The organism is Streptococcus sp. FSL K6-1323 (assembly GCF_038630745.1).
Taxonomy (GTDB): domain Bacteria; phylum Bacillota; class Bacilli; order Lactobacillales; family Streptococcaceae; genus Streptococcus; species Streptococcus salivarius_D.
On sequence record NZ_CP152039.1, the window covers coordinates 1,511,785 to 1,569,455 of the forward strand.

Genomic DNA, 57,671 nt, shown 5'->3' on the forward strand with positions numbered 1-57,671 from the left:
CGACAATTGAAAAAAGAAGAAAAAGTAGACTAATACCCAAAATGGTCAGTAGTAATCGCCTCTTCTGCTGACTTTCAACTTTCTTCAACCCAATCCAGTCAAAGAAACCGACCTTTTTCCTGCTCCAAATTAACCAAGTGATAAAAGGAATGACAGAGACTATAAGCAGTTCCACAATACCGCTCATCAGTTTAGACATAAATAGGGTCATGAGTTTGTCCTCCTCTTCTAGTCAAAAGACAGTTTTTATCTTTTGAAAGCGTATACCTCTACATTTTCATTATACTACTTTTAGAGGAAGTGAAAGCTCATTCTCACCAATCTTGCCAGGTTTCTATGGCACGAATCACACGGTCCTGCTTATAGTCAATATGGTAAACACGCCAGCCACCAATCCAATCGTCAGCCACCAATCCAATCGTCAGCCAGCTGGTACTCAACACTTCCTTGAAGGTCGTCACCCTTGCCCAAGAGCTTCTCCACTTTTTCTCTCGTCATGCCCTCAAGCTGATACTGACGGTGAAAACTCCAAATGAGTTTGTGTCGCATGGGAGCTGGTGTTTGGGCCCATTTTTCAGGCGTAAAGACTCGGTCACGAGGGACAATGATTGCAAAATGAACCAGACAAATGATTTCAATGATTAAGCAAAAGACTTTTCGCCTTTTTCGTCTGGTTTCTGGGGTGAGGTAGGCCATAGGACTACCTGACTTTCTCTTGCTTCCAATGGTCATCCAAAATCACTGTGTGCTCTTTTGAAAAGCGAATAAGGATGTCTCTGGCAACTTGTTGGGATACACGCGCGACATTGGTCAAGTCTAGTCCTAGCTCAGGTGTGTCGTGTTCCAAGCGATACTTGTCATCCTCGTACTCAACAAAGATAAAGCTCGTTGACCTTTTATCGCCATAGGAGAGATAGAGACTATCGTAGGATACTGGGAGTTGCACCAAGGCATCCCAGATATCACTGTCACTTGGGTCTGTGATCGTCGCATAGTCTACCTGATCAGCTGTCGAAATACGCATGACAAGGCCTTCTGCTACTTTCTTTTTAGGTGCTAGCCACTTAAATAAATGCATCGTTTTCCTCCTTTAGATGATGATTCCTTTTTGCTTGAGATTGTCCAGACATTCCTGTAAATAGGCGGCATCATGCTCTGGGTAGATGATGGCTGGTAATTCCTCCGCTTCAAGCCTATCGTAGGCTGGCATCTGCTTGCCCCGATACTCCTTGTCTAGCCACTCAGGGCTGACACGATAACCTCGTTTCGTCATTTCTTGCATAATAAGCTCATGGTATTTAAACAGGCGGTACGGTGAATATTCAAAAACATAGTTAACCGTAGCGTGCTTGCGTTGCCATCCCTTGCCACGAAGGGCACAACATTCTCGGTGTTGTCCTAATAATTGCTGACGGGGTAGTTTTGCAATCAAGTCTTGATGCCACAGTCTCATTTTGAACCCCCATTAATTAAGGTTGACTCCTCCAGATAACGATTAGGATACTTGCTGAGGAGCTCTTTGACGGATTCCACCAAACTATGCTGAGGAATTTGACCTGCTGCATAGCTATCCAGTTGGGCCATAAACTTTTCCTTTTCGCTAGCAGTCGCCTTTTTCTTAAAATATCCCCAGATATGTTGGAAGGCATTGACGACCTGACCAGGATTTTCAGGAAGGGCAAGTGCTTGATCAATGTAGGCTTGAACCTGATCCAAACTCACCTCTTCATTCTTGAGATAGTTACGGATTTCCAAGTAAATCTTGTTCGAATGGCTGAGCACCAGGTATTTATTGGCTGCCCAAAGTCGCTCGCACTGGCGACGTGGATTAGTAGTTGTCATTAGGAACCTTCCTTCTTGCTTTTTATCAGTATAGCATAGTTTAAATGGGGATAATAGATTATGCTTTTAAGAATCCGAAAGAGTGATTTTCAAGCATTTTCAGAAAAGTTTTTTTGCTTGGTTTGTTTGTAAGCGTTTGCTATACTTAAGATATCAAAGAAAGGAGACAAGCCTATGACATTGTCCAAAAAACTCACACTTTCTCTTGCCTCTATGGCAGTTCTTGGTCTTTTAGCAGCCTGCTCAAACCAAAAAGCTCAAACACCTGAAAGCTCTGCTAGCACCCAACAAAGTTCAAGTAAGGTTTCATCTTCACAAAGTTCTGAAGCCTCTAAACAAACTGAAGGGCTAGATGGCACCTATAAAGGGACTGACGAAAATGATCGCATTACTCTTACCATCTCTGGAAATACTGGAACTTGGGAAGAGGACGAGGCAGATGGCGAGAAGGAAAGCAAGCCTGTAACAGTTAACTCTGACAATCAAAGTCTAACAATTGGTGACGACACCAAATACTATAAACTCGACGGTAACCAACTGACTATTGAAGATGATGACCATGATCCAAATGATACGGTTGTCTTGACGAAATAAAATGAAAAAACTTAGCCGAACCGCTCTCTGGAATTTAGCTAAGGTTTTTTATGTTATACTATAGGCAGAAAGAAAACGGATACAAAGAGGAGGTTGACGATGACTCAAAGAAGATTATGGGTGACGCTATTTGTTGTGTCGATTATTGTAACTCTTATTGGACTGGGATTTTCTGTCTATAACTATTATGTCTTTGATAAACCCTTTATGACTACCACTACAAAAGGTTTACTAGCAGCCTTTTTCCTGTGTGCGACAATGGTTGCCATTAGTCTATCCAAATCAAATAAGAAGTAAAGATCTGAAAGAGGTATAAGTTTGTAGACTTATACCTCTTTCAGATCTTTACTTAATCTTGTGTTTGTTCATTTTTTCTTCAAAGATGCCTGTCATGATTTTACGTAGCTCTTGGCCTTCTTTTTCAGCCTTTAGATGAGGAAGCCAAACGAATCACCTCCTAAAAATGACACTATGTCATTATCTCAACAAATAGGAAAGAAAAGCTCCCACCTAAATCGGGTGAGAGGTTGAAGCCTATTTCTATGATTTTCTCATAGCCACTAGCCAAGAGGCTAGCATGATTTCAAAAATAACCAGAAGGATAATCTGAGTGAGTGAACTCTGAACCAGCATAAGGACAGCCAGACTATCAATTAGCATATGGGCAAGGATACAAGGAACAGCTCCTTTCGAGTACTCTTTAAGAGCCCCCAAAAGAAAAGTATTCCCTAAAATCATCAGGTAAAAGATGAGATAGTTGGATGAGCCTGCTGTAATCCAAGGGAGTTGATAGATAGGGATATGCCAGAGGAACCAGACAATGGAAAGAACCATCATTTTAGATATAAAGTGCTTACTAAAGTAAAGATGATCTTGTAAAAACCAACGCCAACCGACTTCTTCCAGGCCTCCATATAAAAAGGTCCAGGGCAGATATAGGACGAAGGCTAAGAGGGAGTTCCCAGTAAAGCGAACATTCATGAGCAAGATTGAGATCCCATAATAGATGACGGGGATGATGAAAGCTAGGATCCAGGATAGGTGACTTTCTTTTTGAAGAAAAACCTTTTTGAAAAATTCACCCAAGGATTTGATTTCACTCAACACAAGAGAAAAGATAGCCGCCATAATCAGGGGAATTAAGTTCATCAGGATAAACAGTAGTGAGTCACCTGTGCTCTTTCCATCTGGGAAAAAGCAAAGGATAACTTGCCCTACTATAAATGTAGCAAGAAGGGCAGACAGTGCATACCAGATAGCGACTGATTGTTTTGAAATAAATTTGCTCATTTTTCCTCCGTAACGGTATGATAAATCAGATAGATCGCACCCTAATCTGCATCAACCCAAAGATGGCATTGTTCACAATCTTTATAAATCTTACTTAATCTTGTGTTTGTTCATTTTTTCTTCAAAGATAGCTGTCATGATTTTACGTAGCTCTTGGCCTTCTTTTTCAGGAAGGTCCCCTTGGCGTTTAGCTACTGCGTAGAGTTCAGGGTATTGCTTGGCTACACGCTCTACCGTCTTGGTCGTCGCATGCCCTCTGACAAAGAAAGGAATTCGTTTAATCCATTCTTGCCGTACGAGAGCGAGCAACTTCTTAGCCGCTTCCTTGTCGGAAATCTCAGCTGTACTCAACCCTTTTTCGATTTGTTCTTGTTCTTTTTCAGTAAAATCTTTTAATTCCATACCTTGCTCCTCTTTATCTTTATATAGAAGATTTTACACCCTTGTATGAGAATATACAACTGATTGGGATTGGGGGACAAGTTATAAAATACTATAAAAGATAGGCTCAATTTTTTCCAAAAATACCATACAAAAAAATCTGATGGATTTGCTCAACCTCTTTCTCTAAAATGTCACTATGGGCTAATTGATTTCCCATACCATTAAGAGCATCCATAACATTTAAAATAAGGTCTGTCGATAAGTCTTCAGCAATAGCCCCCTCTTCTTTTCCGAGCTTAATATAAGCACGATAGATGTCACGTTTTTTTGCAGTGATTGCTTTCGTTAGAAGAGTTGAGAAAACAGAATCTTCCACCATTTTATCTTGAAAATAGTCCGAAATTTGCTGACTCATTTTCTCCTGACATAGGGCAAAAGCATGGTCTAATTTTGTTTTAAAATCTAGATCGCTGTTTAAAATATCCTCAGCTTGTTGGGCTATTTCTTCAAACAAGTCATTAACACAGAGAGCTACCAAATTATCTTTGCCCCCGAAATAATTGTAGATAGAAACTGGTGATACTTCTGCTACCTCTGCAATAGATTTTATACTCGTTTCCTTAAAACCTTTGTCTTTAAACAAACGCAAAGCTGCTTGAACAATCGCTTGCTTCTTTTTCTCAGTCGTCTTTTGATATTGATTCATGTGGACACCTCTGTTATAAACAATTGTAGCATAAGTTTGAAATATATGAATATATATTTCATTTTCCCTTGCTATTCTTACTAGCTTTCTCTATAATAAAGTTTGAATTTTAGTTATTAATATTTCAAACTTTGTTTACAAAAAAGGAGGGAACATGCTCATTCAATATCTTATAAAGCAATCTAGAAAACCAAGTGGTCTTGTCGGGCGATTGATTACCAACATCTGGTCGTCCTATTTCAAGGAACCCAGCCTTTGGGCAATCAAACAAACCACTATCCCCAACAATAGTCGGATTTTAGAAATCGGCTATGGCGGTGGCAGCACTATTAAGAACCTTCTTGAGTTAGATAAAAATCTTGACATTCATGGTATTGATATTTCCGAAGAGTCTTATCATACTGCTAGACGAATTCATTCATATGCTATAGAAAACGGAAGTGTTAAGCTGAGGATTGGCAATGTAGCAAACCTTTCCTACCAAAATAATGATTTTGATTTGGTATTTGCCATCCAGACACATATTTTCTGGGAGGATTTAAAACAAAGTTTTCAGGAAATCTATAGAGTCATGTCCAATCCTTCCACTTTGATTATTGCTTCCGAGAAAGAAAAAATAAAATATCATATGACAGATTATGGAACAAGCCATGAATTGAAACAGTTGTTAACAAGCATTGGCTTTTCAAAGATTGAAGAAAAGCAAAATTACAAATGGGTTGTGTATGTTGTCACTAAGAGTGATTAGGAAATTAAGCATAACAAAAAGTAGTGAAGTGATTCCATCGTCGGAACTTTCTTCACTACTTTTCTTATCTCTTTCCTACTCGCCAATATCAACATTTCAGAGCTTCCACTGCTCAATCAACCAATCCGAAAAAGCATCATATCTTTCTTGGAGATGGTCATGATGACCGTAGGGGTCAAATGCTGCATAAGTAGACACGCACTGTTTTTTGATTAGTTCATGCACTTCTTTGGCATAACTAGGAGCTTTGGCCAGTCTATTCTTATGCTTAGCCCCCTCGGTCAAACCGTTACGTAAATAGACCGAGCAAGACTTATTAATAAGCTGGTGGGCTTTGCAGTAAGCTACAAAATTTGGATACCAGAAGGAGCCACAAATGGAAAAGATAAAAGGCATCTCATCACTGCTATAAAGACTGGAAATAGCAGCCAAACCACCCAGCGAGTAGCCTCCGTAAGCCATGCGAGTTTCATCCAGTCGAAACTCCTGTATGATACTTTTGAAAATATTGCCAAATAGATGGTCATGATAGCTGGCCAACTTGCCACCAAAATCAGGGCTCCCAGGTCTCAAAGCCTGAGCCTGCCAAGGCGTAAAATCATCCAAGCGATTCTGAGGTTCAAGTCCAACCAGGATAACAGAATCTGCGATTTTTCCCAGGTACTCAAGCTGCCCATCGTTCAGAAAAACAACTGGATAAGCCTTCTTGGAATCATAGGACTCAGGAAGGGCAATCGTCACCTGAATACCCTGGCAGACAAAGTCTTTATTTATTAACAAAGTCATTAACCTTTTCAAGAGAATCAATCACAGATGGACCGTAATCCATAAGCTCATCATAAGAAATAGTCATGATTTTCTTGTTTTTAATGGCTGGAACATTTTCAAGAACAGCGTTCTTTTCCATCTTGTCTGTTGCTTCCTTGTCCATAGCCTTATTACGGTCACTGGTTACATAAATAATCAATTCTGGTTCCATTGACACAAGATTTTCCAGAGTCAAATCTGATGTTCCTGTCGCAACATTGGTATAACCAAGCTGATTGAGCATACTTTCTTGGAGGGCAGATTTGTAAGTTCCAAAGGTCTCATCGTTGTAGGCACACATGATAAGAGCCTTCTTCAAGTCTTTGTCAGAAGACTTGTTTTTCTTTTTAACAGCGTCGATACGCTTTTGGAGTTGTCCCGCATACTTGTCTGCCTTGTCTTGAACGTTGAAAATGTCACCAATATTTTTAACATCTTCGATGATATTATTCAAATCTTGTTTAGTTGTTGAGACAGAAGCTTTTTGGGTATAAACAGGAATGTCGTTGCTGTTCCACGTGCTGATGGTTCCCATTGACTTGTCTGAGAACATCATGTTACGACCAATAAGAGCATCTGGTCCGTAAGCCAAGATGGCTTCTTGAGAGATAGTCTTCTTATCACCGATATGTGGGATTGAAGCAATGTCATCCTTATATTTATCAGTTACTTCATTGTCAGGGTTAAGCATACCGACAATTTTGTCTTTCAAACCAAGCTCAATCAAGATTTCAGTTGATGAAAGGTTATTGGTAATAACCTTTTCTGGTGCCTTTTTGAAGACTTGATCTAGCTCAGTTCCTTTATCGTCATAAGTTTTGACAGTCAAAGGATACTGGGTTTCTGACTTGGTCTTTTTCACCGTTTCTTTGGCTGCTGATGACGATGATGTGCTGTTTTTATATGTAGAACTGCATGCTGTCAATGTGAGGACTGCTGCAGCGATTAATGCGATACGAAATGTTTTCTTGTTCATAAGGCCTTCCTTTCCTAGGCTTATAAATACTGAATCATTGCCTGCTGATCATCCGTCCAGGTAATACGACTCTGAACATCATAAACCGCCTGCAAGGATTGTGGGGTTACGGCATCCCTTGGGACACCTTGGGCAACAATCTCACCCCCTTTCATTAAGTAGATATAATCTGAAAAACGACAGGCCAATTGAATATCGTGGAGAACTGCGAGAACATTAATGCCGAGTTCCTTGACCAAGGCCAACATCTCCAACTGATACTTTATGTCCAAATGATTGGTAGGCTCATCCAATAAAAGGAGTTTGGGTTCCTGAGCCAAGGCACGCGCCAGGATGACTCTTTGTTTTTCTCCACCTGATAGGGACGAATAATAGCGTGCCTTCTTTTCAGACATGCCAACCTTGTCTAGGGCATCCTGAACGAGCAAGTGGTCCCGCTCCGATTCTTTTTGCAGAAAGGAAAGATGGGGCGTTCGGCCAAGCATGACAATTTCTTCCACCGTACAATCAAACTGAAGGGTGTTAAACTGTGTCACAACGGCCATTTCTTTTGCAGTTTCCTTGAGGCTTACCTGATCTAGGGATTTTCCATCAAGAAAAATCTGACCGCTATCTGGTTTCAACTGGCGGTAAATGGTTTTAAGCAAGGTTGATTTACCACTCCCATTTGGTCCCAGTATGGTCTGGAATTGCCCACCTTCAACCTCTAGAGAGACACCGTTTAGGATTTTTTTCTCTCCAATCGAATAATGAATATCCTTACACTTTACATCCATAAGTCTAAACCACCTTTCTACGATTTCTAGTCACAATATAAATAAAGAAAGGTGCGCCAACTAAGGCTGTAAAGATACCGATAGGTAGCTCTGCATTTTTGACGAGGATTCTCGCCAAGACATCTGCCCAAACCACAAACAAGGAACCTAAGAGAGTTGCCACTGGAAAAAGCTTACGATAGTTAGTTCCGACTAAACTTCTAGCAATATGAGGGGTAATCAAGCCTACAAAGCCGATAATCCCACAGCTAGCAACCAAGACGGCCGTTATGACCGCAACAATGGCAATGTAAAGATACCAGTAGAGTCTAAGTGGAATCCCTAAAGTCAAAGCTGCCTCATCTCCCATCATCATGGCATTGAAGACACGATACTGAGTTGAGAAAAAGAGAAAGGCCAAACCAACCACTACTGCTGGAAGCATCAAATCTGACCAAGATGTTCCTGTCAATGAACCCATGGTCCAAAACTTAATGGTCATAACACTGTCTGCTGTCGCTCCAATAGAGATTATAAAATTGGCAAAGGCAATGAAGAGGGCGTTGACAACTGTTCCAGATAAAATCAAGCCAGATGTGGTCACTCTCCCCTGCATAGAGGCAATGATTAGGACAAGAACCGTCGCTAGGATAGCCCCCATAAAGGCACCCAAGCCTACCACAGCTTTAAGGCCTAAAATGATGGCCAAGGTTGCTCCAAACGTTGCTCCTGCCGAGATTCCCAGGATATAGGGTTCGGCAATCGGATTATTAACCGTTGACTGCATGACACTCCCAGACATGGAAAGACCTGCACCAACTATTAACCCTAGGAGAACCCTAGGAACTCGCATATTCCAGATAATAGCTTCAAGTGGCTTGGCTATACTATGACTGGCAACCGGAAGCCCCAATTTACTGAAGATGACACCATAGGTATCACCTATATCTATAGTGACCGCCCCTAAAGACACTGCTATAAAAACTGACGCTACTAGTAAAACTAGAAGCAAACAGAGCAGGCTTAGGTAGCGGGAAAAAACAAGGTGTTTTGTTTTTTTAAAAGGCATTAGCACCTCCTTTCCACCTGTAATGTCAGAAAATTTTGACAATACTCTTCTAGTATAACATGCCTCAAAAAGATGGGCAAGGTCATTTGAGTATTACATAGAAAAAAGAGTAGTCATTGAACTACTCTTGGGAATCATAACTAACTGAAGCAATGAAAATCAAGCCAGCTTAGGATTTCACTTTCTCCATACTGCTACCAGCAATTTTCATGGCAAGAAGAATTATCAACACCTTAATCACAAGGGATAACCAAAGGCTCTCCGCTGATGACAGTTGCGATAAAGCATTGATTAGTGCATGGGTCATGACACAAAGCCAAAGACTTCTGGTCTTTGTATAAATGGCGGATAAGATGAAACAATTGCTTAATAAGCCTAGCAAGAAAGGCAATAAATGAATCGTGATCAGAGAGCCATCAACGTAAAAATAGAGGATATGCCATAGTGACCAGGCTACAAAGGTACAAAGCGTGGACACTAGATAGGTCAACTTTTCTTGCAAAGTAGGCTGGAAAAAATAGCGCCAACCGATTTCTTCGATTCCACCAAAGACAAGGGCTTTGCAAAATAACATAATGGGGAGATACCAAGCCTTGAAAATCATACCTCCACTCAAGACTAGTGGTAAAAAATCCAATCCTAGAAAAATGAGGACTAAGAGATAGTTACTAAGAGGCTGTTTGACTTGGAAAAAATCTCTGACAAGTTGTTTAAAACTAGAGTGATGATAGCGGATGCTAACATAGCCTCCCCAAATGGCTGATGACAAGCCACCTAAGATAAGGGTAAAGAGGCCAATTGGAGTTCCATAATCAACCCTAACTCCTCCTGCTCTTAGCAACCAAACTAGGAGACTGACCAGTAAGATTTGTCCAAGGGTCCCCACTAGATAAAGCAACAAGGCTTGTTTTCTTTTCATATCTTGCTTCCTTTTTCTTGCCTATTTAAAACCTTCTTCTCACCTTAAGCTAGTCCATATCCACCCATTTGCCATTGTCCATGATAAAGGGTTTGGCTAGACCCGGTCCGGTATAATCCTTGTACTTGGTTGTGAGATACTTGTAGCAATCTTTCTTACTAGCAAATTTTATGGCTTGGTAGGGCTCTTCGAAGGTCAATTTTTCGACAAATAAGTATCCATCTGTCGTAGGTACCAGGACGCCAACGTGACCGACAAAAAGGGAATCTCCATCCAGATTATCGTGGACAACGACTGACAGCATGCGTGCCTTGTCATCAAAGGTGAATTGCTTGTAGTAATCCTCCATATGCTTGGCGTGAATCTTGACATCTTGGGTGGCTTCAGTCTTGACCCTTGAAAAGAGAATTTCAAAGTCTGCCTGATCCTTGGCATCAAAGAGCTTGCCCTTGTCAATAGCGTCCTTATCTTGGAAAAGGAGCTCACTATCACTCTTGACCTGTGGAATCTTAATTTTGCCTTTCAGTAGCGTATAGGTGTTGATACGACAGTTGGTACCGATAAAGTCACCATGCTTAGCTGTCCACAGGCTACTGATTTTTTCCACATCATAGTCTGTTTTGCTAAATGGTGCAAAATCCCCAGAAAGTCCAACAGAACCCACGGTATCATTGTAATCCCTAACCAGATTGATAAAGTTATCCACACTCCCCTTTTCCAAATGTTTCGAGAGAATGGAGCGCACTTCATTAAGACTGGCCTTGCTATTAAGGTTGGAGTAGCTTGGTTTTTCCTCCTTTTTGTGGATATGTGCAAAAACTGCTAGACCGACGAGTAATAGGCTAGCGATAGATAAAAGAATTAGCGTCTGTTTTTTCAGATGTTTCATAGGCGCCTCCTTGGCTTCATTATACCAGATTTTGCTGACTGCTCATTCTCAAGATGCTTTTTCTTGTGGATAAAGACTTTTACTTGAGACTTTCCTTAGGTGATAGCGGACGCCAGCGAACTCCTTCGAAGTTCCATGGCTAATTTTTGAGCCTAAAGTCTCAAAAATTCCGAACGCCTGAAATACCAATGCTTCAGGCGTTTTTATCACGGCGTAAAGTCTCAGTTTAGACTCACACCATTTGAAGACTATGGAATGTTATCTTTTTTTCTCTATTTTTTATTATTTCCAAAATAGTTGTTCAATTTTTATTATATTATCTACAACTTTTTCGGGACTTTCCGATAAATCATTATCAATCCAAAAAGAAATAATGGTTTCAAAAGATGCAGAGAAGGCTTTTATCACAATTTCATCTGAAATCTTCGTATTTTTCTTGATCTTTTCTCTAATAGTTTTGTTGTTATTTATTAAGTCGCAAATTAGTTGTTGAACTTTATCTTTAAATTGAACGTGAGGTGCTTTTGATATTGCTTTAAAATGTTTATAGTCATTTTTAATTAATAGTAGAGCCTTTAAAAGCATGTCCTCTTTATCTAAATTTCCTTGAGCTAAAATCTCCCAAAATCTTTGCATCGTCTCTGTTCCGATAGAGTATGCTAAATCATCCTTATCAAGAAAATGTTGGTAAAATGTTCCCCTACTAACATTTGCTCTCTGAGTTATATTTCCAATGGTTATTTTTGAGTACTCCATTTCAAGTAGGAGGTCTATCAAGGCAGCCTTGAGGTTAGTAACGCTATTAGTCTTTCTTTTATTTGTCATTTTTTCCTTAATTAAACATATTGTTTGATGTTGTCATGGTCAATATATGGGTATTATTATATTCTTTTTATGTGAATTGTAAAAGTAAAAAAAGACTGTTTTATGTTCACTAAGATAATTGATGCATCATTAATCATTTAACAAAATAATTAATGAAGGGAATAGAATTTAATGACAAAATCAAGAAAAATTCTAGGATTTATAGGGCTAGTTTTAGCAATGTTTATGGGAGCTTTAGATGCAACGATTGTTAATATCGCCCTACCAAATATTATGGAAGACTTACATACTGGATTGACTGACACAAGTTGGGTAGCAACAATCTATGTTTTAGCAATGTCTGTATTTATTATTACTGTTTCAAAACTCGCTGATATCTACGGTAGAAAATTGGTTATGCTAATTGGTGTGGTAATATTTGGTATTTTCTCATTCGCCTGCATGATGGCTGATTCATTATTACTCTTAATTTTTTTTAGGTTCTTCCAAGGAATTGGAGGTGCCATATTAACTCCAATTGTTCTCCCCATGGGAATTGAACTATTGGGGAAAGAGAATACCAGCCGTATTACTGCTATTATGGGTGCCTTCAGTGCCTTAGCTGCAGCGGGAGGACCAGTAATTGGTGGTTTAATTGTCCATTGGACAACATATCATTGGATTTTTGGTATTAATGTTCCAATCGCCATTATTGCATTTTTGATGATCCTAGTGGGAACAAAAGAATCATACGATTTAACGATTTCAAAGAATATTGACTGGTTAGGTATGATTTTTCTTACTTGTACTTTAGGTGGACTTATATTTGGTTTATTAGAAGGTCACGAGTATGGTTGGGGTTCACAAACCATCATAGCTAGTTTTATTATTAGTGTTGTTGGCCTATTTTTCCTTTTTTTAACCGAAAGAAGAGTAAAATCACCTATCATTGACTTAAAATTATTCAAGGAAAGTACATTTACATCTTCAAGTCTTATTTATATGATTTTTGGATTTGCGATTATCGTACCTTCATTGATCTTAAACTATTTCTTGCAAAATGTTCGCAACTATTCTGCTTTGCATTCAGCATATCTTATTATTCCTACTTCTTTAGCTATCGTAATAGGTATGCTGTTAGCAACTAAGATGTACCAAAAAATTAGTGCAAGATTGCTCATTAGTATCGGTTTAGTTATTACAGCAGCTGGATTATTTATGCTTAGTCTTATTCAGTATAATACCTCACAAAGCATCATTGTTTGTTGTAATGTAATTATTGGTTTAGGACTAGGATTTATGGCAATGTCCTTAACATCATCAGTAAAATATTTACCAATTAATAAGGCTGGAATTGGGTCAGGTATCGTTAACGCTTCTAGATATGTTGGACAGGCCATTGGTATGGCTCTCCTCGTTACCATTTTAAATAGTAATGTCAATATTGCTAAAACACAAATTAAGGAAACAGCGTATAAGCAAATTGAAAAACGGGTTTTATCAACAGACGTAAAAAAAGTTGCTAAGAAGGAAATTGCAAAAACCTTCGATACGACTAAGAATAGTAATAGTATTTCAACCAAACAAAGTAATATGGTCGATACAATCAAAACAGCTGCTCAAAAAACAGATAATCTTCCAGAACCTAAAAAGGGGAGCAATTATAGAAAGATTTATGAGGCGAATCAGTTATTGATCAATGGAGTTGAAACTGTTAGTTCAAGTGTCTCTCAGTTATCAAGCAGTTTAAAAACTATATCTGGAGGCCAAGCTAAAGTTGGTACAGCGATTAAATTATTAGCTCAAAAAGATGAATTATCATCTGCCCTAAAAGTCATTGTCTATGAAAAAAATGATCAGTTAAGCAGGGCATTTGATAATGTATTTATTGTAGGAGCAATCATTGTATTGATATGTACTCCGTCAGCTCTGATGACAGAAAAGCGAAAAGTTGAATAACTAAATTATTTTATAATAGGAAAAGCCAGTCTGAACTTTAGGCTGGCTCAAAATGAAGACAAGGTCCTCAGAAGTTATACTTCTGGGAATTTTTCTTGCTTTTTATGAACTTGTTCCTAAAGACCATTTTCTAAGAAAAGTCGAGGAAACGATTGATTTCTCTTTTATTTATGATCTTGTCGAAGATAGTTATTCCTCGGATAATGGTCGCCCTAGTCTAGACCCTGTTTTATTAGTTAAAATTCCGTTGATTCAATGTTTTTATGGCATTCGTTCTATGCGCCAAACCATTAAAGATATTGAGGTGAATACGGCTTACCGTTGGTTTCTTGGCTTATCTCTGGACGATAAGGTACCACATTTTACAACTTACGGTAAGAACTATAGCCGACGCTTTGAAAACAAGGAAGTGTTAGCACACATTTTTAGTCATGTGCTTCATCATGTTTTGGAAGCGGGGCTCATTGATCCCTCAGAAATCTTCATTGATGGGACCCATATCAAGGCAGCTGCTAATAATCATAAGTACAAAACTGTTGTTATTGATCAAAAAGCTAAATTCATGAGTGAACAACTGGAGATTGAGATTAATTTAGATAGGAGAAAACACGCAAAAAAGTTCTTAAAGCCCGCCAAAAAAGGCGAGGCTAAACCTAAGAAACAATCAACGACAGACCCAGACAGTGGTTGGTTTCATAAGGGGGAACATAAGGAAGTCTTCGCTTACAATGCTCAAGTAGCTTGTGATAAACACGGTTGGGCCTTAGCTTATACGGTTGAATCAGGAAATACCCATGATAGTCAGGCTTTCTCTGCTCTTTTTGTCAAACTAGAACCCTTCTCACCTAAATTTGTTATTGCGGATTCAGGCTACAAAACACCTAGTATTGCCAAGTTTCTTCTAGAAAAAGGGATTACGCCAGTTTTCCCTTACACTAGACCAAGAGGTAAGAAAGATTTTTTACGTCCAAAAGACTTTGTCTATGACGAACATTTTGACTGTTATCTTTGTCCTGAGAACCAGGTGTTAACTTATCGTACAACTACACGTGAAGGTTATCGAGAGTATAAAAGTAATCCTAAAATTTGTAAGACCTGTCCCTTGTTAGCGATTTGTACAGAAAGTCGCCAGAACCAAAAAGTTGTTGTGCGTCATATTTGGAAAGATGCCCTAGAAGTCTGTGAAGATATTCGCCATCAAAGTGGTATGAAAGAACGGTATCAACACCGTAAAGAAACGATAGAACGGTTATTCGGAACAGCTAAAGAATATCATAACTTACGTTATACCAGAGAAAAAGGAAAGTCCAAAATGGAAGATAAGGTTGGGCTTACTTTAGCGTGTCTAAATATCAAAAAATTGGTAAAAATGATGACAGGAAAGACCTATAATTTTACCCCAATATCTCAATATTATTGGATTATAGGAGAATTAGGTAAGAATATAAAAAAGACAAACATCAAAAACGATGTTTGTCTTTAGAATAATTATTAATTAAGCTTAAATTCTCTACAATTACAAGAAAGGTACTATTACTTATCAAATTATTGCCTCATCGTAGAGAAGAATCTAGATGATGCTTACGTAAAGTATGTAGGTGATAATTTCCTCCCAATTCTGTCCATTCAATATTATGATAAAACCACCAAATATTGCGATATTCTTGATTACTTTGAACACCCCGAGACTCACTATAAGGTGAATAGCTAATAATTCCCGGAAAATCCTGGTCTGAAACCATAGAATCATTAGTGAAGTACATACAATGATTCAAAAAGTTACCGTCAGAATCCAACTCCAACCAATTAGATTTACAGAGACAATCAAGATTATTTTGACAAACTCCTTCGACCTTCGCTGAACTTTCATCTTGTTTATCAGTCATTGCCCGAAATGCTTTTTCTTTCTTTAAAGAACTGATATTTACCAATATAACACCTGTATCAAAACTAAAATTTCCTTGTTCCAATGACATATTACTATCATGCTCTCTCACAGTAGCTACCGGATACTCTCCCATATCCATATCAAAAAGATCATCTAATTTTTTTGTAATAATTACATTTTGTCCGAGGTATAGTGCTTTATCTTCCTCTACAAAATCTCCTATCACGGAGTACAAACTTTTAATATCATAAATAATACACTCATGATTCAAATTACCATTATCAGGTATACGACAGTCTACAATCTCCGAGTCAAATTCCTCCAAACGTCTATCCATTAGTTGAAACCACTCACAGGGAAAATCATGATTTACAAGATAAAAGCGGAGTGAGCGATTATGAAAACAAATGGACTTAATAGTCGTTTGAATTTCGTACAGATTGCGAAAGTGGGATACCAAAATAATGGCTTTTTTATTGTCTTTATGCATCGGTGTAAGATAGTTTAATAAATCTCTCTTTTCTTTCATTTGGTAAAAGATATGAGACTTTGGTAACTTCCTATTTTCAATTTCTGAAATAAAGAAATTTAACGAATCCATATAACCTTTTTTATAGGCTCTCAGTGGATATCCCAGAGTCGCTAACATTGATAATCGTTCCTCTTGAATTAAAAGACTCTCATTAAACCAGTCAACCGTCCAATTACGCGATAAACTCTCTCCTCGATGTCGATAAATATAAGATCCTTTATGGATATAGACTATTTTTTCTGATTTCAAGAAAACTTTCAAATTAAATAAGGCATCTTCCCCCGTCCTTGCCAATGGAAAGTGAAGATCATTAAGAATTTCTTTTCGATAAATTTTTGCCCAAGGAACAATTAAAGCGGCATTTTTCGACTCTCTAGAATCATTTAATAAGTTCATTACTGAATAATTGTCATAAATTTCTTCATAATAGTCATTTGACATATGGAAGTAAAAGTTAGAATCTTCATCATTGAAGCTGGTATAATTTTCAAAAACAATATCTGCTTGATATTCTTCAATTTTTTCATATAAAACTTCAACATAAGTCGGTTCAATCCAATCATCAGAGTCTATAAAAATAATATATTCAGAAGTAGCAAAGTCTAATCCTAAATTACGCGCTTCGGACACGCCTCCATTTTCCTTTTCTAGATAAACAATTCGGTTATCTCGTGCTTCATATTCCTGACAAATGGCACCAGAATTATCCGTCGAACCATCATTCACAATAATGACTTCGAACTGATTAAAAGTCTGTCCTAAAATACTATCCAGACATTGCCTTAAGTATTTTTCTACATTAAAGACTGGCACAATAATGCTAACGAGTTTTTTCATTTATAAATCTCCATCATAACTACAATTGGTTTTTATCTGTATAATCCTTTTTAAATAATGTCATGATTAATTTCATATCCATAAACATTAATGCTATCTAAAAATAGGTATTATTCATAAGATTTCATTAACTTCTCACTATACATATTTTCTAATCACTATTTACTCTATCATTACTAGTTACACTTGGTTTATCAATACTAAGTATTCATTCAAAATTTCTTCAACTGCTATGAGGCGTAAACTATCACATAACCTAGCACTGAAAATTCCTTGCTCGCAAGTTTTATGACAAACAAAACACTTACTATCATTCATTATTGCATTTTACACTTTTTCCGAAGTCAAAGAAAAATATTACTAATACTCTTTCTGAACAGTACAATTAAAATGTTCGGAAATACTAGATATATATGGGTAAGTTCATTTTAATAGTAAACTAGAACCAAGCCAAGAAGCTGGTTCCATTGAAATCTAAAAAACGACACGTGTTCCATGAACTTGCTCAAGACCAGGTATGGCAAGAAATTGATCACGGTTAGACACGGAGATACCACCACCGGCTAAAATCTCCAACTGACCTTCTGCTAGCCCAACCAATTCTGCATAACGTTTCAAGCGTGATTCTAAATCAGTCTCGGGAGTCCCAGCACGGGTGAGAAGACGCGTCACACCGTGTTCCTTAAGCCACTGGATAGCACTAGACTGGTCTGCCTTAGGAATCTGATCAAAGGCCATATGCATGGTAACTTCTAAGCCTCGACTGGCATCCAGCAAGGTCTTTAGAGCTTCTGTATTGAGTTGGTTTTCCGAAGTCAAAGCCCCTAGTGCAAAGCCGTCAACACCCAAGTCACGCGCACATTTGATATCTTCCAGCATGATAGCCAATTCCTGCTGGCTATAGACAAAGTCTCCCCCTCGTGGACGGATCATTACTATCACCTTAGCCTTATAATCCTTGGCCAACTCAACGGCTGCCTTTATGACACCATAAGAAGGCGTCGTGCCTCCGACAGCCAGATTATCACACAACTCTACGCGTTGAGCACCAGCTTTAAAGGCTTTTTCTAAGAGAGTGACATTCTCTGCACAAAATTCATAAATTGGCATACTGAACCTCCTATTAGTTGTAGTAGTAAGGGATTGACTATCAGTTTTTCTTGTTAGTTCTTTGATAACCCCACAACACTAAAGAAAACGCCAACAACTGCCACAGCAGTATTCTCACAATCTGCAAACTATCCACATCAGAATTAGAAACCACATGGACAAGATTTGAAGCAAGATTGTTGAAAAGATGATCTCCTAGTCCTAGCCACAAGGAACCAGTCATTTTGTAAAGTAAAGACCATTTGATACTCATCATTCCTGCTAGGATAACATAGCCAATCCCCATGGCAATAAGATTTAAGAGTGACGATTCTCCTTGAAGATAATCTCTTAAGGGCATTGCCAAGTGCCATATTCCAAATAGGAAGGCTATAAAGAATAGACTCTTGCGGTAAGAAATCCCTTCAAGAATTTTTGTGAAAAGGCCGCGAAAAACTCCTTCTTCCATCCAAACGTTTATCAGGTTAAATAACACATTTAACATGATAAACAAGATGCCTGCTTGTGATCCTTTTTCGTTTGTTAAGGAAAAACCACTGGCGTAAAACGATAAGTGAACATTGCCATGAAGAAAAAAGAGGGTAAAACTTTCAATGGCATATGCAAAGATGGAACACACTAAGCCAAAGAGTAGCCCCTTTCCTATACCACTTACGATGCCGTCGGGACTGAAACCAATATCTTTCCATCTTAATTTGCAAATTGAAAGAATTCCCCACAATAAAAGTATTCCAAAAAGCTTGTGTAAAAAGTTCTCAGATAAGAAAGTTTCATCTGTCCTCATATAGAAATATTCAAAGAGCCTAGCTAGAGAGCAGACGATAAAAATCAGCGAACAACTTAAAATGGGTTTTCTTATTAGTCGATTTAGCATATCTTCCTTTCAAATGAGTCTTTTATGAAAGTTCATTTCAATATTTTACTCAGTCCAATTCCTTCTCTAGTTCTTTTAGAAAGGTGATTAAAAATTGATGGCGGCTTTCTGCCATTTGTTTGGCAGTCTCCGTGTTCATTTCATCTTTTAAGAGAAGCAACTTGTCATGGAAATGTTGGACGGTATCAGTGAGGGACCTCCCTTTGTGGCCACCATAGGAAAAAGTTCGCGCAATTCCTACAGCTCCTATCGCATCCAGACGGTCTGCATCCTGAACAATCTTGCCTTCTAACGTTTCTGGATGTTTACCACGATTTTTGCTGAAAGAAACAGCATTGATAACCCGACAAATCTGCTCGATTTGGTTTTTAGGAGTACCAATCTCTTCTAGAAACATGCGAGCATTAGCATTATTCTCTGTTTGAAACAATTTATAATCATCTGCATCGTGAAGAAGAGCTGACAAGCCCACTATCTCCAGATCACATGAACCTTCTGCTTGTGCGATTCTCATAGCATTGGTATAGACGCGGAGGGTATGCTCCACATCATGACCATCGGCTCGATCAGCAAATAAGGTTTTAACATATTGCTTAGCAGCAAGAAGTCGTTCTTCGATCATCTTTCTTGTCCTCTGTATAATCTGTGCACAGTTCTATCTATTCATTTGAACTAGTTATGGAAGTGCAGTTTACTTAAAAACCATCTCTCAGCGATTACTACTTCTTCTTATGTGGAAAAAGGGGAAGGCCGAGCTTAGCAATCTTTTCTGCTGGGGTCTTCATGCCATCCTTGACCCATTTGGAAATCACTGAGACAATAGCTGAGCTCCAAAAGGAATTGAGGTAACTACCGGCACCATTTGATGAGCTACCATTTCGTTTTTCCAAAAAATCATAAACTGCCTTGGTCAAAACCTGCTCAAAATTATAATCAATGGCAAGACTGATGATTTTAGCTTCTTTTTTGACTTCCTTAAGGAGATAAACCCAGACTTGGTAAAGATCCGTCTTGAGATTATAGCCGTCCAAGGACTTGGTAATCTTTGCAATGCTAGACTCAAAAATAGACTTCAAAATCTCTTCCTTAGAACCATAATTGCGATAAAAGGCAGCACGAGATACACCCGCACGCTCAACCAGTTCCGATATGGTAATCTTTTTAAAGTCTTTTTTCTCCAACAATTGCAGGAGAGAAATTTCAATGGATTCTCGTGTAATTGCTTTGTTTTCTTGGTTAAATCGTTTGAGATTTTCCAAGGATTTCTCTGAGATTTTTCTTTCTGCCATAACATTCACTTTCTATCTGTCACACCTGATGAAATCTGCTTTGATAGCAATGCACTTCATGATAAAATTGTAAAAGAAGACAAAACACTTGTCAATGTACATTATGCAGATATGAGGTGTAACCTATGAAATGGAAAATTATTGCGGATTCAGGCTGTGACTACCGTTCTTTGGACAATCTGGCACCAGATACGGAGTTTGTCAGTGTTCCTTTGACTATCCAAGTGGGCGAAACCATTTACAGGGATGATGCCCAACTCAATATTGATCAAATGATGGAGGAGATGTATGCAACTACAACTGCTTCCAAATCTGCTTGTCCAAGTCCTGATGACTACACGAAGTCTTTTGAAGGAGCGGACAATATCGTCGTCGTGACGATTACTGGAACCCTTTCTGGTAGCTATAATAGTGCTGAAATTGCTAAGAAAATTTATCTGGAAGAGCATCCTGATACCAAGATTCACGTGATTGATAGCCTGTCAGCTGGTGGCGAGGTCGACCTGCTCGTTCGTAAACTCAATCACTTAGTTGCTGAAGGCCTTGATTTTGACCAAGTCCTTGATGCTATCACAGCTTACCAAGCCAAGACTAAGTTGCTCTTTGTTTTAGCCAAAGTTGATAATTTGGTGAAGAATGGTCGTCTAAGTAAACTGGTTGGTACCGTTGTTGGACTCCTCAATATCCGTATGGTCGGTGAAGCTAGTAAAACGGGTACCCTTGAGTTGCTTCAAAAAGCTCGTGGCCAAAAGAAAGCTATCAAAGCTGCCTTTGATGAATTAATCAAGGCAGGTTATACAGGTGGACATATTACGATTGCCCACCGTAACAATGACAAATTTATTGAGCAATTCTCTGAATTGATTCGTGAAAAATTTGCCCAAGCAAGCATCGAAGTCCTTCCTACTTCTGGACTTTGTAGTTTTTATGCCGAAGAAGGTGGACTCCTTATGGGGTATGAAATTTAAGAAAATATCGAAAAGAGGTTGGACTAGATGTTCAGCCTTTTTTTAATTAAAATGATGTTATTAGATAATCAGTAGAATAAAATTTTATAACTAAAGATTCTCTCTTTTTCTTTACGACAATCTAGCGTAATCGCTTTCATCACCTCCATCTTTTATGGTATGATGGAAGTGACACGTTAGTGTCATGTTCTTATAAATTTAATACCTTTATTAAACATGGAGATGCTTTATGAAACAGAAACATTCACATTTTCTAATCCCTGGAATCCTTCTTCTAGGGATCGTTTTGCGGGCTCCGTTCACAACCTTGTCAACTGTCTTATCAGACATTGCTTCTGGTCTAGGAGTTGAGGTCAGTTCTCTCGGTCTCTTGACAAGTCTGCCTCTCTTGACCTTTGCGATATTCTCGCCTTTTGCAGCTAGCTGGGCCAAACGCTTTGGTATCGAAAGACTCTTCCTCGGTGTTTTAATTGTGATGACCCTTGGTTCTGCTCTGCGTACTGTCAATCTCCCTCTTCTTTATGTGGGAACGCTTTTAGTCGGAGCTGGAATTGCCTTTATCAACGTTCTTCTCCCAAGCCTAATTCAGGCTAATGAGCCAAATCAGTTAGGATTCTTAACCACACTCTACATTACAGCCATGGGCTTGTCCACAGCTGTGGCTTCATCGGTAGCCGTTCCAATCACTAAGGCAACCTCATGGCAAGGCTTGGTCTGGGTATTGACAGCAGTCTGTGCCTTGGCTCTTGTGGTTTGGCTCCCCAATGTCCGTCACAATCATTATTTAGAACAAGATACTTCTACTAGCGAAAACTCAGGCAGTTGGTATAAGAGCGGCAAAGTCTGGGCCATCATGTTTTTCGGTGGATTACAGTCACTCTTCTTCTACACCACTATCACTTGGCTTCCAACAATGGCTACTCAAGCCGGTGTCGGCGAAGCCAATGCCGGAATTCTAGCTTCCGTTTTCACACTGACAAGTATTCCATTCTCTATGATCGTTCCTAGCCTAATCACTAAACTTTCTGATCGTAACCGCCATTTGATGCTAGTGATTACCGTCCTAGCAGGATTCGTCGGAGTTGCCATGCTCCTAGTCAATACAGACAGCTTTGTGTATTGGTTAGTCCTTAACCTCTTAATCGGAAGTTCTGCTAGTGTCCTATTCCCTTACATGATGGTTGCCTTTTCAATGAAGGCTAGCACCCCTGAAAAAACAGCCCAACTATCAGGCTTAGCCCAAACCGGAGGCTATATCTTTGCGGCCCTTGGACCAGTCCTATTCGGCTCAAGCCAACAACTCTTTAACTCTTGGACCCCTGCTGTTTTAATTCTTCTCGTCTTGACCCTAATCATGGGAATAGCCCTCTATAAAGTTGAAAAAACAGATATTATTTTGTAAGTGAAGAACTAATACAAGAAAATGCCCCACAAGTTGTAGCTTGTGGGGTGATTTTTGTGTGTAATCAATCATTATTCTCCAAAAATGGAACAACCAAGTCAATCCACTCTTGAGGTAGGTAGGCTGATAAATAGCCGTGATTATAACCCTTTGCTTCATACAAAATAGTGTTGGGATGCAACTGCTGAAATAATCTAGCTGATTCCTTAACACAGTTCAATTCTTTTTCACCATAAATATAGAGAACCTGCGCCTTACTTTTAGAAATCCTACTCTTCAACTTATAATGCTCCATATAAGTTTTATAGATGGTCACTAATGCTTTGATAGGTGTCCTTGGCATATCCTCCATATAATAATTTTTTATCTCGTCTGGGTAAGCTAATCTAGGATAGCATTTATTCATAATACTTAACTGAAATTTACAAGAGGATTTACTAAACATCAGTTTTCCAAATAAAGATACCAACAAGATACTAAATCTCGCCAACCTTGGTTGAGGAATACAGATACTTCCGTCTATGATAGCTTTCTCAGCTATATCGCTGTCTAAGGACAAAAGTTCCATGGCAATTTGACCACCAAGAGAAACTCCACCTAAAGCAAATAATTTCCCACCACAGTTTTGTCGAACATAATCTAGAATTTCCTGTGCCGAATCTTCCGTTGATATATAATCCTCTTGATACTCTTCTCCGTGTCCATTAAGTGTAGGTAAAATGACATGGTAATTATGAGACAGGAGACGAGCTTGTCTAAGATAACTCCACCAGGAACCACCCCCACCATGTATCAATAAAATGGGAGGCAAATTTTTATCACCAAATTTATGAAATTTCATTTTGATAACCTCCAAAATGTCTCATATTGCCAGTACCATACTTGTCTTGAAAGTCTATGTCCATACGACTCTTAAATTTACTTATAGAAAATCTTCACCCAATCTTGTTTTGCACTTAGAATACGAGCAACAAATACTGTATGATTCTCAATATAATAAAATGCGAGATAGTTCTCTATTGGCATATAACGATAGGTTTTCCCATCTTCAGTCATTTCACCGTAACCTCTACTAGACACAAGTGGACATGCTTCTGGAAATATTTCTAAGGTTTCAAGAGCAGTTAATATCAAATCGACTTTCCCATCCGCAGATTGTTGGCTATAAAAATTCATAACGATATAGTCGTGTATTTCTCGTATGTCCTGCTTAGCTCGATCCGCAAGAAAAACCTGATAGCGTTTCAACTTAGTCAAGACCAAATTCCTTTCTCACATCCGCTACAGAAGTGACTTTACCTTGAGCAATTTCCTGATGCCCAATTAAAATTTCCTTCTTTAAATCCTCAAAAGCCACTTGATACTGCGTATCCTGCAAATCACTAGAAACAAATTCTCTTGCATCAACTGTCCTATTGGCAATTTTTCTAAGTGCTGCATTCAGGACATCTGATACCGTAATTTTTTCGTCTGCTAAGATGTCTTTCGTTTTTTGGTAAAATACCGAATCTGCTCGAAAATTTACCGCTTGTGTCTTTGCCATACTAAAAACTCCTTTTGTAAATACATTTTGTATATACATTCTAACATATAAAAGAAAAAGTATTCAACTAAAAATAGAAATGACTTACAATAAAAAGCCCTGATACCAAGGCTTTTCATTTATCTATATAGTCACAAACGTTATTAATTTGTTCACTAAAAGTAGAACCAAATTTTTCTTCAAAAAATGCACTTCCGATAGTGAAGGCCCAAGGGTTTGTTTCAAGTACCTCATCCAAACGTTGATAAGAATCAATACTACCAGCTAGACAAACAGGCGCTTGGATTGCTTCTACAAAAGCATTGTTTAATTCCACTGGATTACCAGTATATTGATAACCTAATAAATCGAATCCATATACCCCTTTCGCCAAGCATTCTTTTGCTTGAGCAATCATATTATCAATGGAACCTTCAAGTACAGACGGCCGTCCAGTAATTTCCCCAACAAATGGCATATACTTCATTATGATACTTACAATTCCATGTAATATGTGCTAAACTATTGTTATCCTGTATCATCAAGGGTCCTCCTTTTGTATATTAGTTAGTGGTCGGGAAACCTTATCTAATATAACACTTTAGGGGGGACCTTTTTGATACATCGCTAAAAGCTTTTCGGAACCACTAGCATAGCTAGTGGTTTTCGAGAGACAAAAATAGACCAGAGTTATCGTTTAACTCTGGTCTATAGAAGAATTATTAGGTGTCTAACTAGTCTTTATACTTGAACTCTAAGGCATCCACCGCTAAATCAATGACTTTAGATTTTAGTTTTCTCTTTTTAAAGTTCAAACTTTTAAGAAAATCTTTATTGTTTCTTAGAGACTTCCATAATAGCTTTTTAGCTTTTATATCAAGTTCAATGCTGTAAAGTAGATTTGCTAGTGAAATAATTAAAGGTTTTAATACATTTAAAAACTTAGTCTCCTTTTCATCAATAATTGACGCTTTATATTCATCAAAATCTTGAACTGTATATTTGGGAACTAAACCTAAAATGGGGTTAACCAGTAATTGAGTAGAAGAATTCATCAAATTGACATATGTACCTAGTTCATACTGCTGTTGGTCGGACATTTTATCATAGTCAAGACCAAATGTCTGAATTTTATTTATTGCTCTATTCAACAGTGATTGCTCATTTTTAATTCTCGTTATCCGCTCTTGTAATTCAACAATAGCAAGCTTATATGATTGTATATCTCTTTCACTTATAGCAATAAATAAATTTTCTAAATGGTTCTTATCAATCTTACTTTTCCAAAAGATTAATCCACTAGCTAATAAAGAAACACAGGCCATAGCCCATCCAACTGGACCTGCCAAACCAAGAAAAGCTTCTCCTGCTGCCATTCCACCACCACCTGCAGCAAGTGCTCCACCACCAAGCCATGCTAATGCAGCATTAGTGGCCACAGCTCCGCTTAAAGTAGAGATGGCAGTACCAGTTGATGCAACTCCAAAAGTTGTAGCAACACCCATTGCTACTGTCGGTCCCATTGTTACTACTGCAACCCCCAGTCCAGCTCCTGCTGTTCCTACACCTGCATTTTTTACTGTTGCGTTTTTATAGTCCTTTTCAATCTTAACTACTTGTTGCTTCCAATTTAATCTTATCTTTTTTAATTCTTCATACTGAATTTTTTGTTCACTAGGAACATTGCGTATTTTATCAAAGGTGTATTGAATCTCTGTCAAAGCTTCGTGTAATCCTTTAGTATAACCACCTAATGTATTTATCTGAGTATTAACCTCATGAATTGCATTCTGAGTATTATCCTTAGCAATCTGTAACTTAGTTTTATTTTTCTTTCTTATTCTCATCATCATTCTCCACGAAAGTAAGAGTCAATATCGGACTTATTTCTTAAAATTTTATTGGAATCAACATTCCTCTTTTCAGCAAGTAAGACTGACTTGTCGAACGCAGACCTATACATTTCACTATTCTCCAAGTCAGTAACGAAGGTTAACAAATCAACATCATCGTATATATTTGATAATTCTCTTAAGCCCTCAACATAGTAGTTTAGAATCTTCATTTCTCGTCTGTTATCATATATCTTGTTACTTAGCTTATGCCGAATAAAAGCGTTATTCCCTTCGCCATACAATGATATTCCCAGTCTACCTAAACCAACAATATTAAGCCTCATTACAAATTCTGAAACGTCGAAATTTCCTTTACCAGAGATAACACCTCTGATTATAGCATCAGATAAATCAATCAGGCAGAATGTCCCATGAGATATTGTCAGCATCCTCTTTACAGATGCATTAGAAAAAGGTTCACACGTTTTCCATAATAGAGAGAATACCCTTTTACTTTTATCAAAATCGCTGAAATATCTTATTAATCTCCTAACTGAGTATACTGTGCGTACTAAAAGTTCATTAATAAAAACTGAAAGTGCTTGAGCAGTCTGGAATCTAACATCATATCCCTCTTTGTATATATTGAGAGCTAATTCATTAAAGCTGTTATCAAATTCAGTAACAGGTATGTTCAACTTCCTTTTGAGAGCTATAATGTCATTAATCCAGCTCCATAGTGGTGATGGGATCCCCATCCCTCGACTCTTACTACCAGACGAACCAGAAACATCTGAAAACAAATGTCCAATCCAATTAATAAAAGCACAGTAAAATTTGCTTGAAAAGTTATTTCCTTGTAACTCAAAGCCTGGATTAGCGTTTTGAAGTGAAATAAGTTCACCACCAGATACAAAGTGCGATGTATTATTGAACTGATCTAAAATTGAAAAAAATAGTCCGAGCAAAGTAGGATTATGTGCAAGAGATTTAAAGTGATGATTCTTTGGATTCAAATCGAAAATAAAGCTTGCCGCATCACCAGCTCCACGTTGATCGTAAGGAACTTTAAATCTTCTTTCTAAGTACCTCACCGCAGAAGAGATATTATTCGATCCATTATCTTCCCAACCACAAAGTTTGGCAAAATCTTTAGTACGATTTTTAAACCACTCATCTGTTATGTTACCCAATGGAGACTCTCCAGGCCTCCCTACAAAAAATATATCTATTATGCTACAAAGAGCGCCACAGCTAGAGGCTAGAATATAATCTGATTTATCACAATTAGGTGTTACATGCTCTATTGCATAATAGTCTTCACTAAGTCTTTCATTGATAGTATTTAATTCAAGCTCAGCTTCAGATAATGCATCATTTATATTTGATGCAAATTGATATCCAGAATCGGTAATATCTAAGTCTAAGACCAGTGTTTTTTTATTTTTACCCATATATACTCTCTATTTTTCAACAATTATCTGAATTTATTATATCACTAAAATTTTTATGAATGAAATGATTTCTCGATAACAAACACAAAAATAAAGCTAAGAAAAACTAAAAGGATAATAAAAATTGTATCAATTTTAATACTGATACTTCCAAAGATCAATTAAGCGATATTGGAGGTGGAGTACGTTTCTTTACCCACAAACACCTTGTCAATGGAAACAAACATATCTCCACAAGATAAATAGAATTAGATAATTTCTAGATATCACTTCTACTCACTCCAAAAAATACTAACTCTGATACTTCCCTAGCACAAAATGAAAAGCCTTGCAATCAAGGCTTTTCATTGTTGCTTCGTTACAAGTTTTTTACTCTTTTATAAGCAATCCCACACACTCAGCGGTTCGGACTTTCCGTATCATCTCGTCGGTGTCCTTCCTCATTCCACGAGTCCTATAACCCAGGGCACCTTCTCGATCTTTGTCGCACGGGTCGAACATCTGCTTCAACGTGTAGTGATATTTTTCTTTATACCAATAGACGAAAGGTACTGACAATGATTTTCAAATGATGCTGTGGAACAGAAAAGATTTTCACATCTTCCAAAAGAAACGACATCCATCCTTCTATTTGAAATTAGAATAGAAAATTCTCTAACATTGATTATCTAATTAGCCAATCGTTACTTTCAATAATGGATATGTTGACCTAAAATTTAAAATACTTTTCCTTACTAATTCTATTACTCGCCAATATCGTATAAATTAAATAAGCAATAAAAATGATAATAAAAATACTATTAATTTTTAACACAAAATAGAGATTTAACAAATTTGCGAACGCATGAAATAAGATGCAGTAGCCCACAGATTTGGTTTGACGATAAAGAAGCCCTAAAACAAAACTTAAAAATAATGTATAGATAAAAAATAAAATAAAAGGAAATCCTTGATGACTTTCTCCAACTATAAACCATAAAGGCAGATGCCAAATTCCCCAGATTGAACCTACAATCAAATTAGATTGCCAATAAGTATATTTTTTATCAAGTAATGGTTGTAATATTCCTCTCCATCCTAATTCTTCATGTCCACCACCAAAAAAAATTAGTTGTATAAAGAATAATGGCATCAGATAAATGGATACTCCATTAAATTCTAAGGAAGATACAGAAAATAGTATCAAAATTGCTAACAAATGAATAATTAAATAAATACTACTATTTTCTTTCTTACTAAATAGAAAATGTTTAAATTTTATATTATTCCTTTTAAAATAAATGATACTTGCAATAGCTGGACCAAGTGCACCTACTATATGTAACATTCTCCCTATAAATGTTTCTAATCCCAAAATATGAGATTGAGTAAAGATGGCAAGAAGCCCCCAAGCTATATAAGTAATTCCAAATGTACAATAAAGATAATTTTTAAAATTCTTTTTGTCAATTTCTGTCATTTTATTGCCCTTATCTTGATTATTCTGTATGTAATATTTGTTGCTGCTTCTTAGTTGCTGTCGATTATAACTACCTATACTCTATCACAAAAACACAAAAAAAGCCTTACAATCAAGGCTTTTCATTATGGCTCTATAATTTCTGTAGTGGGTAAAACCACTGTAGAGATTATAGAGCTTTTTAAGTGTACACAAAAAGTCCCATAAGAACTATAATGAAAAGCGACCAAACCATCATTAGGAAGAACTTATGAGACTTATTAAGAATACCACAGAATTAATCGGAATTAAAGACCAAAATATCAAGATTTCACTTGTTTTTGAAACTAACACTCATATCGAGATTCAAGCAAAACTCGATTACCCTGCACCATCATGTCCTCATTGCCATGGAAAGATGATCAAGTACGACTTTCAAAAGCCTTCTAAAATCCCTCTTCTCGAACAAGCGGGAACTTCAACTCTACTACGTCTGAAGAAACGTCGCTTCCAGTGTAAAAATTGTAGGAGAGTCACAGTAGCTGAGACATCAATCGTTGAGAAAAACTGCCAAATCTCCAATCTAGTCCGACAAAAGGTTGCACAACTCCTAACTGAGAAGGTGTCATTAACTGATATTGCTAGAAGACTTCGTGTGTCGACGTCCACTGTCTATCGTAAGCTTGACCAGTTCACTTTCAAGGAATATTATGACAAGCTCCCTGCTGTTATGTCCTGGGATGAGTTTGGGTTCAAGAAAGGGGAACTGGCTTTTGTGGCGCAGAATTATGAGACAAACGAACTCATAACCATCCTTGATAATCGTCGCCAAACCACTATACGAAACTACTTTTTAAAGTATCCTTTGAAAGATCGATAAAAGGTGCGGTTTATCACGATGGATATGTCCGGAGCTTATATTCCACTTGCCAAAAGACTTTTTCCAAACGCTAAAATCGTTCTTGATCGTTTCCACATTATCCAGCACCTTGGTAGAGCATTTTTAAAGACTAGAATTGCGATTATGAACCAGTTTGATAAGAAGTCACTACCCTATCGAGCCTTGAAAAATCATTGGCGACTCTTCCAAAAGGACAGCCGTAAACTATCTCTCAACTCTTTTTATTCAAAGACTTTCCGTCAAACCTTTAGTCCACATGAAGTCGTTGAGAAGACACTAGACTTTTCAGAAGAGCTAACCGACTACTATACTCTTTTTCAGCTTTTACTTTTTCACTTTCAGGAGAAGAGAGCAGATGAGTTTTTTGAGCTCATAGAGGAGAATATAAGCAAGGTCAATCATTACTTCAAAACTATCTTTAGGACCTTCCTTAGACACAAACCATACATCAAAAACGCACTAGAAACACATTACTCAAATGCAAAATTGAAGGGGACCAATAAGCTTATCAAAGACATCAAACGTCTGGGCTTCGGTTTTAGAAACTTTATTAACTTTAGGAAGCGTGTTTTCATCACTCTGAACATACAAAAAGAGAAAACCTATCTGGTCCTCTCTAGATGTTAGCTTTTCGTCACCCACTACAGTTGACAAAGAGCCAATGAATCACATTATGAAAAAATAAAAAAAGCCACTCATAAGAATGGCTAAATATGGAGCGTGAGGGATTCGAACCCTCTAGGCGCAATTTGAGTACTTTCTATAACTTAGGGAACAATTCAAAAGGTCGCTCCAATCACGCCGTTTACCACCAAATTTGAAATAGACAACTTCATTGATGTACCTCTTTCTATACTAGCAATGGCCAAAATAGTTTGAATTAAATCACATAGAAGTCCAATATCCAAGTTAAACCCTAAAATGTTATATACTAATACACACCTTAATAGTCGATAATCAACTACTAACGTCTATACTAATGGACTAATTATACCATTGCATCAGTTGATTTGCAATAAAAGTTATCTTATTTTCTAATATCTAAAGAACAAAAACTTTGCATCAATTTCTATTCTCTTACTCCAATTGAGCATTAATGAGATATAGAGATGGGTATAGATTCATTCCCATAAAGCTATACTCATTGGAAATAAATCTATACCATAAGTGTAAATGGAAATAGAAACCTAGCAATCCTATCCTTCAGACCTAGCACTCAACTGTTACTATCAGTCCGATATTTCAACATATACGACAAAAAGCCTTGAAACCAAGGCTTTTCCTTCTACATATTTTTCTACGCTTTGACAAGCAGTGATACCGCCTCAACATAATGCATCTGTGGGAGTTTAAAGCTCCAGTGGAGCTTTGAAGCGTTTCGCCTAGAATGAAAGATTCGAGATGTTTAACTGCATTTTACCAATAAGCACACACACTCAGCGGTTCGGACTTACCGTATCGTTTCGTCGTAAAATCCTTACTCTACGACAGCTATACCCCAGAGTACCTTCTCAACCTTCGGTCTTACCTTGTCGCATGGGCAGAACATCTACTTCTACTACGCTGATGACTCAGCTCGTACAAGCAGCGATACTGCCTCCACATGTGATGCTAGAAAATATCTATATTATAGACCAAAACTTTTGTTCTTTTCTCAATTAGATAATATTTTTAGTTCAGTACAATTTTGGTAAGGTACGTTTTATTAATTTATCGGACGAATCGATACATCTCCAAGTCCAAAAGAGAAATTGTCAAAGATATCCTGATAGTCGAATGGAATTAGTTACCCTGTCTGGCTCATAAGAGCAAAGTCAACGCCTAATTCACGAATGAGATAGGGACACAGTGTAAATCCATTTTTCTCAATGATAAGAGCCAAGTCCAAAGAAGGGAAGTCGCTCCTCCTTTGTGAAGGACTGTTTATACAAGTTGCTGATGATTTCCCAGTGTTTAAAAGGATTAAATTTAATTTGTTTTAAGGTCATAAATTTCTCCTTAATTCCACCATCTAGCAAAATAGAAGTCTTTTTAAATATAACTCACGCCACGCCTTCGCAACGTTCTTTAGTTTAACGATTGAATCTCTTCTTTGACATATCCTTCTACATCTTCAATCTCTACAAACAGCGGGTCTAAGTGACACAAGAAGTGCCAATCTTCAGCGCCACGTTTTCTGTAGAGAATCGCTTCGCCGTCTTCACTTCCGAAAAAGCTTCTGTCGGCTTCATAGCCACAGCGTTCTATGAAGTCTTTTGCCTTGCGATAGTTCGCTTCTCTTGCTTCGACATAGGCTTTCACTTCATCGTTGTTAACGACATACGCGTCGATTTTTGAATATCCTTCGATCACTTTATCGTTTTTAACGGATAGATTCGAAATTTCTTTCCAAATAATGTCCACACTTTCCTCAGAATTAAACGAAAATCTAGATAAAGGGACAATATTTCCGTTAAAGACAATTTCCATATAATCCGGCAAGTATTTAGGATTTACATACTCCACTTCAAACCCATCTTCTGTTTCTAAAGTATATCCCGGGATTTGCGCTACAAAGGCTCTTCCCTCTTCTAAAGAATCAAACGTGACTAAATCCTTTGAGGAATTGTTTTGATATAACTCTAATATATACAACTTTAAGCCTACCAATCTTTAAACGTTTAACTAAGTTTTTCTAAAAAATTAACTACCTCAATATGTGCTGATAGTGTCTACCTATACTATACAAATGAAATGTGATGGGCAATTTTAGAATAATACTATGAAATAGAATTATTTATCTTTATTAAATGCTTTTAGTAGCAGTCGCTCTGTTCTTGAAGAATAAAGATATTTTCTTAACGAATCTCTTACTCTCTTAAACCTGTATAGCAACTCCAATTCGTCATAAATAGACCAAGATAAACGATAATGTTCCTCTTTCCTCCTCTTGTCAATTTCCTCTTGAGTAAAGTCATACGGAAAAGTAGGACGATTACCCAATTTAGAACTCATCCCTTTTTTAGTATAGAAAGATCTTTCAATTTTCTCTTCTTCATTCAATAAAGGAAAATCAAAACAATAAAGATACCAGATATCAAATTGTTTAACTGAAAATACTTGTGTACATTTCCTTAATCTATCACTAGACAATTTACTCATAATTTCTCGAAACTCAGTCAAATCAGTTATCTCAACAAATCTAAATGTCTCAATCTCTCCGGGTATATAATACTGCTTCCCTGCTAATGATATATAGTTAGGAACCTCCTTTTTTAAAAATATCTCAACAATTGTATCTTGGCATTTAATTACATAATTAAAATTATCAGATAATTCATAAATATGATTATCAATCCAAATCAATAATTTTTCATACAATAAAACAACTTCTTCAAAATATTGACTATTTTTCTTATCAATTATTTTTCGAACATCACGTTTTTGACTATAGAAATAGAAGAAAAAGACGATTGGTAATATCGTCATCAAAGCTACAAGGGCTGGTAATCTTGAAAAGATATCACCAATATTTACTTTTATTTGTAAAATACCTCTTAGAATTTCTTGAAGCTTATGCAAATAAAAGGTAATATCTCCTTTCAATATTCTCAAAGAGAAACAAGCAGATAAAAATGCAAAGAACATCGGTGTACTTATTATAAGTCTAAATATATTAAGTGATAGCTGAGTCAAGGTGAGTTTAGATATCCCTATCCAGACTGAATTTTTTTCACCGCTACCATAAGTTACCCAACCTACACGTAATAATCGACTTAGTCTTAACAAATAATAATTTACTCTAATTGTGTAAAGTGCAATACTCACCTTTTTCGTTCTTATCGCCCATTGCCCTAGTTCTCTCAAACAATCACTTACTCCATTATATAACTTAATAATTACTAAATCATATATCACTAATATATAGAGTATTTCTAACAAAAATATAATAGTTAATACAAATAGATTCCCTTTCGAGACTTCTAAATTAGTAGAAACAACAAAATTCACTATAAACTGCCTAAAAAATATTAATAATACTATCGCTATAAGCGACAAGATAATTTTATGTATTTTATTAAACCTCATACCTTCAACTCTCTCATAAATTTATTTTAATCTTTCAGCCTCTAGATTCTCTATAATTTCTTCCCAATAATTATACTCATCACAGATGTACAACAATTTATTAAATAGCTACAAAAAATCCGTTTCGCCGATTTCTTTTTCCCAACGGCCGCATCCCACCATATGTGTATTAGGTTCATCTAGTGCAAACCTTTTTGTATCTTTAAAGAAATTATACAGCCAGTGCATTAGTCCTACATCGCTAAACGACATATCAATAAATATATTATCAATTTCTTTAATCGATCGATGACCTACTGGTATTTTTTTCTCAAACGAAGTTACTTCTGAAATTCTATTTAGCGCACCATCAATTGCCAAACTCCCCATAGTGTATGCCGCATAAAAGTTGCGATTAAAGTAGCAATCAACCATTGATTTTACTAGAGGACCCGAGGAACACGGCGAATTTTGTAAGGCAATAATAAAATCCTCATTGTTTAGTTTATCCCTAAGAAACTCAATCCATCCGTCCGTCCAAAACAGCTTACTTATATAGGTTATTATACCACTAAAACCACAAAAAGACTGCAACCTCTCAGTCACAGTCTCTTACAGCTCTACTTCAGTCCATCTAAAAATTGAAGGCAATATTTCCTAATACTTACTATAACATTGCTAGATTTTCTGCAAGAATATAAACTACTATTCTACTTCTACTTCGCTGAAGTCTCAGCTCGTACAAGTAGTGATACCGCCTCAACATGATGCGTCTGAGGAAAAAGATCCACCGGCTGGACTTTCTTCAATCCATAACCCAATTCTTGATAGCGTTTGATATCACGCGCCATGGTTGCTGGGTTACATGAGACGTAAGTAATCTTCTCAGGTTGCATGGCAACACTGGCTTTGATGAAGCTTTCTGTCAAGCCCTTGCGTGGTGGGTCCACAATGATAACATCTGGTTTGATGCCATCCTTGCTCCACTTGGCCATGGCATTTTCAGCTGAGTCAGCCACATAGTGGGCATTTGTAATGCCGTTGCGTTCTGCATTTTTCTTGGCATCTTCGACGGCTGTTTCAATGACTTCAACGCCGTAGACTTCCTTGACCTGTTTGGCAAATGACAAACCGATTGTCCCGATTCCTGAATAGGCATCAATAACAATGCTGTTGCTGTTTAAATCTGAGAAGTCAATAGCTGTTTGATAGAGTTTTTCAGCCATCTCGGTATTAACCTGATAGAAAGATTGGGCAGAGATCTCATAGTCATTGCCCAACATACTGTCTGTGATGGTGTCTTGGCCATAAAGGGTGCGGAACTCCTTACCAAAGATGGCGTTAGTGTTCTTATCGTTGATATTTTGGATGATTGAAACGACACTCGGGAAGGCTTCCGTAATCTTAGCAATGACTTGGTCAATGCGGAAAACTTTTGGTCTGGTCGTTACAAAGACCAACATCATCTGACCTGAATAATGACCACGACGAACCACCAAATGACGAACCAAACCTGTCTGCTCCTTCTCATCATAAGGTTTGAGGTCATAGCGGCGGAGAAGGTCACGGACAAAGACAATGAGTTTATCAATTTCCTTGTCTTGGATAAGGAAATCTTCAATTGGAATCAAGTCGTGCGAATTCTTGCGGTAGAAACCTGTTTCAAGCTGACCTTTAACACGGCGAACTGGCACCTGCGCCTTATTACGGTAAGCGTACGGTGTATCCATTCCCAATGTTTCAGCGACTTCTACGTCTGAGATACCTGCTGTCTTATAGAGGTTGTCCACAACTTGTTTACGCTTGAACTTGAGCTGCTCCTCGTAGGTCATATGGCCAAAATCAGCAATTCCTGAACGGAGATAGGTTGCATCAATGTCCTGATTACGGTTTGGTGAAAGGGTCACATACTCCTCAACCTTACCAAAGCCGATATTTTTCTTGAGCTTAAGCACTCGCATCTTGATGACTTCGCCTGGGAGGGTATTATCCACGAAAAAGACAAAGCCGTCCACCTTGGCAACGCCTGCTCCTTCATGTGTCAAATCGACAATTTCAACTTCTACAATAGCGTTTTTATTTAACATAATTCAACTTTCTTTACTCTTATAGGGCTTAAGCATATCTTCCAAAGCCTTTTACTACCCTCCATTATAGCACATATAAATCAAATTTATGGCTGGCCATAAATAATATAGATTTTTCAGAAAAGTCATACAGTGCTATCATAGGTCCATGACAAAAAATTTAACGGCTCAGCAACTTGGCTAGATGTCGTTTCTATCTAAAGGAGAATAATCATGCCAGATATTACCATTCATACAATCGAAACTGCACCAGAAGAAGTCAAAGACGTCCTTCAAACAGTCAAAGATGCCAATGGGGGATACATTCCAAACTTGATTGGTCTCCTTGCTAATGCGCCAACTGCGCTTGAAACTTACCGTACTGTCGGTGAAATCAACCGTCGCAATTCATTGACACCAACTGAACGAGAGGTTGTTCAAATTACAGCTGCTGTTACTAATGGCTGTGCCTTCTGTGTGGCAGGTCATACAGCCTTTTCAATCAAGCAAATCCAAATGACACCTCAACTTTTGGAAGCGCTTCGTAACCGTACACGAATCGAAGATGATCCAAAACTTGATACTCTTGCTAAATTCACTATTGCTGTGATCAATACCAAAGGTGCTGTTGGTGACGAAGCCTACAATGACTTCTTGGAAGCTGGCTACACTGCTCAAAATGCCCTTGACGTTATCTTGGGTGTCAGCCTTGCTAGCTTGTGTAACTACGCTAACAATCTCGCACAAACACCGATTAACCCTGAACTTCAAGAATTCGCTTAATTCAAAACCAAACGATAAACTAGAGGAGGACCTAAGCCTATGTCACATTTTTCAAAAGAATTCCTTACTTGGTTGGATACTAACGCTGACCATATTGACCAAGAGTCTGGACCCATTGCGGACCAACTTCTTGAAAAAATTGCTGAAAACGACGTCTTTAAAATCGGCGTACCTGCTAAGTTTGATGGCCTAGGTGGTGGTCCTACTCAAGTCGTTGATGTGCTTGATGAATTGGCACAACACTCTTTGACAGCTTCCTTTATTTCTTGGGGGCACCGTACTTTCATCGAGTATATCCTTGCGAGTGACAATGCTTACCCTCGTGAAACATGGTTGAAAGAATTGTATACTGGTGAGCGTGCTGGTGGAACTGGCCTGTCAAATGCGGTCAAATTCTTGTCTGATATTGAAGAATTGAATGTTACCATCAGTCAAGAAGGCGATGACTACTATCTCGATGGTCGTTTGCCTTGGGTAACTAACCTACGTTCTGATAAATTCGCTGCTCTCTTTGCTGCTGACTTTAAAGACGGTAGCCAACCTTGGATTATCACTATTCCATCTGAAGCTGAGGGCCTCAGCCGTTCTGAAGATTTGGAATTTGTTTCCCTTCAAGGTGCTAACACTGCCTCTCTTACTTTCGATCACGTTAAGTTAGATCCTAATTGGGTCCTTTCAAAAGAAGGTACGGACTATATTGCCAAAACACGTCCAAACTTCCTTGGTTTCCAATTTGGTCTTGCCTTTGGTTTGGCGAAACGTTCTCTTGATGAAGTTGAAGCTAGTCTAAACAGTAACCGTAGCGTTCTTCGTGAGGAATTTGAAGCTACACGTGGAAATCTTCTTGCTATTCAAGACCAACTCTTTACGGGTCTTAATGATGCTAATTATTTCATTGACAAACCACGTGAACTTTTCCAATTGCGTATCGATATTGTCGACGTCGTAGCCAACAGCCTGCTCCTCGAACTTCAGGCTAGTGGTGGTCGTGGCTATTTGAAAGAATCAGAGTCAAGCTTTATCCGTCGTTGGAATGAAGGCGTCTTCCTTCCAATTGTATCTCCGAGTGCGGTGCAGCTTCGTCACATTCTTGCAGCTAGCTAGAAAGGCCGGTGGACCAATGAAGGTATTTTTCCAGAAAATTCCCTTGGCCCTATCTAGTCTGGTTCTTGCCCTCTTTAGTTTATCCAATCAAATAAGCCACTATACCCTGATTGCTCAGGGTATTTGGTGTTTAGCCAGTATAGGTTTTATACTTATACTGGGACGCTTGATTCTTGGATTTGAACAAGTAAGGGAAGATTTGCGAAATCCAGTCATTGCTTCGGCCTTTGCTAGCTTCTTTATGGCTGCCTTTCTCTTTTGCAGCCGCCTCCCACTAGCTCAAACAGGCTTAAGTGTGACTTGGATTGGACTCCTTGGACTTTATATTGCCTATATTATATTTTTCAGTCTGCGTTTTATGCGCCCTCTATCTTTGAACCAAGTCTTTCCAAGCTGGTTCGTGGTCTACGTTGGCCCTGCTATCAGTCTTGTGACAGTACCGGCTAGTGTTCCTACTAGCATCAAGGGACTTATTCTGGGTGTAACGGGATTAGCCACCCTGGCCCTTTTTCCACTTGTTTTATGGAGAATGAAACAGATAGCCATCCCTCACCTATATCAGCCTATACTTGCCATTTTAGCAGCACCTCTGGCCCTTCTCATTACCAGTTCAATCAAGAGTAATCAAAGACCTGCAACTATTATTTTACTTGCCCTACTTTTATTCTCACAAGCATTCTTTTTCTATGCTCTTAATCTCTTTGTAAAACTGGTTAGGAAAGGCTTTATTCCACTTTTTGCAGCTTTTAGCTTTCCCTTGGTCAATAGTGTCAATGCTTTTAAGGCAGCCACAACCAGTCTTGAGCTAGCCAATCCAGCTACCCAATTGTTTTATAAGGTAGAGTTCGTCATCGTTCTTGTTATCATGACCTATTTGCTCTATCATTTTCTAAAACTCTTATACAAGGCGCTTATACAAGCTCTTCATACCAAAAAAGAAGCAGGTTCAGTGTGAACCTGCTTCTTTTCTTATCTAAATCCTAGTTCTTTTAATTTTGCCTGATAAGTGTCAAAATCAATTTCAATCCCTTGACCGCCATATAAATCATAGCTGTCAATCCAATCACCATCTGAAGGAATGGTTTGCGAATTGATCCCTTTTTTGAAACTACCGGCATTTGAAAGCCCCAAGTCCAACATGTCTGTCATACTCATATTGGTTGAGGTTAGAGAGTAAACCTTCCCCAAAGCCTCAGGCCCTTTGAAGAGGCTAAGTGGATTCTTAAGCTGCTTCATGACAGCCTGCATCACTTGTTGCTGGCGCTTGGTACGGCCATAATCTCCCTCATCATCCTTACGGAAACGGGCATAATTCAGAAGGGTGCGGCCATCCATATCTTGCTTACCAACTTTAATGGTTTGATTTGGCACGTGACCGTTCTTGTCCATCTTCAAATCATCTGGAACTTGAACCGAAGATACTTTTTTACCATCGATGGTCGCAAACTTCGCATTGATTTCTACACCATTTGGGAAGAGGGTATCAACCCCTGTCGCAAAGGTTTCAAAGTCAACCATGGCATAGTACTTGATATCAATATCAAAGTTTCGTTTGAGCGTCTCACGCATGAGCTCTGCCCCTTGATGATTATTTTGCTCACCAATATTGAAGGCCGTATTGAGTTTCAAATCCTGAGAATAGTCAGATTCTGAGGCCCCCTTGATATTGACCAGGGTGTCTCGCATAAAGCTAACCATCTTAACCTTACCTTCTTTATTGCCCACATTGACCACCATAATAGAGTCCGTTCTGGCATCGGTAGATTTTTGGCTAACACGTTGGTCAGAACCTAGAATAAGGATATTAACCCCATCCTTGGTATCTTTACCATTAAAGGTCTCAACTATGGCAGGCTGGTAGGATTTACCATTATTACCCGTAGCAGAAAGGTCTGTTCCCTTGTAAAATTGATAAGCCATGGCTATCACTAGGAACACAACTCCTAGACTCAAGCAACTAAGTACTAGCTTGACAACCTTCTTGAGCCTTCTCTTTTTCTTTGGCCGCTTCTTCTGGGCTACTTGCGACTTGGACTTTGGAGCCGACGTTGATGAAGGTGCTGCTTGTCTTTGAACCTTTTTACGTTTAGGTTTAGGTTTACTTTGAGCAACTTCCTCTCGATAGATGGGTAGCCCTTCCTCAGTTAGCTGATTGGCAGCCTCATAATCACGCTCTTGATAGTAGTCATAACGATTATCATAAGGCTGGCGCCACGCTGCTTGATAGTCCTCTCTTTGCGCTTGATACCTCCGCTCAGCTTCATAGGCATCTAACTTTCCTTGTAGATAATTGAATTCTGAAGCCTGCTGTCCATTCAGGTGAGCAAGATTTTTTAAAAGATAGCTGTAACGTAACCGTTCATGATGCGTAAACGGCTCATTGTTAGATTTGGTCATAAGATTTCCCTTTAAATTTCGTAGACTTGGTAAGCACCCAAGATTTTATATCCAATTCCAACTGCAGTTAGCTCTTCAAGAGCGAACTGAGCCAACTTTTCCTTTGTATAATCACAATCAATAATGAAGAAATACTCGCCAAGTACCGTCTTCAACGGACGGCTTTCAATCTTGGTCAAGTCAATGCCTCGCCAGGCAAAGGTCGATAGGGCCTTGTAAAGTGCCCCTGGCATATTGTCAGGCAGGGTCAAGGCCAGCGTTAATTTACAATCAATCTGATTGAGCGGAATCTCAGGAACGGTGTTCCCCAACACCCAAAAGCGGGTATAATTCTTTTCAATCTCCTGGATATCCTTAGCCAATATTTGTAGACCGTATTCCTTAGCAGCTGCATGCGGAGCAATTGCCGCATAAGGCTGATCTGGATTATCAGCGACAAAACGAGCCGCAAAGGCAGTACTAGCTGTTGTCTCAATCTTGGCATGTGGAAAATGCTGTTTAATGTACTTTTTCCCTTGGGCAATGGCCTGTGGGTGTGAGAAGATTTTCTCAATTTTCTCATGATGTTTAGTAGCCATCAACTGCTGCTTGATGGGCTGAACAATCTCTGCCACAGCACGAATATCGGCCTGATGGAAGAGATAGTCTAAACTCTCATGAACAGAGCCCTCAATGGAATTTTCCACTGGAATGACCGCGTAATCCACACGCCCCTCTTCATAAGACTTGATAACCTCAGTAATGGTACCTAATGAAACCAATTCTGCCTCAGGAAAAGCCTTTAAGGCTGCATTATGTGTAAACGACCCACTTGGGCCCAAATAACCTACATACATTTGATAAACCTTGCTACTTCTTCTGGCGTTCGATTATCAACCGTGACAACCAAATCTGCTAAATCTTGATAGAGTGCCATTCGACCGTCATAAATAACCTTAAAATCCTCTTTTGAATGATTGAGAAAGAGTGGGCGTTGATTTTTGCTATCCTTTTGAATGCGATCATAGACCACATCGAAAGAAGCGTGGAGCCAAACATTATGCTTACGATTCTTGGCCAAGAGCTGACGATTATGCTCCGTTACAACGACACCACCTCCAGTAGAGATGATGACATCATCTCCCTCTTGGAGAAGTTCTTCCAGAGTCTCAGACTCAATCTGACGAAAGGCTGCCTCACCTTCTTTTGCAAAAAAATCAGCAATGGACATGCCGATTTTCTCCTCGATGACCTGATCCATATCTACGAAACGACCATCCAGGTATGGAGCGACGGAACTCTTACCGACTCCCATAAAGCCCAATAAAACCTTAGCCATGGAGCAATCCTTCCAAATCACTAAAGAAACTTGGGTAACTTGTATTGATAGCTTCCGCACGTTGCAAGTCAACCTCACCATCTTGAACCAAGAGGGCAGCAATAGCTGTCATCATACCAATACGGTGGTCACCCAAGGTATTGACCTCTGCCCCATGAAGAGGCGTCTTACCTGTGATAATCATACCATCCTCAGTTGGTACAATATCAGCCCCCATAGCATTCAAGGCATCTGCCACCACCTGAATACGGTCAGTTTCTTTGACCTTGAGTTCCTCAGCATCACGAATCACTGTCTTACCTTGGGCTTGTGTTGCCAAGAGTGTGATAATCGGAAGTTCATCAATCAAACGTGGAATGATATCTCCACCGATTTCAGTTCCTTTAAGTTCTGAAGTTTCAACCGTAATGGTCGCAGATTTGGCAACCTGGTCAATATCTGAAAGGGTAATTTTACCACCCATGTCTTTGATGACATCAATGATACCAGTACGCGTCTCGTTGATACCAACATTTTTCAAGACAATCTTAGAGTTAGGTACCACGAGTCCCGCTACCAACCAAAAGGCAGCTGAAGAAATATCTCCTGGAACTACGACTTCTTGAGCCGTAAAGGTTTGGCCACCAGAAATTCGAATTTCCTTGCCATCTACCTGAAGCTGACCACCAAACTGCTGAATCATATCCTCTGTATGATTACGTGTTTTTTCCTTTTCAATGATGACAGATTCACCATCAGCTTGAAGAGCTGCAAAAATAAGGGCAGATTTTACCTGAGCAGAGGCAACTGGCAATTGGTAATGAATAGGCTTAAGGGACTTGCTACCGTGCATTTTCAATGGTGGCAAATCACGGTCTGTTTGACCTGAAACCTCTACACCCATCTGACGCAAGGGAATGGTCACACGGTCCATAGGACGTTTTGAAAGGGAATCATCTCCAAACATCTCTACATCGAAATCTTGACCTGCAAGCACACCTGAAATCAAGCGAATAGATGTCCCAGAGTTACCCATGTCCAACTTGTTTTGAGGAGCCTTGAGACCATCAAAACCAACACCGTGAATGCGTACCACATCACCATCATCCTCGATAGTCACACCCAAGTCACGGAAGACCTGCATAGTTGAGAGGACATCCTCACCTCGTAAAATATCACGAACAGTTGTCACACCTTTGGCAAGACTTCCGAACATGATAGAACGGTGACTGATTGACTTGTCACCAGGGATGCGCAAGCTGCCATGAAGACCTTGAGCCTTGGTTTCTAGTTTCATAGGTTACTCCTAAAAATTTTATAGTTATTCCCATTATACCATATTTGAAAGCCTAACCATAGACTGAATTGTCAAAATATTCACTCGCTTGTATTGCCATACTTTTCTTTCAAGAAGGCAACCGCCTCTTGAACACGGTTCCGAATCAAGTTAGCAGACTCCTGCAAAAGATTTTTTTCCTCAGCCGACAAAGACAAGCGAACTGGAGCAGCCACCCCATGACGCCCTAGGATGACTGGATAGCCAAGATAGGTTTGATAGGCTTCTTGATAGCTTGATACTGCCACTTCTTCTTGAGCATCCGAAAGGATAATAGACACCAAACGAAGAGCCGCACTGGCAATGCCGTAAGAAGTATAGCCTTTACCATAAAAGACCTTGTGGCCACCCTTCATGGAAGCCATAAAGAGATTTTGTCGCTCTTTTTCGCTGGTCAATGCTGTAATGTCTTGACCTTTAACCTTGACCTGACTCCAGGCTGTAAATTGAGAATTCCCATGTTCGCCAAGATTGTAGCCGGATACTGATTTGGGATTGACTGATAAATCATCTCCTACCGCTGCCTTCATTCTAGCCGTATCGAGTAGAGTCCCTGTTCCAATCACACGTTCTCTTGGCCAGCCTGTGAATTCCTGATAGAGGGCTGATACCGCATCTACAGGATTCGAGATAACCAAAAGTATGCCTTTAAAATCCAATTTTTTAAGTTCCTGAGAAACCTGATAAACAGCTTCTCGAGTAAATGGAAATTCAGCAAAGCGATCCTCACCAGCATTATGCTGTAACTGAATATTGCCAAGAGATGAAATAATCACATCAGCATCTTCAAGTGCCGCATAATCATTGACAACAATGTTTGCATAGCTAGGTAGATTTGCCATAGCATCCTTAAAATCTTGGGCATCTGCCTCGGCCTTCTTCTCATTGATATCTATAAAGACATAACTATCGGCCAAGCCTTGAGCAATTGCCCCATGAGCTACTGCAGCTCCAACATTTCCCATACCAATAATTCCAATCTTACGACTCATCATTTTCCTCCTTAATATTTCTAGCTTCTTCCTTAGACAATCTCTTTTGAAAGCAGAAAAGGGCCTGTCAATTGACACACCCTCTTTGATTAACTATTCAATTCTTGCAAAGGTTTGAAGATGATACGTTCAATATCATTCAAATAAACAGACAAACCTTGTTGTGCAGCCAAGTATTCTTTCAAAAGGGCATTAGCTTCTACCTTTTGACCCAATTCTTGAACAGCTGCTTGTTCTTCTGCAGTTGGCATTGTACCAGCTTGCATTTTAGCATAGAAATCCTCTTGGAAATCAGTAAACTCTTTGAAAAGAGCGCTAGCCTCAGCATCAGCTGCAATCGCTTCTTTTTTCTCTACCAAAGTTTTGTACTCAGGAAGGGCACGAATGCCACGTTCCAACTCATTTGCTAAATCATAAATATTTGTCATTTTATTCTCCTAGGCAATCACCACATGATAATCCGTATTGGCTTCAATAACAGTCTTAGCATGTGTGCGATCTTTTTCATTTTTAAAAGTAATTTGTAGGATACCGTGAATATCCTCACGATTTTCCTCATTAATACGAAGGTTAACCAAAGACGTTCCTCGTAACAATTCCATAATGCTAAGGATAACGTCTTCCCGGTCAGGCACATCCACGAAAATATCGAAGGCACTTTCCACGCCACCCTTTTTGTGAATTTCCATCTCTTTACGTTTCTTACGACCGTTGTCAAAGAACTCCCAAATGGCATTCTCATCTTCAGCCTTTATCAAGTCGGCCACATGGTCCAAACGTTTTTTGAAATCTTCAATACGATCCAAAACAGCTGGCCCATTGGTCATGAGAATGGAAGCCCACATGCCAGGTTCACTTTCTGCAATACGGGTCATATCTCGGAAGCCCCCAGCCGCAAAGTGATTGGTCATCTCGTGAGCCTGCGCGTAGTCAGCAGCTTGCTCCATAAGACCAGAAGCCAAAAGATGTGGAAAATGACTGATTTGACTGGTTACACGGTCATGTTCAGCCGCATCAATCTCCACAAATCGTGACTTAAGCCCTGACAAGATGTCCTTAAGTTCAGGGATAGTTGTCTCTCTTGTTAGACTCGTCGGTGTGAAAATATAATAGGCATTTTCGAAAAGTGTCACGTCAGCTGCAATAGCCCCTGATTTATGGGAACCAGCCATAGGGTGAGAACCCACAAACTGAACATTTTTACCAGTTAGGTAACGTTCAGCTGCCTCAACGATATCCAACTTAGTAGACCCTGCGTCTGTGATGATGACATCATCTTTGAGATCCAGGTCAGCCAACTCCTTCAAGTAGGCCACCGTTTGCTTAATTGGCACTGCAAGGACAATAACATCCGCGAGGGGAGCAAATTCTTTGAAATCACTTGTTGCACGGTCAACGATGCCACGCTCAAGTGCAATATTTCGAGAATAGTCAGAGCGATTATATCCAAGAATCTCATAATCAGGGTGGTCCCTTTGAATCCCTAAGGCCAAGGAGCCACCAATCAAGCCCAATCCTGCGATATAAATAGTTTTCTTACTCATTACTACTCCCATCTATTGTCTGATGCTGCTTAAAAGTTTTTCACATAGTCACGGTGACGTGCTACCGCTTCTTTCAATTCTTCCATGTTGTCAGAAGAGAATTTGTCCAAGATTTCATTGGCTACGACTGTAGCGACTACGGATTCCATAACGACACCCGCTGCAGGCAAGGCCGTTGGATCTGAACGCTCGACTGTTGCCTTGTATGGTTCATGTGTTTCGATATCTACTGACATCAATGGCTTGTATAGGGTTGGAATAGGTTTCATAACCCCACGGACCACAATCGGTTGCCCGTTGGTCATACCACCTTCAAAACCACCAAGGTTGTTAGTGCGACGTGTATAGCCGTCCTCTTCATTCCAGAGAATCTCGTCCATTACTTGAGAGCCCTTGAGGTAGCCATCCTTGAAACCAAGTCCAAATTCTACACCCTTGAAGGCATTGATGGATACAACAGCTTGAGCAATCTTAGCATCAAGTTTGGTATCCCATTGGACATAAGAACCAAGACCAACAGGGACGCCGCCAACAACAGTTTCAACGACACCACCGATTGTGTCTCCCTCTTTTTTGATTTGGTCAATGTAATCTTTAATTTCTTGTTCACGTTCTTGGTTAACAACTGAAATCTCTGATTGTTGAGCCAATTCCTTGATTTGAGCGACTGTCAAATTCTCAGGCACATCAATTTCCTTACCACCAAAGACAACAACATGGTTAGCAATTTCAATATCAAGCTCAGCCAAGATACGTTTAGCGACAGCACCTACTGCCACACGCATAGTTGTCTCACGCGCACTAGAACGTTCCAATGAATTACGCAAGTCATCGAAACGGTACTTCATTCCACCAACCAAGTCAGCATGTCCTGGACGTGGGTGAGTGATTTTACGTTTGGTTTTCAAACGGTCCTCAATATCTTCCACAGCCATGATATCCAACCATTTTTGATGGTCCTTATTGATAACATGAAGGGTGATTGGAGCCCCTGTTGTTTTCCCATGACGAACACCAGAAGTGATTTCAACCTTATCAGACTCAATTTTCATACGGCCACCACGACCATAGCCACCTTGACGACGTTTCAAATCGCCATTGATATCTTCAGCCGTCAAGGGAAGACCTGCTGGAACACCTTCGATAATTGCTGTTAAACGTGGGCCGTGAGACTCACCTGCTGTTAAATATCTCATTTATTTCTCCAAGTACTCTTTCATTTCAACTAAAGGAATTTGATTGATAGCTGCCTTACCAATCTCTGGAACGATAACCGTCTTAATGCTATTACCACGGGCTTTTTTGTCATGTGTGAGAGCTGTATAAAGCTCCTCAACACGCCATGGCTCATAGTCTACTGGCAAGCCAAATTTGACACACATCTCAGCAATTTGACGTGTGATCCCCTTAGGCATGAGGCCTTTTTCCTCAGCAACTCGTGAAATCTGAACCATTCCGATAGCCACCGCTTCACCGTGCATGACTTTACCGTAACCAGCTGTTTGTTCAACGGCATGCCCAATCGTATGACCAAAGTTTAGATACATACGGACGCCACCTTCAAACTCGTCTTCAACCACAATTTTACGCTTAACGTTACATGAACGATAAATGATAGTTTCTGAATTTTCTAGGATACTGTGAACTGAACCATCAATGCTTTCAAGCAAGTGCCAAAGCTCAGGATCATCAATCAAACCGTATTTGACAACCTCACCCATACCCTCAATCAATTCACGTTTACCAAGTGTCTCAAGGACATTAGGGTCAATCAAGACACCATCAGGCTGAGCGAAAGTTCCCACGATATTTTTAGCAAATGGTGTGTTCACACCTGTCTTACCACCAATAGATGAATCCACTTGGGCAGTTAGACTAGTTGGAACCTGAACGAAGTGAATGCCACGCATATAGGTCGAAGCGACAAAGCCTGCCAAATCACCAACAACGCCACCACCAAGAGCAAGAATGCCATCACTACGAGTCATGCCATTCTTAATCAAAAACTCATAAGCCTTATTAACAGTTTTAAGATTTTTACTTGCTTCACCTTCTAGGAAATCAAAAACGACTACCTCAAAACCTTCGTGCTCCAAGCTAAGCTTAACTTTTTCTGCATATAGAGCCCCCACATGATTGTCCGTGATAAGTGCAATCTTTTGTGGTTCCCAAAGTGACTTCACCCATTGACCGACGGTCTTAAGGGCTCCTTTTTCAATAATAATGTCATAAGGGTTATGTGTTAAATTTACCTCTAGTTTCATAGTCGTCCCCTCCTAGCTATTGTAAATATTTTCTAATTCCTGCCAAATGGCGTCTGTTGGCATGTCCTTGCCGGTCCACAATTTAAAGGCACCTGCTGCTTGATGAAGCAACATGCCAAGTCCATTTACAGCCTCGATTCCCTGTTTTCTAGCCAAGGCCAAGAAAGGTGTTTCAAAAGGCTGATAAATGATATCAGCAACCAAGAGTCCCTTAGGAAATTTTGTGTCTGTAGGAATGGGCAAGGATTCGCCATCCATCCCAACACTCGTCGCATTCACCAATAAATCAGCCTGGCCTAGTTCCTCTTGAAAATACTCAAAATCATTTAAAGCATGAAACTCCAATTGGCAAGTTGCCTGTTCAAGTAAGGACTTAAAACTTTCTTTTGCCTTATCCAATGACTGAGGGCGAACGTAGACACTGACTTTTTTTGCATCATCAAGAACTGCCTGCGTCACAATAGCTTTAGCGGCACCACCAGCACCCAAAATCATCAGATGAGCGTCTCTAGGGCTAAAGTTCTTTAGACTAGCAAAGAAACCAAAACCGTCCGTATTATGACCAATCAAATGACCATCACGATTAACAACTGTATTGACAGCACCAATCAGTTGAGCTGCAGGACTAATCTCATCCAAAAAAGGAATGACTGCTTCCTTATATGGCATCGACAAGTTGATACCGAACATGTTGTAACGTCTAATATTTTCAACTGTCTCGGCTAGGTCTGATTCTGGAATCTCCCAGGCCACATAAACACCATTAACTTGTGTCTTTTCGAAGGCCGAATTATGAATAAATGGCGAAATAGAGTGCTTGATGGGATTGGCGACAACAGCTGCTAGGCGTGTGTGTCCATCAATCTGCATCTAAAATCTCCCTAATTCTACGCATATCTGCTAGACTAATTTGTCCTGGAGCACTGGCATTATCAAGACTAGCAAAGGTCCATGATGAACCCATCAAGTCGCCAGCAAGACGTGACATACGACCAAGTTTACCCATTGACATAGTTGCAAACTCTTGTTCAGGATTATAGGCCTTGAAACCACGTGTGAAGTTCATCAAGTCAATAACATCCTGCTCATGCTTAGGCATAACCGCCACCTTTACCACTCTTGGTGTCAAGTTTGCCATCTCAGATAAAAGTGCCATAAGGTTTTCAGGTGTCTCCTCAAAGTTATGATAAGACAAAACCAAGTTTGAAAATTCGAGCATTTGGTCAAAGACAGCCTTACGTGTGAAATACTCAAAATCAATATAATCTGGCGAATAGATAGCAGCTACATCCTTAATTAGTGCGACGTATTCCGCATCCGTTAACTCAAGCTTGCCACCCTCACGCGTCGTACGGATGGTAAAGACAATCTCAAAGCCTGCGAATTTCTCGAAAATAGCTGGAGCAACCGTTAAGATACTATCCTTATCTAAAAAATCTGCACGCCATTCTATAATGTCTGCCCCCTCAAAACGAGACAGTTCAAGCTCTTGTGCCTCCTCTAAACTAGTTGGCATAATCGGAACTACAATTTTCATTTATTTACCTTTATTGTGTATACTTTCAAATAATTTGATGTTGGATCATTAGGATTGACGGTAAAATCCGCTGGTAATTGTTGCAGGTTAACGAAGTCCGCTGAAACATCTCCCAAGCCCTTACGCAGTTGTTTTTTAAACTGTTGCACGGTCATATTAGCAGCATTGGTACTTGCAATGATTGTCCCATGCTCTGATAAAATATCAAGACTCTGTGCAATTAACTTGTGGTAATCCTTATTTGCTGAGAAGGTGCGTTTCTTATTTCGAGCAAAGCTTGGCGGATCAATGACGATAAGGTCATAAGATAAGCCTTTTTTCTTTGCATATTTGAAATAATCAAAGACATCCATCACGACCAAGCGATGATTGCCCATACTGAAACCATTAGCTTCAAAATGAGCCGTCGATAATTCACGTGAACGCTTAGCCAAATCAACCGATGTCGTTTCAACCGCTCCCCCCATAGCCGCAGCAACTGAAAAAGCTGCCGTATAGGAGAACATATTCAGAACTGATTTACCCAAAGCTAGGCCATTAACTAAACCATCACGCACTTCATGCTGATCAAGGAAAATCCCCGTCATTAGCCCATCATTGAGGAAAACTTCATAAGTTACCCCATTTTCTAAAATGGTGAAGGTATCGGCCGCCTCTTGCCCAAAAAGATGGTCTGATTCGAAATCAAGACCCTTGAAGCGAATTTTCTCATAGCCTCCCAAAACCTCAGGAAAGACCGCTTGGAAAGCCTCTACAATAACATCCTTCAAGGAATAAACAAAGGCATTGTACCATGAAAAGAGGGCGTAATCGCCATATAGATCAATAGTGAGACCACCAAAATCGTCACCATCCTGGTTGAAAAGACGAAAAGCTGTCGTCAACTCATTATCATAATAGGATTGACGTTTGGCCTTAGCCCTTTCAAAAAGTCCTTGAAAATAAGTCACTGTCAATTTTTCTTTATTAGGGGACAGAAACCATCCTATCCCCTTATTTTGACTTGACAAATAGCCCGTTCCTAAAAAATCTTTGGACTGGCTATAAAGGTAAACCAACTGATTATTTTCAGTGATATTTGGAAAATCTTCCGCTAAAAGAAGCTGTTTTCCTTGTTTGATTTTTTTCTCCGCAAAGGGACTTACCGTCAATATACTCATGTTACTATTATACCAAAAAAATGCTATTATTTCTGTTTCGTAACTAGATTTTATCAATTATATGTCAAGGAATATCACACTCAATGGCAGTAAATTTTTGAGAGTCATTATCTTATTTGGTATAATGATTAAGATAATATAGAATCAAAGGAAGTATTACTTTGAAAAAAATTAATGAAGCCTTTTGGAAAGGAGTTTCATCAAGACTTGGATTTATCCTCTTGTTACTCTTCTTTTACTGGCTAAAAACCATATTCGCTTATTACGTCAACATTAATCTTGAGTTGGAAAGCAGATATCAGGTTATGCTTTCGCTGATTAACCCTATTCCACTAGGATTAATGCTTCTAGGTTTAGGACTATACTTTAAGAAACGACGTTTCTTTTATAGCATTACCATTGCTATCTATGTCATCCTTAACCTCTTACTTATCGCTAATGTGATTTACTTTGGAGAGTTTACAGACTTTATCACTGTAAATACCATCCTAGCAAGTTCTAGTTCGGCAGCAGGACTAGGAGACTCCGCCAAGAACCTTCTTGAGCCAAGCTATCTCTTCTACCTGATTGATGTACCTTTCTTCATCTATGCTGGTTTCAGGAAGAAGCTTAAGATGGACAGCAAGCCATTTAACAAACGAGCTAGTTTTGCCGTCACTGCACTGTCGACACTCCTTCTCTCAGTTAACCTCTTCTTAGCGGAAGTTAACCGTGGCGAGTTGTTGACACGTGGTTTCTCAAATAACTATATTGTTCGTGCTATGGGGATTCCCTTCTTCACAGCCTATTCTGGTAACTTAACTTATCAGGCCTCACAGGCTCGTTCATCTGCAACAGCTGAGGATATGAAAAAGGTTGAAGCTTACGTTAAAGAGCACTATGCAGCACCTGATCCTAAGTATTATGGAATTGCTAAAGGAAGAAACGTCATCGTTATTCACCTGGAAAGCTTCCAACAGTTCCTCATTGATTACAAGCTCAAAGTAGACGGTCAAGACTATGAGGTTACACCATTCATCAATTCCATTTACCACTCAAACGAAACCCTAGCCTTTTCAAACTTCTTCCACCAAGTTAAATCAGGGAAAACTTCTGATGCTGAAACCTTGATGGAAACGTCTCTCTTTGGACTAAGCACAGGCTCATACATGGTAAACTATGGTGGTACCAATACAGCCTATGCTGCACCATCTATCCTAGCTCAAACAGGTGGCTATACATCAGCTGTTTTCCACGGAAACACTGGATCCTTCTGGAATCGTAATAACACCTATAAACAATGGGGGTATAATTACTTCTTTGACTCATCAGCCTTCACTGAAAAAACTGATGAAAACTCATTCCAGTATGGTCTAAATGACAAGTACATGTTCCCAGATTCCATCAAATATCTGGAACAAATGCAACAACCTTTCTACGTTAAATACCTTACAGTATCTAACCACTACCCATACACTTCACTCTCAGGCGATGAAAAGGAACAAGGTTTCCCACTCGCTGAAACAAAAGATGAGACAGTCAACGGATATTTTGCAACAGCTAACTATCTTGACTCAGCAATCAAAGACTTCTTTGATTACCTTAAGGAAACCGGTCTTTACGACAACTCGATTATTGTCATGTACGGTGACCACTATGGTATTTCAGATACACGAAGCAGCAATCTTGCTGAACTTCTCGGTAAGAACCCTGAAACTTGGTCAAACTATGATAAGGCCATGCTTCAACGTGTTCCTTACATGATTCATATTCCAGGATATACTGGTGGTGGCATCTCTAACACCTTTGGCGGTGAGGTCGATGCCCTTCCAACTCTCCTTCACATTCTTGGTGTTGACACTAGCTCTTATATCCAGATGGGACAAGACCTCCTATCTCCTGATAACAAGCAAATTGTCGCATTTAGAACCTCAGGTCAATATGTTACTCCTCAATACACTAGCTATTCTGGTCGACTCTATAATACTCAAACAGGGGAAGAAATTACCAACCCTGATGAAACGACTAAAAAGGATAACGAAGCCATTCGTAAGGCAGTAGCAACTCAGCTTTCAATGAGTGACGCTGTTCAAACAGGTGATCTCCTTCGTTTCTATACACCAAATGGTTTGAAACCTGTTGATTCTAGCAAAATTTCCTACACTAAACAAATGGATCAACTGAAACAGATCAACAAAAAGCTGAAAGATAAATCAACTAGTCTCTACAAGCAAAAAGGCAATAAATCAACAGCTGATCTATTCAAAACCCCATCTTACAAGGAGCTACATCCTTCAGAATCCGAATCAAGCTCTAGCTCAAGTTCGGGTGAATCAGAGCCAAGCAGCTCTTCAACGGAACAACAATAACCCCTAAAGGCAGTCCAATATGGACTGCTTTTTTAGATTAAACAAGTTTCAATACCACTTGGCTGAAAAATTGTAACTCTCATCTCACTAGTTACTCTCAAACATATTTCTTGCTAGTTTGCTATAAGCGTGATTAAATAGGATTTGTAAGAAAACTTATAAAGGAGAACCGATATGAATCCAATGGAATTATTTAACCAAGTAAAAGAAATGATCGAAAAGAAAGATTTCGAAGCTGCTAAAAAGTTTGTCGATGAAAACAAAGATGATTTGGGAGAGTACTTCGACCAAGCTAAATCTCTTGTGTCAGGCAACGAAATGGTCAGTGGAGCTTTAGACAAGATTAAAGGCCTATTCTAAGACGAAATCCCCTCAATCCTATTGATTGAGGGGATTTTTATATTTGGAAGTCCTATTTAGGTACAGTGCCTATCATAGGCTAAAATTCTATAGAACAAGCAAAAAAAGAGATTCCCTAAGGAACCTCTTTTCATTCTATATGACTATAGAATTATTTTTTCAAGTTGTAGAATGATTTCAAACCACGGTATTCTGCAACTTCACCAAGTTGGTCTTCGATACGAAGCAATTGGTTGTATTTAGCGATACGGTCAGTACGTGACAATGAACCTGTCTTGATTTGACCAGCGTTAGTTGCAACTGCGATATCAGCGATTGTTGAATCTTCAGTTTCACCTGAACGGTGTGATACTACTGCTGTGTATCCAGCTTCTTTCGCCATTTCGATAGCGTCGAAAGTTTCAGTCAAAGTACCGATTTGGTTAACTTTGATAAGGATTGAGTTAGCAGCGTGTTCTGCAATACCTTTTTCAAGGTAAGCTGTGTTAGTTACGAAGAAGTCGTCACCAACCAATTGAACTTTACCACCAAGACGTTCAGTAAGAGCTTTCCAACCGTCCCAGTCGTTTTCGTCCATACCATCTTCGATAGTGATGATTGGGTATTTGTTAACCAATTCTTCAAGGTAGTCGATTTGTTCTGCAGCAGTACGAACAGCAGCGCCTTCACCTTCAAATTTAGTGTAGTCGTAAACTTTACGTTCTGCATCGTAGAATTCAGATGATGCACAGTCAAATCCGATAAATACGTCTTTACCTGGTACATATCCAGCAGCTTCGATAGCTTTGATGATAGTTTCAACACCATCTTCAGTTCCGTCGAAACGAGGTGCGAAACCACCTTCGTCACCTACGGCTGTTTCAAGTCCACGTTCTTTAAGGATTTTCTTAAGTGCGTGGAAGATTTCAGCACCCCAACGAAGAGCTTCTTTGAATGTTGGTGCACCAGCAGGTACGATCATGAATTCTTGGAAAGCGATTGGAGCGTCTGAGTGAGAACCACCGTTGATGATGTTCATCATTGGAGTTGGAAGAACTTTAGTGTTGAATCCGCCAAGGTAGCTGTAAAGTGGAACTTCAAGGTAGTCAGCAGCTGCGCGTGCTACAGCGATAGACACACCAAGAATAGCGTTGGCACCAAGTTTACCTTTGTTTGGAGTACCGTCAAGAGCGATCATTGCGCGGTCAATACCTTGTTGATCACGTACGTCGAATCCGATGATGTGTTCAGCAATAACGTTGTTTACGTTATCAACTGCTTTTTGAGTACCAAGACCACCGTAACGAGCTTTGTCACCATCACGAAGTTCTACTGCTTCGTGTTCACCAGTTGAAGCTCCTGAAGGAACCATACCGCGACCGAATGCACCAGATTCAGTGTAAACTTCTACTTCAAGTGTTGGGTTACCGCGTGAGTCAAGGACTTCGCGTGCGTAAACATCAGTAATAATTGACATTACAATACTCTCCTTATGAGTTAAAATTTTTTACACCTATATATTACCATAATATCAAGGCTTAAGCAAATTAAAACCAGAATTTTCTAGCGATTTTCTATTTTTTAATATTTTCAATTGTTTTTGAAAATCTCAGAAAACTACTCAAATGAAAAGGAATTCAAAATATTGTATAATACTAGTAGAAAACTTACAGGAGATTCCTATGACTTCACTTGAAAACAAAGTGCTCCAATGCGCTAGTGGCGAAAAACGCCTTAATCCCGATGAACTTCGTCAGTATTTTGGAACCTATGCGGAACGTGTAGTCCTAGCTGTTCTATTGGAAAATGCTGAAAAGAAAACTGTAATTGACCATTTTCCGCAGATTTTAAAAGACTTACAAGCCGTTTACCCGAATCTTAGTCTCAAGCTATCGCCAAAATTAGCTGACCAGATACAATTTACCTATATCAAAACGGCTCAAGCACTCAACATTTCAGCTACTATCGTGGACGAGGCCAAGGCCCATTCACCATACGGTCTTATTGTACATAGTAATCAAGCAGAGAATCTTGATAAAGTGTTATTTTCAGAGCTCTATCCTGATATCCTCGCTCCTAAAGAAACTGAACCTGTTACTGAAAAAAAGGGATTTTTTGCTAAACTATTTGGAAAATAAAAGCTGACGCAAGGTCAGCTTTTTCTTATATCACAATGTTTTACTGAGCTTGATGAGATTCCCAATATTGAGTCCTGTTCGATAGAGATTCTCCTTAGCAGTAGCTAAAACTTGGTCTAAGTCTGCTACTTGACCAATAATGGGAAAGGCAGCTGAAATGCCCGCTACTGGAAAATCAGGCAAGTCATCCTTTAGACTACCGCAGATAGCAATGACGGGAATAGCTGATGGTGTCCGCCTAGCCACCCCGACCGGTGCCTTACCAGACAAGGACTGGCTATCCATACGTCCTTCTCCTACTATAACCAAATCAGCAGACTTCACACGTTGGTCAAAATCAACACAATCAAGTACAAAGTCAATCCCTGATTTAATTTCTGCACCTGCAAAGGCCACCAGGCCTGCAGCCATGCCTCCCCCTGCTCCTGAACCAGCCAGTTTTAAAACTTCAGGAGCAAAGTCAGTGTAGAATTGTGACATATCTTGGTCAACTTTTTTAAATTGTGAAGGAGACAAGCCTTTTTGTCCACCAAAAATATAGGTCGCTCCATCTTGACCACACAAGGGGTTATCTACGTCAGTAATCAGACGAATGGTGACACCAGACAAATCAACCTTATTTTTAGAGGATACCTTCTTAATGAGACCAAGATTAGCACCTATTGGCTCAAGCTCCTGTCCCTCAGAATCATAAAAACGATAACCCAATCCATATGCCATACCAATACCACCATCATTGGTAGCAGATCCACCAACGCCTATAATAAACTCTCGGATGCCAGACTGAACCAAATGAACAATTAGTTCACCTACGCCTTGTGTCGTTAGAGCTAGAGGATTTCGTTTCTCCTTAGGAATATGCTCCAAGCCACAAATCGCAGCCATTTCAAAAATGGCAGTCTGGCCATTGCTGGCAAAAGAAACACTTCCGTCACTTGTATAGGCATGAGGAATCTTGATACTTTTCTTCTCAAGATTTAGATTTTCAGCAAGAGCATCTAAGGTGCCTTCGCCACCATCACCTATTGGCATGAGGTCAAAATCAGCGTCGGGTAAGGCATTTTCAAGGCCTGATTTAAGAGCTAAGGCGACCTCTTTTGCAGACAAACTTTCCTTAAACGAATCAGGTGCAATCAAAATTCGCATGATGTCCTCCTTCTATTTTTCTTTTAGGTAAGGGGATAAAGCCTGAACTAACTCTTCTGTCATATGTCGAGGACCTCGAACAGTTTTGATACCTAAACTCTTTAGTCTATCACTGTCAAAGTCAGTGTCATTAAAAGTGTATAAGGGTTTAATCCGCATCAACTCCTTAATACTCTCCCCTTCACGATAACCTTGATTAGGGATATTTGCCTCTAAAACCTGACAGACGTAACGGATGGCCTTGGTAGGTGCCGTAATATAGATAGCCACAAAATCTCCCTTTTGCATACTAGCTTTCTGTGTCCAAAGAATCTCATCATTTGCAGAAAACTCCTCCCCAATATCGTAGTATTTCAAATTTACGGGGATAATCCAATAATGAGGCTCCGAAGCCTTTCTAAGATGTTTGGGAGCCACTAGGGAACGACTTTCACTAAGAAGCTCAAAAACGGTCTGGTCCGGCAAGGTCTCATCTAAAACAAGACTGACCCAGGTCTTCTTGGACATATGGTAGCTAGGAAAAACGCCATCCATTTTCAAGAGCTTATCCATTTGCTTCGGATTAACCTTGAGGTTAACCACGTCATATGTTGATTCTGCCTTTTCTCCACCAAGCCCTAGTTTTTCTCCCTTAAGAGGAAAAAACAAGGCATACCATTTACCATCAACTCTGAAAGATAGATAGCTTGGTTCCTTCTCGAAAGGATGGTCTGCTTGGTCTGAAAATTCTTGAACTAAAAACTTAGCCAGGCGATTAGCTTGTGGAGATGAGAATAATTGATCTTCATAACAAGAATCAGCTACCTTTGACAGAAGTTCTCCATAAGCCTCTCTGACTTGACCAACGTAAGTTCCAGTAGCCTGAGGACTCCTGAAGATATCATAAGGCTCATCAAGATCACTATCGACAACCTGTCCCGTCAACTTACCTTCTAAATCAATAAACAATCGAGCTTCAAGTTCTTCAGCTATCAGTGTTTTTCTGAACTCATAGCCTTGCTCGGTAGCTGTAAAACCAAAAGGCTCTAGGCTATCAGGTTTTAGGACTTTCTTTTTAAAATAAGCATCCTCAAAAGTCATTGGTTCTCCCTTTTTCTAAAAAAGAGAAGTTGAGACAAACTTATGTCCCAACTCCTTTTTTATTTTGTTGACTGACGTAAGGTAATACCGTGATTAAGAATAACATCTTTTTCTTCAAGCTCTTCCTTATTCATGATTTTAGTCAACATACGCATGCTAACTGCCCCTAAATCATAGAGAGGATGATTAATACTAGAAAGGTTTGGACGTGTGTAACTTGTAATTGGTGAGTCATTGCTTGTGATGATTTCGAAGTCTTCTGGAACTGATTTACCTGCAGCAAAGAGGCCATTCAAGAGAC

The 57,671-nt window shown here is 39.2% G+C and carries 60 protein-coding genes and 1 pseudogene (2 of these 61 only partly in view); 14 read left to right on the forward strand and 47 right to left on the reverse strand.

The features are described 5' to 3' along the window. The 5 genes from NST80_RS06920 to NST80_RS06940 form a co-directional block, all read right to left on the reverse strand. On the reverse strand, positions 1–6 hold the 5' portion of the coding sequence (locus NST80_RS06920; RefSeq protein WP_342504577.1) for a CPBP family intramembrane glutamic endopeptidase. It extends 396 nt beyond the left edge of the window; only the first 6 of its 402 coding nucleotides appear in the window; the start codon lies at positions 4–6; its stop codon lies beyond the left edge, outside the window. 396 nt (positions 7–402) lie between these two features. Beyond that, positions 403–696, reverse strand: a complete 294-nt coding sequence (locus tag NST80_RS06925) for a hypothetical protein (protein ID WP_230309960.1) — start codon at positions 694–696, stop codon at positions 403–405. Between the two features lie 4 nt (positions 697–700). Further along, entirely contained in the window at positions 701–1,078 is a 378-nt protein-coding gene (locus NST80_RS06930) for a hypothetical protein (RefSeq protein WP_045768923.1), read from the reverse strand. Positions 1,079–1,090: 12 nt separating this feature from the next. Beyond that, positions 1,091–1,453, reverse strand: a complete 363-nt coding sequence (locus tag NST80_RS06935) for a TIGR02328 family protein (RefSeq protein WP_045768924.1) — start codon at positions 1,451–1,453, stop codon at positions 1,091–1,093. After that, positions 1,450–1,842 (reverse strand): YbgA family protein, encoded by a 393-nt coding sequence (locus NST80_RS06940; RefSeq protein ID WP_073686988.1) that lies wholly within the window; start codon positions 1,840–1,842, stop codon positions 1,450–1,452. The genes NST80_RS06935 and NST80_RS06940 overlap by 4 nt, the downstream gene beginning before the upstream one ends. A 174-nt stretch (positions 1,843–2,016) precedes the next feature. Here NST80_RS06940 and NST80_RS06945 point away from each other — a divergent pair, with 174 nt between their 5' ends. Together NST80_RS06945 and NST80_RS06950 are read left to right on the forward strand one after the other, a co-directional pair. After that, the gene (locus NST80_RS06945) at positions 2,017–2,436 is read left to right on the forward strand and encodes an SP_0198 family lipoprotein (protein ID WP_045771841.1); all 420 of its coding nucleotides are present in this window, start codon (positions 2,017–2,019) and stop codon (positions 2,434–2,436) included. Positions 2,437–2,535: 99 nt separating this feature from the next. Further along, the gene (locus tag NST80_RS06950) at positions 2,536–2,733 is read left to right on the forward strand and encodes a hypothetical protein (protein ID WP_045768927.1); all 198 of its coding nucleotides are present in this window, start codon (positions 2,536–2,538) and stop codon (positions 2,731–2,733) included. Positions 2,734–2,976: 243 nt separating this feature from the next. On the opposite strand, the gene NST80_RS06955 is transcribed toward NST80_RS06950, so the two are convergent. From NST80_RS06955 to NST80_RS06965, 3 genes are all read right to left on the reverse strand, one after another. Beyond that, complete coding sequence (locus tag NST80_RS06955; protein WP_118171912.1) at positions 2,977–3,726, reverse strand: CPBP family intramembrane glutamic endopeptidase; 750 nt, start codon at positions 3,724–3,726, stop codon at positions 2,977–2,979. Positions 3,727–3,816: 90 nt separating this feature from the next. Further along, the gene (locus tag NST80_RS06960; RefSeq protein WP_118171911.1) at positions 3,817–4,128 is read right to left on the reverse strand and encodes a hypothetical protein; all 312 of its coding nucleotides are present in this window, start codon (positions 4,126–4,128) and stop codon (positions 3,817–3,819) included. A 106-nt stretch (positions 4,129–4,234) separates the two neighbouring features. Continuing rightward, positions 4,235–4,816, reverse strand: coding sequence for a TetR/AcrR family transcriptional regulator (locus NST80_RS06965; RefSeq protein ID WP_118171910.1), 582 nt, complete (start codon positions 4,814–4,816; stop codon positions 4,235–4,237). A 154-nt stretch (positions 4,817–4,970) separates the two neighbouring features. Here NST80_RS06965 and NST80_RS06970 point away from each other — a divergent pair, with 154 nt between their 5' ends. Then, positions 4,971–5,564 (forward strand): class I SAM-dependent methyltransferase, encoded by a 594-nt coding sequence (locus NST80_RS06970; protein WP_118171909.1) that lies wholly within the window; start codon positions 4,971–4,973, stop codon positions 5,562–5,564. A 96-nt stretch (positions 5,565–5,660) separates the two neighbouring features. On the opposite strand, the gene NST80_RS06975 is transcribed toward NST80_RS06970, so the two are convergent. From NST80_RS06975 to NST80_RS07005, 7 genes are all read right to left on the reverse strand, one after another. Continuing rightward, positions 5,661–6,350, reverse strand: a complete 690-nt coding sequence (locus NST80_RS06975; RefSeq protein WP_181971204.1) for an alpha/beta hydrolase-fold protein — start codon at positions 6,348–6,350, stop codon at positions 5,661–5,663. Further along, the gene (locus tag NST80_RS06980; protein WP_004182848.1) at positions 6,331–7,347 is read right to left on the reverse strand and encodes an ABC transporter substrate-binding protein; all 1,017 of its coding nucleotides are present in this window, start codon (positions 7,345–7,347) and stop codon (positions 6,331–6,333) included. Before NST80_RS06980 ends, NST80_RS06975 begins: the two co-directional genes overlap by 20 nt. A gap of 20 nt (positions 7,348–7,367) precedes the next feature. Continuing rightward, the gene (locus NST80_RS06985) at positions 7,368–8,123 is read right to left on the reverse strand and encodes an ABC transporter ATP-binding protein (RefSeq protein WP_118171907.1); all 756 of its coding nucleotides are present in this window, start codon (positions 8,121–8,123) and stop codon (positions 7,368–7,370) included. Between the two features lie 4 nt (positions 8,124–8,127). Beyond that, positions 8,128–9,171 (reverse strand): iron ABC transporter permease, encoded by a 1,044-nt coding sequence (locus NST80_RS06990; RefSeq protein ID WP_070577991.1) that lies wholly within the window; start codon positions 9,169–9,171, stop codon positions 8,128–8,130. Positions 9,172–9,340: 169 nt separating this feature from the next. Further along, on the reverse strand, positions 9,341–10,090 hold the full coding sequence (locus NST80_RS06995) for a CPBP family intramembrane glutamic endopeptidase (protein WP_183138231.1): 750 nt from the start codon (positions 10,088–10,090) through the stop codon (positions 9,341–9,343). A 49-nt stretch (positions 10,091–10,139) separates the two neighbouring features. Then, entirely contained in the window at positions 10,140–10,979 is an 840-nt protein-coding gene (locus NST80_RS07000) for a DUF4300 family protein (RefSeq protein WP_014633355.1), read from the reverse strand. Positions 10,980–11,261: 282 nt separating this feature from the next. Then, positions 11,262–11,804, reverse strand: coding sequence for a TetR/AcrR family transcriptional regulator (locus NST80_RS07005; protein ID WP_014633356.1), 543 nt, complete (start codon positions 11,802–11,804; stop codon positions 11,262–11,264). A gap of 171 nt (positions 11,805–11,975) precedes the next feature. Here NST80_RS07005 and NST80_RS07010 point away from each other — a divergent pair, with 171 nt between their 5' ends. Next, positions 11,976–13,742 carry a DHA2 family efflux MFS transporter permease subunit gene (locus NST80_RS07010; protein ID WP_183138232.1) on the forward strand — a complete coding sequence of 589 codons (1,767 nt, stop codon included), beginning with the start codon at positions 11,976–11,978 and terminating at the stop codon, positions 13,740–13,742. A 52-nt stretch (positions 13,743–13,794) separates the two neighbouring features. Beyond that, complete coding sequence (locus NST80_RS07015) at positions 13,795–15,225, forward strand: IS1182 family transposase (protein WP_342504578.1); 1,431 nt, start codon at positions 13,795–13,797, stop codon at positions 15,223–15,225. A gap of 70 nt (positions 15,226–15,295) precedes the next feature. Here NST80_RS07015 and NST80_RS07020 read toward each other — a convergent pair whose 3' ends face one another. The 5 genes from NST80_RS07020 to NST80_RS07040 form a co-directional block, all read right to left on the reverse strand. Beyond that, positions 15,296–16,999 carry a glycosyltransferase family 2 protein gene (locus NST80_RS07020; RefSeq protein ID WP_183138233.1) on the reverse strand — a complete coding sequence of 568 codons (1,704 nt, stop codon included), beginning with the start codon at positions 16,997–16,999 and terminating at the stop codon, positions 15,296–15,298. 474 nt (positions 17,000–17,473) lie between these two features. Further along, positions 17,474–18,109 carry a copper homeostasis protein CutC gene (locus NST80_RS07025; protein ID WP_183138234.1) on the reverse strand — a complete coding sequence of 212 codons (636 nt, stop codon included), beginning with the start codon at positions 18,107–18,109 and terminating at the stop codon, positions 17,474–17,476. Positions 18,110–18,149: 40 nt separating this feature from the next. After that, positions 18,150–18,893 carry a CPBP family intramembrane glutamic endopeptidase gene (locus NST80_RS07030; RefSeq protein ID WP_229104943.1) on the reverse strand — a complete coding sequence of 248 codons (744 nt, stop codon included), beginning with the start codon at positions 18,891–18,893 and terminating at the stop codon, positions 18,150–18,152. Positions 18,894–19,032: 139 nt separating this feature from the next. Beyond that, positions 19,033–19,605, reverse strand: a complete 573-nt coding sequence (locus tag NST80_RS07035) for an HD domain-containing protein (protein WP_183138235.1) — start codon at positions 19,603–19,605, stop codon at positions 19,033–19,035. A gap of 97 nt (positions 19,606–19,702) precedes the next feature. Then, a complete protein-coding gene (locus tag NST80_RS07040; RefSeq protein ID WP_002885959.1) occupies positions 19,703–20,272 on the reverse strand; it encodes a TetR/AcrR family transcriptional regulator in 570 nt (189 codons plus the stop codon). Positions 20,273–20,397: 125 nt separating this feature from the next. On the opposite strand from NST80_RS07040, the gene NST80_RS07045 reads away from it, so the two are divergent. Next, positions 20,398–21,240: a DegV family protein gene (locus NST80_RS07045; protein ID WP_193757542.1), complete on the forward strand. Its 843-nt coding sequence runs from the start codon at positions 20,398–20,400 to the stop codon at positions 21,238–21,240. Positions 21,241–21,469: 229 nt separating this feature from the next. Next, a complete protein-coding gene (locus NST80_RS07050) occupies positions 21,470–22,642 on the forward strand; it encodes an MFS transporter (protein WP_045768936.1) in 1,173 nt (390 codons plus the stop codon). 64 nt (positions 22,643–22,706) lie between these two features. Here the strand turns inward: NST80_RS07050 and NST80_RS07055 are convergent, their stop codons facing one another. The 7 genes from NST80_RS07055 to NST80_RS07085 form a co-directional block, all read right to left on the reverse strand. Then, a complete protein-coding gene (locus tag NST80_RS07055; protein ID WP_342504579.1) occupies positions 22,707–23,483 on the reverse strand; it encodes an alpha/beta hydrolase in 777 nt (258 codons plus the stop codon). Between the two features lie 77 nt (positions 23,484–23,560). Continuing rightward, on the reverse strand, positions 23,561–23,899 hold the full coding sequence (locus tag NST80_RS07060; RefSeq protein WP_138261683.1) for a type II toxin-antitoxin system RelE/ParE family toxin: 339 nt from the start codon (positions 23,897–23,899) through the stop codon (positions 23,561–23,563). After that, positions 23,892–24,185, reverse strand: a complete 294-nt coding sequence (locus NST80_RS07065; protein ID WP_048675163.1) for a hypothetical protein — start codon at positions 24,183–24,185, stop codon at positions 23,892–23,894. Before NST80_RS07065 ends, NST80_RS07060 begins: the two co-directional genes overlap by 8 nt. Before the next feature lie 115 nt (positions 24,186–24,300). Then, the gene (locus tag NST80_RS07070) at positions 24,301–24,651 is read right to left on the reverse strand and encodes a hypothetical protein (protein ID WP_048675161.1); all 351 of its coding nucleotides are present in this window, start codon (positions 24,649–24,651) and stop codon (positions 24,301–24,303) included. Positions 24,652–24,898: 247 nt separating this feature from the next. Further along, positions 24,899–26,011 carry a hypothetical protein gene (locus NST80_RS07075; protein WP_193757545.1) on the reverse strand — a complete coding sequence of 371 codons (1,113 nt, stop codon included), beginning with the start codon at positions 26,009–26,011 and terminating at the stop codon, positions 24,899–24,901. A 2-nt stretch (positions 26,012–26,013) separates the two neighbouring features. Continuing rightward, positions 26,014–27,453, reverse strand: a complete 1,440-nt coding sequence (locus NST80_RS07080) for a hypothetical protein (RefSeq protein ID WP_048675158.1) — start codon at positions 27,451–27,453, stop codon at positions 26,014–26,016. 709 nt (positions 27,454–28,162) lie between these two features. Further along, positions 28,163–28,912 (reverse strand): CPBP family intramembrane glutamic endopeptidase, encoded by a 750-nt coding sequence (locus tag NST80_RS07085; protein ID WP_048675156.1) that lies wholly within the window; start codon positions 28,910–28,912, stop codon positions 28,163–28,165. Positions 28,913–29,162: 250 nt separating this feature from the next. On the opposite strand from NST80_RS07085, the pseudogene NST80_RS07090 reads away from it, so the two are divergent. After that, positions 29,163–30,412 (forward strand): annotated as a pseudogene (locus tag NST80_RS07090) (ISL3 family transposase). Between the two features lie 1,447 nt (positions 30,413–31,859). Here NST80_RS07090 and NST80_RS07095 read toward each other — a convergent pair. The 4 genes from NST80_RS07095 to rlmD form a co-directional block, all read right to left on the reverse strand. Beyond that, positions 31,860–32,426, reverse strand: a complete 567-nt coding sequence (locus NST80_RS07095; RefSeq protein WP_193757546.1) for a hypothetical protein — start codon at positions 32,424–32,426, stop codon at positions 31,860–31,862. Between the two features lie 138 nt (positions 32,427–32,564). Further along, on the reverse strand, positions 32,565–33,860 hold the full coding sequence (locus NST80_RS07100; RefSeq protein ID WP_193757547.1) for a hypothetical protein: 1,296 nt from the start codon (positions 33,858–33,860) through the stop codon (positions 32,565–32,567). Positions 33,861–33,968: 108 nt separating this feature from the next. Further along, positions 33,969–34,220: a hypothetical protein gene (locus NST80_RS07105; RefSeq protein ID WP_229056981.1), complete on the reverse strand. Its 252-nt coding sequence runs from the start codon at positions 34,218–34,220 to the stop codon at positions 33,969–33,971. Between the two features lie 335 nt (positions 34,221–34,555). Further along, positions 34,556–35,926 (reverse strand): 23S rRNA (uracil(1939)-C(5))-methyltransferase RlmD, encoded by a 1,371-nt coding sequence (rlmD, locus tag NST80_RS07110; protein ID WP_342504580.1) that lies wholly within the window; start codon positions 35,924–35,926, stop codon positions 34,556–34,558. Positions 35,927–36,139: 213 nt separating this feature from the next. Here rlmD and NST80_RS07115 point away from each other — a divergent pair, with 213 nt between their 5' ends. The 3 genes from NST80_RS07115 to NST80_RS07125 are packed head-to-tail and all read left to right on the forward strand — an operon-like array spanning position 36,140 to position 38,747. Beyond that, positions 36,140–36,688, forward strand: a complete 549-nt coding sequence (locus tag NST80_RS07115) for a carboxymuconolactone decarboxylase family protein (RefSeq protein WP_193757549.1) — start codon at positions 36,140–36,142, stop codon at positions 36,686–36,688. Positions 36,689–36,727: 39 nt separating this feature from the next. Continuing rightward, positions 36,728–37,792 carry an acyl-CoA dehydrogenase family protein gene (locus tag NST80_RS07120; RefSeq protein ID WP_049529000.1) on the forward strand — a complete coding sequence of 355 codons (1,065 nt, stop codon included), beginning with the start codon at positions 36,728–36,730 and terminating at the stop codon, positions 37,790–37,792. Positions 37,793–37,808: 16 nt separating this feature from the next. Then, a complete protein-coding gene (locus NST80_RS07125; protein ID WP_193757551.1) occupies positions 37,809–38,747 on the forward strand; it encodes an ethanolamine utilization protein EutJ in 939 nt (312 codons plus the stop codon). Positions 38,748–38,761: 14 nt separating this feature from the next. Here NST80_RS07125 and NST80_RS07130 read toward each other — a convergent pair whose 3' ends face one another. From NST80_RS07130 to NST80_RS07185, 12 genes are all read right to left on the reverse strand, one after another. Continuing rightward, on the reverse strand, positions 38,762–40,189 hold the full coding sequence (locus NST80_RS07130; RefSeq protein ID WP_342504581.1) for an LCP family protein: 1,428 nt from the start codon (positions 40,187–40,189) through the stop codon (positions 38,762–38,764). Positions 40,190–40,200: 11 nt separating this feature from the next. Next, the gene (gene pheA / locus NST80_RS07135; protein ID WP_002890467.1) at positions 40,201–41,025 is read right to left on the reverse strand and encodes a prephenate dehydratase; all 825 of its coding nucleotides are present in this window, start codon (positions 41,023–41,025) and stop codon (positions 40,201–40,203) included. Beyond that, positions 41,016–41,507, reverse strand: a complete 492-nt coding sequence (locus NST80_RS07140; RefSeq protein WP_183138241.1) for a shikimate kinase — start codon at positions 41,505–41,507, stop codon at positions 41,016–41,018. The genes pheA and NST80_RS07140 overlap by 10 nt, the downstream gene beginning before the upstream one ends. Beyond that, on the reverse strand, positions 41,500–42,783 hold the full coding sequence (aroA, locus tag NST80_RS07145; RefSeq protein ID WP_183138242.1) for a 3-phosphoshikimate 1-carboxyvinyltransferase: 1,284 nt from the start codon (positions 42,781–42,783) through the stop codon (positions 41,500–41,502). Before aroA ends, NST80_RS07140 begins: the two co-directional genes overlap by 8 nt. A gap of 80 nt (positions 42,784–42,863) precedes the next feature. Next, complete coding sequence (locus NST80_RS07150) at positions 42,864–43,814, reverse strand: L-lactate dehydrogenase (RefSeq protein WP_149561515.1); 951 nt, start codon at positions 43,812–43,814, stop codon at positions 42,864–42,866. A gap of 89 nt (positions 43,815–43,903) precedes the next feature. Next, positions 43,904–44,242 carry a YlbF/YmcA family competence regulator gene (locus tag NST80_RS07155; protein ID WP_002890462.1) on the reverse strand — a complete coding sequence of 113 codons (339 nt, stop codon included), beginning with the start codon at positions 44,240–44,242 and terminating at the stop codon, positions 43,904–43,906. Between the two features lie 9 nt (positions 44,243–44,251). Then, positions 44,252–45,358 carry a prephenate dehydrogenase gene (locus NST80_RS07160; protein WP_013990889.1) on the reverse strand — a complete coding sequence of 369 codons (1,107 nt, stop codon included), beginning with the start codon at positions 45,356–45,358 and terminating at the stop codon, positions 44,252–44,254. Positions 45,359–45,387: 29 nt separating this feature from the next. Continuing rightward, positions 45,388–46,554, reverse strand: coding sequence for a chorismate synthase (aroC, locus tag NST80_RS07165; protein ID WP_003094323.1), 1,167 nt, complete (start codon positions 46,552–46,554; stop codon positions 45,388–45,390). Next, the gene (aroB, locus tag NST80_RS07170) at positions 46,555–47,622 is read right to left on the reverse strand and encodes a 3-dehydroquinate synthase (RefSeq protein WP_013990891.1); all 1,068 of its coding nucleotides are present in this window, start codon (positions 47,620–47,622) and stop codon (positions 46,555–46,557) included. A 12-nt stretch (positions 47,623–47,634) separates the two neighbouring features. After that, the gene (locus NST80_RS07175; protein WP_070577874.1) at positions 47,635–48,492 is read right to left on the reverse strand and encodes a shikimate dehydrogenase; all 858 of its coding nucleotides are present in this window, start codon (positions 48,490–48,492) and stop codon (positions 47,635–47,637) included. Next, on the reverse strand, positions 48,482–49,159 hold the full coding sequence (gene aroD, locus NST80_RS07180) for a type I 3-dehydroquinate dehydratase (protein ID WP_070850334.1): 678 nt from the start codon (positions 49,157–49,159) through the stop codon (positions 48,482–48,484). The genes NST80_RS07175 and aroD overlap by 11 nt, the downstream gene beginning before the upstream one ends. Then, entirely contained in the window at positions 49,156–50,319 is a 1,164-nt protein-coding gene (locus NST80_RS07185; protein ID WP_013990894.1) for a class I SAM-dependent rRNA methyltransferase, read from the reverse strand. Before NST80_RS07185 ends, aroD begins: the two co-directional genes overlap by 4 nt. Before the next feature lie 161 nt (positions 50,320–50,480). On the opposite strand from NST80_RS07185, the gene NST80_RS07190 reads away from it, so the two are divergent. Beyond that, entirely contained in the window at positions 50,481–52,667 is a 2,187-nt protein-coding gene (locus tag NST80_RS07190; RefSeq protein ID WP_118172262.1) for an LTA synthase family protein, read from the forward strand. A 174-nt stretch (positions 52,668–52,841) separates the two neighbouring features. Next, positions 52,842–53,027 carry a hypothetical protein gene (locus NST80_RS07195; RefSeq protein WP_002886071.1) on the forward strand — a complete coding sequence of 62 codons (186 nt, stop codon included), beginning with the start codon at positions 52,842–52,844 and terminating at the stop codon, positions 53,025–53,027. Positions 53,028–53,178: 151 nt separating this feature from the next. Here NST80_RS07195 and eno read toward each other — a convergent pair whose 3' ends face one another. Beyond that, positions 53,179–54,483: a surface-displayed alpha-enolase gene (gene eno / locus NST80_RS07200; protein ID WP_002886048.1), complete on the reverse strand. Its 1,305-nt coding sequence runs from the start codon at positions 54,481–54,483 to the stop codon at positions 53,179–53,181. Positions 54,484–54,688: 205 nt separating this feature from the next. On the opposite strand from eno, the gene NST80_RS07205 reads away from it, so the two are divergent. Beyond that, the gene (locus NST80_RS07205) at positions 54,689–55,144 is read left to right on the forward strand and encodes a YueI family protein (RefSeq protein ID WP_049546187.1); all 456 of its coding nucleotides are present in this window, start codon (positions 54,689–54,691) and stop codon (positions 55,142–55,144) included. 30 nt (positions 55,145–55,174) lie between these two features. Here NST80_RS07205 and NST80_RS07210 read toward each other — a convergent pair whose 3' ends face one another. The 3 genes in view from NST80_RS07210 to ccpA are tightly spaced (at most 59 nt apart) and all read right to left on the reverse strand, a layout consistent with a single transcriptional unit that may run on beyond the window. Next, complete coding sequence (locus NST80_RS07210) at positions 55,175–56,290, reverse strand: glycerate kinase (protein WP_118172261.1); 1,116 nt, start codon at positions 56,288–56,290, stop codon at positions 55,175–55,177. A gap of 12 nt (positions 56,291–56,302) precedes the next feature. Then, on the reverse strand, positions 56,303–57,370 hold the full coding sequence (locus NST80_RS07215; protein ID WP_118172260.1) for an MmcQ/YjbR family DNA-binding protein: 1,068 nt from the start codon (positions 57,368–57,370) through the stop codon (positions 56,303–56,305). Positions 57,371–57,429: 59 nt separating this feature from the next. Then, positions 57,430–57,671, reverse strand: partial view of a catabolite control protein A gene (gene ccpA / locus NST80_RS07220; RefSeq protein ID WP_014634136.1) — the 3' end only. The gene runs 760 nt beyond the window's last position; the window shows 242 of its 1,002 coding nt (coding positions 761–1,002); its start codon lies off the right edge, out of view; its stop codon occupies positions 57,430–57,432.

Coding starts and splice junctions, on each gene's coding strand:
- NST80_RS06925 (WP_230309960.1), bottom strand. CDS start 696: ATGGCCTACCTCACCCCAGAAACCAGACGAAAAAGGCGAAAAGTCTTT.
- NST80_RS06930 (WP_045768923.1), bottom strand. CDS start 1,078: ATGCATTTATTTAAGTGGCTAGCACCTAAAAAGAAAGTAGCAGAAGGC.
- NST80_RS06935 (WP_045768924.1), bottom strand. CDS start 1,453: ATGAGACTGTGGCATCAAGACTTGATTGCAAAACTACCCCGTCAGCAA.
- NST80_RS06940 (WP_073686988.1), bottom strand. CDS start 1,842: ATGACAACTACTAATCCACGTCGCCAGTGCGAGCGACTTTGGGCAGCC.
- NST80_RS06945 (WP_045771841.1), top strand. CDS start 2,017: ATGACATTGTCCAAAAAACTCACACTTTCTCTTGCCTCTATGGCAGTT.
- NST80_RS06950 (WP_045768927.1), top strand. CDS start 2,536: ATGACTCAAAGAAGATTATGGGTGACGCTATTTGTTGTGTCGATTATT.
- NST80_RS06955 (WP_118171912.1), bottom strand. CDS start 3,726: ATGAGCAAATTTATTTCAAAACAATCAGTCGCTATCTGGTATGCACTG.
- NST80_RS06960 (WP_118171911.1), bottom strand. CDS start 4,128: ATGGAATTAAAAGATTTTACTGAAAAAGAACAAGAACAAATCGAAAAA.
- NST80_RS06965 (WP_118171910.1), bottom strand. CDS start 4,816: ATGAATCAATATCAAAAGACGACTGAGAAAAAGAAGCAAGCGATTGTT.
- NST80_RS06970 (WP_118171909.1), top strand. CDS start 4,971: ATGCTCATTCAATATCTTATAAAGCAATCTAGAAAACCAAGTGGTCTT.
- NST80_RS06975 (WP_181971204.1), bottom strand. CDS start 6,350: ATGACTTTGTTAATAAATAAAGACTTTGTCTGCCAGGGTATTCAGGTG.
- NST80_RS06980 (WP_004182848.1), bottom strand. CDS start 7,347: ATGAACAAGAAAACATTTCGTATCGCATTAATCGCTGCAGCAGTCCTC.
- NST80_RS06985 (WP_118171907.1), bottom strand. CDS start 8,123: ATGGATGTAAAGTGTAAGGATATTCATTATTCGATTGGAGAGAAAAAA.
- NST80_RS06990 (WP_070577991.1), bottom strand. CDS start 9,171: ATGCCTTTTAAAAAAACAAAACACCTTGTTTTTTCCCGCTACCTAAGC.
- NST80_RS06995 (WP_183138231.1), bottom strand. CDS start 10,090: ATGAAAAGAAAACAAGCCTTGTTGCTTTATCTAGTGGGGACCCTTGGA.
- NST80_RS07000 (WP_014633355.1), bottom strand. CDS start 10,979: ATGAAACATCTGAAAAAACAGACGCTAATTCTTTTATCTATCGCTAGC.
- NST80_RS07005 (WP_014633356.1), bottom strand. CDS start 11,804: ATGACAAATAAAAGAAAGACTAATAGCGTTACTAACCTCAAGGCTGCC.
- NST80_RS07010 (WP_183138232.1), top strand. CDS start 11,976: ATGACAAAATCAAGAAAAATTCTAGGATTTATAGGGCTAGTTTTAGCA.
- NST80_RS07015 (WP_342504578.1), top strand. CDS start 13,795: ATGAAGACAAGGTCCTCAGAAGTTATACTTCTGGGAATTTTTCTTGCT.
- NST80_RS07020 (WP_183138233.1), bottom strand. CDS start 16,999: ATGAAAAAACTCGTTAGCATTATTGTGCCAGTCTTTAATGTAGAAAAA.
- NST80_RS07025 (WP_183138234.1), bottom strand. CDS start 18,109: ATGCCAATTTATGAATTTTGTGCAGAGAATGTCACTCTCTTAGAAAAA.
- NST80_RS07030 (WP_229104943.1), bottom strand. CDS start 18,893: ATGAGGACAGATGAAACTTTCTTATCTGAGAACTTTTTACACAAGCTT.
- NST80_RS07035 (WP_183138235.1), bottom strand. CDS start 19,605: ATGATCGAAGAACGACTTCTTGCTGCTAAGCAATATGTTAAAACCTTA.
- NST80_RS07040 (WP_002885959.1), bottom strand. CDS start 20,272: ATGGCAGAAAGAAAAATCTCAGAGAAATCCTTGGAAAATCTCAAACGA.
- NST80_RS07045 (WP_193757542.1), top strand. CDS start 20,398: ATGAAATGGAAAATTATTGCGGATTCAGGCTGTGACTACCGTTCTTTG.
- NST80_RS07050 (WP_045768936.1), top strand. CDS start 21,470: ATGAAACAGAAACATTCACATTTTCTAATCCCTGGAATCCTTCTTCTA.
- NST80_RS07055 (WP_342504579.1), bottom strand. CDS start 23,483: ATGAAATTTCATAAATTTGGTGATAAAAATTTGCCTCCCATTTTATTG.
- NST80_RS07065 (WP_048675163.1), bottom strand. CDS start 24,185: ATGGCAAAGACACAAGCGGTAAATTTTCGAGCAGATTCGGTATTTTAC.
- NST80_RS07070 (WP_048675161.1), bottom strand. CDS start 24,651: ATGAAGTATATGCCATTTGTTGGGGAAATTACTGGACGGCCGTCTGTA.
- NST80_RS07075 (WP_193757545.1), bottom strand. CDS start 26,011: ATGAGAATAAGAAAGAAAAATAAAACTAAGTTACAGATTGCTAAGGAT.
- NST80_RS07080 (WP_048675158.1), bottom strand. CDS start 27,453: ATGGGTAAAAATAAAAAAACACTGGTCTTAGACTTAGATATTACCGAT.
- NST80_RS07085 (WP_048675156.1), bottom strand. CDS start 28,912: ATGACAGAAATTGACAAAAAGAATTTTAAAAATTATCTTTATTGTACA.
- NST80_RS07100 (WP_193757547.1), bottom strand. CDS start 33,860: ATGAGGTTTAATAAAATACATAAAATTATCTTGTCGCTTATAGCGATA.
- rlmD (WP_342504580.1), bottom strand. CDS start 35,926: ATGTTAAATAAAAACGCTATTGTAGAAGTTGAAATTGTCGATTTGACA.
- NST80_RS07115 (WP_193757549.1), top strand. CDS start 36,140: ATGCCAGATATTACCATTCATACAATCGAAACTGCACCAGAAGAAGTC.
- NST80_RS07120 (WP_049529000.1), top strand. CDS start 36,728: ATGTCACATTTTTCAAAAGAATTCCTTACTTGGTTGGATACTAACGCT.
- NST80_RS07125 (WP_193757551.1), top strand. CDS start 37,809: ATGAAGGTATTTTTCCAGAAAATTCCCTTGGCCCTATCTAGTCTGGTT.
- NST80_RS07130 (WP_342504581.1), bottom strand. CDS start 40,189: ATGACCAAATCTAACAATGAGCCGTTTACGCATCATGAACGGTTACGT.
- pheA (WP_002890467.1), bottom strand. CDS start 41,025: ATGTATGTAGGTTATTTGGGCCCAAGTGGGTCGTTTACACATAATGCA.
- NST80_RS07140 (WP_183138241.1), bottom strand. CDS start 41,507: ATGGCTAAGGTTTTATTGGGCTTTATGGGAGTCGGTAAGAGTTCCGTC.
- aroA (WP_183138242.1), bottom strand. CDS start 42,783: ATGAAACTAGAAACCAAGGCTCAAGGTCTTCATGGCAGCTTGCGCATC.
- NST80_RS07150 (WP_149561515.1), bottom strand. CDS start 43,814: ATGAGTCGTAAGATTGGAATTATTGGTATGGGAAATGTTGGAGCTGCA.
- NST80_RS07155 (WP_002890462.1), bottom strand. CDS start 44,242: ATGACAAATATTTATGATTTAGCAAATGAGTTGGAACGTGGCATTCGT.
- NST80_RS07160 (WP_013990889.1), bottom strand. CDS start 45,358: ATGAGTAAGAAAACTATTTATATCGCAGGATTGGGCTTGATTGGTGGC.
- aroC (WP_003094323.1), bottom strand. CDS start 46,554: ATGAGATATTTAACAGCAGGTGAGTCTCACGGCCCACGTTTAACAGCA.
- aroB (WP_013990891.1), bottom strand. CDS start 47,622: ATGAAACTAGAGGTAAATTTAACACATAACCCTTATGACATTATTATT.
- NST80_RS07175 (WP_070577874.1), bottom strand. CDS start 48,492: ATGCAGATTGATGGACACACACGCCTAGCAGCTGTTGTCGCCAATCCC.
- aroD (WP_070850334.1), bottom strand. CDS start 49,159: ATGAAAATTGTAGTTCCGATTATGCCAACTAGTTTAGAGGAGGCACAA.
- NST80_RS07185 (WP_013990894.1), bottom strand. CDS start 50,319: ATGAGTATATTGACGGTAAGTCCCTTTGCGGAGAAAAAAATCAAACAA.
- NST80_RS07195 (WP_002886071.1), top strand. CDS start 52,842: ATGAATCCAATGGAATTATTTAACCAAGTAAAAGAAATGATCGAAAAG.
- eno (WP_002886048.1), bottom strand. CDS start 54,483: ATGTCAATTATTACTGATGTTTACGCACGCGAAGTCCTTGACTCACGC.
- NST80_RS07205 (WP_049546187.1), top strand. CDS start 54,689: ATGACTTCACTTGAAAACAAAGTGCTCCAATGCGCTAGTGGCGAAAAA.
- NST80_RS07210 (WP_118172261.1), bottom strand. CDS start 56,290: ATGCGAATTTTGATTGCACCTGATTCGTTTAAGGAAAGTTTGTCTGCA.
- NST80_RS07215 (WP_118172260.1), bottom strand. CDS start 57,370: ATGACTTTTGAGGATGCTTATTTTAAAAAGAAAGTCCTAAAACCTGAT.